The following is a 54,655-nucleotide window of genomic DNA, read 5'->3' as shown; positions in this document are numbered from 1 at the left end:
AATAGAAAATTAAAAAGTAGCACGCCAGCTACTTGACAGAACCGTACGAAAAATGATTGTTTCTTGGGTCCTCTTTCATAAGTAGCGTCGTAATTTTGGTAGTAACCATAGGTAGCATTAGGTTGGTCACGATTAGTATTTTGAGTAAATTCTTGCCACTCATCATGAGGCGTACTTGCCTCATCAGCAGAGATGCCAAACTCTTCTAGTATTTCTTCTGCAATTTCTCGCGGATTGCCTAAGCATTTAGAAATAGCCGCTTCTGATTGACCTTCTGCCAACTGCTTGTCAAATTTTTCGCCGTAAAGTTGTAAGATATAGGCCAGCTGTTGTTTAGGTAGTGCTTTTAAATGAATTTTTAATTCGGTTAAAAAGTGCTCTTTATTCATATCTGCTCCTCGATTCTCAGGTAATAATATCTTAAAAGCGTCTCGCTTCATTTCTTGTTACCTTAAATATATCGCCTAAGTACCGATTAAACAATAGGTTAGACCAAAAATCGGCCTAAAGTATGAGGGCAAGTCGGTACACAGATGGATATGTATACGAGTGTTTTTTGAACAAGTGATTATGTTACAAAAAAGCCCCCACTAGTTGAATGTTACAACCTCTTAACAATCCGATTAGATATACATATATTTATTTTTATTGTCACTCAGAATAGTGTATACTAATACTATGGTTTTAGACTGAAAAATGAACAAAAAAAGGAGGAGATTACAAAGATGAATGAGAAACAGCACCGGAGAAAAACAAACAAACAAACGACCTTAAAATTACTCGCTCCTTTCAAAAAAGGGGTTTCTTTATTTGGAACAACGGCGATGTTAACAGCAGCCGTAATCCCGACTTTTGCCGCAAAAGTTGAAGCAGATGAAATGAATGAATTAGAACCGAAAACACTGGACAGTAACGAGGTGAGTCAAGGGGCAGTCGAACAAACTGAACAAACGACTCAGCAAAGTACGGAGGTCAGTCAATCAGATAGCGCTCTAAGCTCAGAGACAGAACCATCAGAAGTGCCAACACCGACAGTTGACTCAACGGAAGTTTCGGTGCTAACTGAAAGTAGTTCGGAAGAAGTAGCGCCAGAGCCAGCCAGCAATGTGATGTCTGCCTCTATGATGATGAGAAGTGTTACACCGAGTGCGTTTATTGAGCAGGTCGGGGCTCAAGCACAAAGTGTTGCAGCTGCTAATAATTTATACGCCTCTGTCATGATCGCTCAAGCTATTTTAGAAAGTGCTTGGGGAAACAGCGCTCTCTCGGTGTCACCTAATCACAATTTATTTGGGATTAAAGGGTCATACAATGGTCAGTATGTGGAGATGCGAACCCAAGAAGTCTACAATGGCAAATGGGTCACAGTGACGGCCAAGTTCCGTAAATACCCATCCCATACAGAATCATTGCAAGATAATGCTTATGTCCTAAAAAATACATCATTTCAATCAGGGGTCTATTTTTACAGTGGGGCTTGGAAGAGTAACACTAACTCCTATCGAGATGCAACGGCTTGGCTAACAGGACGCTATGCGACAGACCCAGGTTATGCTGGCAAGTTAAATACGATTATTGAAAACAACAATTTAACCCGTTTTGATACGCCAGGAAGTGGCAATGGGAACACTGGCGGCAATACAGGAGAGAATACGGGAAGTGGTAATGGTTCCATTACGACACCAAGCAATGGGACTTATACAATTGCATCTGGTGATACCCTGTCGAGCATTGCTCGAAAACACGGTGTGACCGTGGCTAATCTTAAATCGTGGAATAGTTTAACCAGTGACTTGATCTATGTGGGGCAAAAATTAGTTGTAACGGCTCCTAGTACGGGCAACGGTGGCAGCACAGGTGGGAATACCGGTGGGACAACCACACCGAGTACCGGAACAAGCCACAGTGTGGTGTCTGGTGATACGTTGTCGAGTATTGCCCGCAAATACGGTGTGACCGTGGCTAACTTGAAGTATTGGAATAGTTTAACCAGCGACATGATTTACGTGGGGCAAAAGCTGAATGTCAAAGCTTCAGGTAGCACGAACACAGGCAATAATAACTCTGGCACCACGACGCCAAGTGCAACCTCCTATTCGGTGGTAGCAGGGGACACCCTCTCAAGTATCGCCCGCAAATATGGCGTGACAGTCGCTAACTTAAAATCGTGGAACAGTTTATCAAGTGATACGATTTATGTGGGACAGAAATTAAATGTCAAAGCGACAGGTGGCACGAGTACCGGTAATAATAACTCTGGCACCACGACGCCAAGTGCAACCTCTTATTCAGTCGTTTCCGGTGATACGTTGTCAAGTATTGCCCGCAAATACGGTGTGACAGTAGCTAATCTAAAGTCTTGGAATAGTTTATCTAGTGATATCATTTATGTAGGGCAGAAACTAAGCGTTAAAGGAACGAGTAGTGGGACCACAGGAAATACTGGTAGTACAGCCAGTGGAACATCTCATACCATCGTTTCTGGTGATACGTTGTCAAGTATTGCCCGCAAATATGGCGTGACCGTGGAAAACTTGAAATCATGGAATAATCTATCAAGTAATATTATTTATGTTGGCCAAAAGTTAAGCGTCAAAGGAGCCAGTAGTTCAACTAATTCAGGAACGACCACTACAAACGGAACAACCCATACCATCGCCTCTGGTGATACCTTGTCGAGCATCGCTCGGAAATATGGCGTGACCGTTGCGAATTTGAAATCGTGGAACCAATTATCTGGTGATATTATTTATGTCGGTCAGCGACTAAGTGTTAAAGGCAGTACCGCCAATAGTTCAACTACGACAACCCCAACGGGCAATTCTTACACAGTAGTGTCAGGGGATACCTTATCAAGTGTTGCTCGCAAGTACAATACGACAGTGGCTAACATCAAGTCTTGGAATAAATTATCCAGTGACACGATTTATGTGGGTCAAAAGTTAAGTATTGGTTCAAGTAGTGGCACAACTAGTAACAATACGTCAAGTACTCCGACAAGCACTGCTAGCTATACGGTTGTCTCAGGTGATACCTTAACAGGCATTGCCAGTCGTCATGGAGTCAGTGTAACTAACTTGAAATCGTGGAACAAGCTAACCAGTGACACGATTTATATTGGTCAGAAGTTAGCGGTGAAAGGTGGCAGCACATCGACAGCAACCAGTCAAACGTATAAGATTGTCTCTGGTGATACTTTGTGGTCGATTGCTAACAAGCACAAGGTGAGTGTTAAGCAACTGACAACGTGGAACAATCTTAAAGGGGACGCGATCTACGTTGGCCAAAGCTTGAGAGTGAAGTAAGACGTGAAGAAGAGTAGTTGCCTCTTGCAGAATCTCGGGGAATTTGTTAGTATAAGGTCATTAAGACAGTGATGGGGAGTAGTAAAAAGACGTACAGTTGAGAGAGCACATGGTTGGTGGAAATGTGCCTGGAACTCTTTTGAACTTACCTCAGAGTCGTTTGGTTGATAAGGCTAAACCGGGGCACACCCGTTATCATGTTAGAGGTTTAAACGCTACCGTTTAAACAAAAATAGGTGGTACCACGTTAGTAAACGACGTCCTATAAAAGCAGATTAGTCCGCTTTTATAGGACTTTTTTTGTAGATTTATTGATAATTCACAGAAAAGTCGAGTAAACTTGCTAATCTTTTCATCAGAAAAATGGTAAACTGATGGCAAGTAAGCACCCAACAGCACTGTCTGTTAAAAATGAGCGGAGGAAAGTAAATGTCATATCAACACAAAACAATTGAAAAAAAATGGCAAAAATATTGGGCGAAACACAATACGTTCAATACAACAGAAGAGCCTAACAAGGAAAAATTTTATGCATTGGATATGTTTCCGTATCCATCAGGACAGGGGCTACATGTTGGGCATCCAGAAGGGTATACAGCAACAGATATTCTAGCTCGGATGAAACGCAGTCAAGGCTACAATGTGCTTCATCCAATGGGCTGGGACGCCTTTGGCTTGCCTGCTGAACAATATGCTTTGGACACAGGAAATGATCCCGCGGAATTCACTCAAAAAAATATTGAAGTCTTCCGCCGTCAAATCAACTCTCTTGGTTTTAGTTACGACTGGAACCGTGAAATTAACACAACCGATCCTCAGTACTACAAATGGACGCAATGGATCTTCGTGCAAATGTTTGAAAGAGGACTGGCATACGAAGCAGAAGTACCTGTTAACTGGTGTCCAGCTTTGGGAACGGTCTTGGCTAATGAAGAAGTGATCGACGGCAAGTCTGAGCGTGGTGATCATCCAGTTTACCGTGTGCCGATGAAGCAATGGATGTTGCGAATCACCCAATATGCTGACCGCTTAATTGATGATTTGGAAGAGGTTGAGTGGCCAGATAGTATTAAAGAGATGCAGAAAAATTGGATTGGGCGTTCTGAAGGGGCAAATGTGACCTTTAAAGTAGCTAACTCTGATAAAGATTTCAGCGTCTTTACCACCCGTGCTGACACGCTGTTTGGCGCAACCTATGCGGTTTTGGCGCCAGAGCTGGCTTTGGTTCAAGAGATTACAACGGCTGAGCAAATTGCGGCTGTGACAGCTTATATTGAGGAAGCAGGTAAAAAGTCTGAACTAGCAAGAACTGACTTGGCGAAAGACAAAACAGGCGTGTTTACTGGGGCCTATGCTATTAACCCAGTAAATGGCAAAGAAATCCCGATTTGGATCTCGGATTACGTTTTGGCAACTTACGGTACCGGAGCGATTATGGCGGTTCCAGCTCATGATCCTCGCGACTATGAGTTTGCGCAACAATTTGGTTTGGAAATTGTCCCAGTTGTCGAAGGTGGCGACGTGTCAGTTGAGGCGTATGTGGGAGATGGTCCTCATATCAATTCTGATTTCTTAAATGGTTTGGGTAAAGAAGAAGCGATCGTTAAGATGAACAAATGGCTAGAGGCTGAAGGGGTCGGCAAGACGGAAATTAGCTATCGTTTGCGTGACTGGTTGTTCTCACGTCAGCGTTACTGGGGAGAACCAATTCCGATCATTCATTGGGAAGACGGCACAACGACGGCCGTTCCAGTGGAAGAGCTACCGCTTAAACTGCCGGTAACAACGGATATTCATCCAAGTGGTACGGGTGAATCCCCATTGGCAAACATTGAAGAATGGGTCAATGTGATTCACCCAGAAACAGGCATGAAGGGCCGTCGTGAGACGAATACTATGCCTCAGTGGGCGGGAAGCTCATGGTATTACTTGCGTTTTATTGACCCTCACAACAAAGAAGCTATTGCGAGTCCCGAGAAACTAAAAGAGTGGATGCCAGTTGATATTTACATTGGCGGGGCAGAACATGCTGTCTTGCATTTGCTTTATGCCCGTTTCTGGCATAAATTCTTGTATGATATCGGCATTGTGGAGACGAAAGAACCATTCCAAAAATTGTATAACCAAGGCATGATTCTTGGGAGCAATAATGAAAAGATGTCAAAATCAAAAGGCAATGTGGTAAATCCAGATGATGTCGTTGCCAAATATGGCGCAGACACTTTGCGGATGTATGAAATGTTTATGGGGCCACTTGATGCAGCCATTGCTTGGAATGAAAATGGTCTGGAAGGCAGTCGCAAGTTCTTGGATCGAGTGTGGCGATTGTTGGTGGACGATAACGATAAAATGCGGGATCGGATTACGACCTTTAATGACGGTAAATTGACGAAGGTTTATCACCAAACGGTCAAAAAGGTCACGGAAGACTTCGAGAATCTCCGCTTTAACACGGGAATCTCTCAGTTGATGGTCTTTGTGAATGAAGCCAATAAGCAAGAGGTTTTACCTTATGAATATGTGGAAGGGTTTATTCAATTGTTGGCGCCGATTGCGCCGCACATTAGCGAAGAACTATGGGAAATCACTGGTAATGAAGGCAGCTTGACGTATGCGCCTTGGCCAACTTTTGACGAAGCACATTTGGTTGAAGATGAAATTGAAATTGTCATCCAAGTGAATGGCAAAGTCCGAGCTAAAGCGACGATTCCTCGTGACATGGCGAAGGAAGAATTAGAAATTCTCGCTTTGGACCATGAGCTCATCAAGGAACAAACTGAAGGGAAAACTATCCGTAAGGTTGTAGTTATTCCGAATAAATTGGTAAATATTGTGGCGAATTAAGAGATAAGTGGTTAATAAAAGAAAGAATACTCCGATGTAGACAAAGGGGTATTCTTTCTTTGTGCCATTAAAAAGGGGTTTGTATCAACATTTTTTGACAGCGCTATGCTTTCTTCCTTTTTTCACGTATAATAGAACTATTGGAAAATTGTTTTGCCATAGTTTTTTTGATGGCTTTAGCTTATAATGTAATTATTATAGGTATATTTATTGTAAAACGGTATCGTCTATTCATAAATAAATAATAAAATCACATAATCGCTCTTAACGAAAAGCGATTAATTTGGTAAAATGAGTAATGCGAGTGTGAAAAGGACTATTCTTAATTGAGAGACTAGAATTGTGAGAAAGTTGGACATGATCAATGCAAATTCCAAATGAGAATTTTGAACAAAAAGATATTGAATCAAAGCAAAAAATGGTCCGTGGCTCAATCTGGATGACAGTTGGTAGTGTTGTTTCTAGATTGATGGGCGCTATTTACATCATACCTTGGTATGCCATGATGGGCGAAAATGCCAAAATAGCTAATAACTTATTTACTAAAGGCTACAATATATACGCTTTATTTCTAATGATTGCAACAGCAGGGATTCCAGGGGCAATAGCCAAACAAATCTCACACTATAATTCATTAAATGAGTACGGCTTAAGTAAAAAATTATTCCAAAAATCTATGATGATGATGGCTGGTTTAGGGGTGGCTTTCGCAGGGGTTATGTTTTTTGCGGCGAAACTATTAGCGGCCGGTGACCAAGACTTGATTCCCGTCATGCGGGCTTTAAGTGTGGCCTTGCTAATTTTCCCATGTATGAGTGTAATTCGTGGTTTTTTCCAAGGGTATCACGACATGATGCCTTCAGCAGTGTCCCAAATGGTGGAGCAATTCGCACGGGTGCTTTACATGCTTTTAGCGACCTATATTATTATGCAAGTACGAGATGGTAACTACGTTAAAGCCGTTACCCACTCAACCTTTGCGGCCTTTATCGGCATGTTGGCAGCTTTAGCAGCCCTTTTATGGTTTTACCAACGTTATTCTGGTAAATTGAAAGTTTTAGAGGCTAATAGCAATAATCAGTTAAAAATATCCACGAATGATCTCTTAAAAGACATGATGATTCAAGCATTTCCATTTATCATCATTGGATCAGCTATTACAATCTTTAAGATTTTTGATCAGTATACCTTTGAACGTATTATGTATCAACTAACCAATTATACGGACAGGCAAGTCAAAGAGTTATTTACTATTTTTAGTGCTAATCCAGATAAGTTAACGATGATTACCATTTCAATAGCGACATCGCTATCAGTTACCAGCTTACCTTTAGTGACGGAAGCTTTTACGATTAAAAATCGCAAAGGTGTGGCTAAATTAATTAGCGATAACTTTCAGTTGTTTTTCTTTGTGATGATTCCAGCCACTTGGGGGATGGTTATTTTAGCGGAACCACTTAACACCTTGTTTTATGAACACGATGTGTTAGGTACCTCTGTATTGGTTCAGGCCTGTTATGTGGGGATCATTTTAGGGTATTACATGCTGGTTTCGACGACGCTTCAAGGTCTGTATGAAAATAAAAAGGCCATGATTTATTTGGGGATTGGTTTTCTTGTCAAAGTGGTCTTACAGTATCCATTTATTTGGTTATTTGAAGTCTATGGTCCGTTGTTGTCCACAGGTATTGGGTTTATTGTGGCGTCCTATCTAACAACGCGAGAGATTCGTAAAATCACGAAATTTAATGTCAGTTTAACGGCCAGAAGAACGTTGTTAATTACCTTGTTAAGCCTAGTTATGACCTTAGCAGCCTGGTTAACACGAACGATTCTGTATCTGATGATAAGCCCGACTAGCAAAACGCAATCGTTTATCATTGTGATTCTTGTGGCAGTTGTAGGTGGCGGACTTTACGGTTATATGGCCTTAAAAGTGAAGCTAGCAGATAAATTGTTAGGCGATCGGGTGGCTGGTATCCGCCGTCGCTTGAAGATTAAACCTCTTTAAATAAAATATGTGAAAAGGACATCTTTTTAAGGTGTTCTTTCTTTTGTTGGAAAGGATGACCACAATGAGATTAGATAAATTACTGAGTCACAGCGGTTTTGGCAGCCGAAAAGAGGTCAAGCAACTGCTTAAAAAAAGTCAAGTTACCGTCAATGGTCAGCAAGTAAAAGATGGGAAAATCAATGTGTCAGAAGTCGCTGATCAAATAGCTGTAGGTGATCAATTAGTTAGTTATCAAGCCTATTTTTACTATCTTTTGCACAAGCCAAAAGGAGTTATTTCGGCAACAGAAGATGTCAGCCATCGTACGGTTTTGGATTTGCTTGCAAAAGACGACTACCGAAGAGATTTATTTCCTGTTGGACGTTTGGATAAAGAGACAACAGGGTTATTGCTGATTACAAATGACGGTGATTTCAGTCATAATTTACTTTCACCGAAAAAACACGTCTCAAAGCGCTATGCAGCAACGATTAATGGGGTTGTGACAGCAGAGGATTGCCAACGCTTTGCCGATGGTGTGATGATCTCAGGTAATGAAGCGTGTCAACCAGCCCAACTGGAAATTATTTCGGTTAACTTGGAGAAGCAGACCTCACAGATCAAGGTAACTATCACTGAAGGAAAATACCATCAAGTGAAACGGATGTTTGAAGCAGTGGGCAAGCAAGTCACAGAACTTCACCGAGAAACGATGGGAGCCCTTAGCCTTGATCCTTTATTGACTCCTGGGCAATACCGTGAGTTAACAACAGAAGAGCAGACGTTATTAGGACTGGCAGTGGAAAAGTAGACTGTTTCATAAAGCTTTTTTTGGCTATAAATGATATGATAGAGGAAGTAGTAAAACAGACAGGAGTGGATAAAATGACAATTGATTGGCAAAAAGAAGTAGATGCACGAAAAGATGATTTGTTTAAGGATTTATTTGATTTATTGAGTATCCCGAGTGTCAGAGAAGACGATAAAGCAACAGCTGATGCACCGGTTGGACCTGGCCCCAAAGAGGCCCTTTTGCGTTTTTTAGAAATTGGCGAACGTGATGGGTTCATCACTAAAAATATTGATAACTTGGCAGGCCATTTAGAGTATGGTGCTGGAACTGAAACTATGGGGATTTTTGGTCATGTGGACGTGGTACCTGTGGGAACTGGCTGGGACACGGATCCATTTAAACCAGAAATTCGCGACGGTAAATTATATGCTCGTGGTTCCAGTGACGATAAAGGCCCAAGTGTGGCAGCCTATTACGCTCTGAAAATTATTAAAGAGTTGGAGCTGCCGATTTCAAAACGGGTTCGTTTTATTATCGGAACCGATGAAGAAAGTGGTTGGAGCTGTATGAACCGCTACTTGGAAGTGGAAGAAAAACCTGACTTTGGGTTTGCACCAGATGCCGAGTTCCCGATTATCAATGGCGAAAAAGGCATGGCTAACATCAATGTAAACGTCGGCGGCACCAATGCCGGCGAGTATCGTTTGGTCAGCTTTGAATCAGGTCTTCGTCCTAATATGGTGCCTGAATCAGCAAGTGCTGTTGTGGAAGTAGCTTCAGTCGAAGCAGGGGCGAAAATGGAAGTTAGCTTCCTTGATTTTATTGAAAAGAACCCTGTTTCCGGTACAATTGACGTCAATGGCACCACTGTCACAATTGTGGTGAACGGGAAATCGGCTCATGGTGCCAGTCCAGCAGCCGGCATCAATGGCGGGACCTTTATGGCTGTCTTTTTGGCAGGATTTGACTTTGGCGGCGACGGGCAAACCTTTATTGATGCCGCTGCTAACTACTTACACGAAGAGTCAAATGGGACAGCTTTAGAGATTGCTCACACCGATGAAGTCATGGGTGAATTAACCATGAACCCAGGGATCTTTAAATTCCATGCTGATGCCTCAGAAGGCAATAAAATCACCTTGAACATTCGCTTCCCTAAAGGTGTTACTCATGAAGGGTTAGAAAAGACAATTGGGGAGAAACTTGGAGAAAATGTCAGAATAGACTCTGAATCTCGCGGTCAAGTGCCACACTATGTTCCTGGTGACGATCCATTGGTGAAGACCTTATTAGATGTTTATGAAAAACATACCGGCCTTAAAGGGGCTGAAAAAGTCATTGGTGGTGGAACCTTTGGTCGTTTATTAGAACGTGGTGTTGCTTATGGCGCGATGTTCCCTGATAGTATCGACACGATGCATCAAGCCAATGAATTTATGGCCGTAGATGATATAGTAAAGGCCACTGTCATATATGCTGATGCGATTTACAGCTTGATCAAATAGTTAAAAAAGACCTCAAGGAAAATTGAAAATTCCTTGAGGCCTTTTTTCTTACTCTACAGGAAAGTATAAAACTTTCTCTATATCGTAGTTTGGATCCAGCTTCACGAGGCAACCCTTCGGAAAAAAGACAAAATTATTTTAGTGACAAAGAGCATCACTTAAACATTTTGCTATTTTTCTTTCAGGGCTAAACGCCTCGTTCAGCTTTTCTTATTTAGTTATTTAATTCTGATGCTTTTTGTAAATCTTCCACTTCGACAACTTTATAATCTTTCCGTTCCAGCTGTTCAATAACCGTGTTAAGGGTGGCTTCATCTGTGTCAGCTGGTAAGGTGAAAAGCATGCGGCGAATAAACTCATCTTGGCCGACATCCAATGTGATACAACTGGTGATGGCCGAATGTTTTGAAATGATTTTAGAGATAGCAGCCAAGTCGCCACGACGACCAATAGAAGCGACGGTTATGACGTAACGGCCTTCCTTAACATTCCATGATTGAGCTAAAATATTTAGCAGTTTACTATGGGTTAAAATGCCATAAAAGTAATTGTTTTCATCGAGAACGGCGATATAAGGCAACTCTTTGATTGTAAAGAAAATCTTGAAAAAAGATGAATTTAAGTAGATAAATTTGGTGGCATTTTTTAAGAGATGTGTCACCGGCAATTGCATGTCACCACCGTTAGCTTTATGGCGATAGATGTGCATTTTATAGATATTACCACGGAAAATTTTACCTGATTCATCTAAGATCGGCACACAACGGTAGCCTGACTCTTCCAAGATGTCGAGGGCGTTTTCAAGGGTACAGATTTCATCAACAGTCGTTAAGTCACGTTTGCGGATACAAACTTGTTTGATAAGCATAAAAAGAACCTCCAATTGTGATTGCTTTGTTATTATTATCTTACCATATAAACCGCAAAACCCCTAGGAAAAGCTTGGTTAACCAGCCTATGAAGATCGAGATAGCGATTGACATGTATAGAAAATGGTGTTAATGTAGATTAGTAAAAGAATAGATAGAATGGAGGAAGTGAACAGTGGCAACAAAGAAATCTTCCCTTGCCTGTTCAGTTTGTGGTTCTCGTAACTATTCTAAAGCTGTCAATGAAGGACAGCGCACTGAACGACTTGAAATTAAAAAGTTTTGTAAATATTGTCAGAAACATACATTACACAGAGAAACTAAGTAGGATTTGGAGGTCAGAAGAATGTTTAAGTTTTTAGCAAGTGTCCGAGATGAGATGAAAGTGGTAACTTGGCCAACAGGCAAACAGTTACGTAAAGATGTTTCAACGGTTATTCAAACAACGATTTTATTCGCTATCTTTTTTGCAGTCGTTGACTTAGGAATTAAAGCGATCATTAATCTATTTGTTTAAAAACAAAAACCTCAGACAAAAAATTGTTTGAGGTTTTTTTGTTGGTTTGAAAATTGGAAAATTAGCACTCTGCGTTGGTTCATTAGTTGTGGCGGCTACTTAGCCAGCTTTTTCCTTCAACAATCCGGGCGACGAGCATGGCTGAGACGGTATTACCAGATGAATTAAGTAACGTAGCAGGGATGTCGATAATCGTACTAATAATTAGGATCAAAGGCAGTGCTTCCATCGGAAAACCGAACAAGGTAATAATGACGGTTTCTGCAACCATCCCACCTCCAGGAATTGCCCCCATGACCATGCCGACTAAAAAAGCGCCGAGAATGATTGACACCATGTTTTGAGGAGAACTAAAGTTTTTCTCAAAAAGGCTAAACAGAAAGGCGATTTTTAAAATTCCACCAATAACAGAGCCATCTTTATGAGTGTTTGCCCCTAAAGGGATGACTGTTTCAGCAATATCGGCTGGCACACCCATGGCTTTGGTACTGGTCAAATTAATCGGAATACAAGCAGCTGAGGAACTGGTAGCTATCGCCGTAATAGCCGGTTGTGGTATGTTTCGCCAGAAGTTTTTAAGACCTAGTCTACCACCAGCTGTCAAAGCGTATAAGGACATCACACCAAAAAAGTAAACCACAGTGATCAACAAATAAAGTAGCATGATTCGGGCGTAGCCAGTGATCATTTGAGCACCTAAACTACCAATTGTCGTAGCAAAGAAACAGCCTAACCCGATGGGGGCATAGATCATAATGACCGAAACAACTTTCATCATCACGTCATTTGCTGAGCCTAAAAATTTAGCAAAGGGCTGACCGTTTTCGCCAGCCAGAGAAGTCCCGACTCCGATTAACAAAGAGAACACAATCAGAGCCAACATGTTATTTTTAGAAAGCAACTCTTGAAAATCTGATACAGTGAATGTTTCAACTAGTTTCTGTAAAACAGATCCGGAAGTGGTTTCTCCTTGAGTCGCCGTTGACATTAGCTTTTCGAGGCTGGTGGTATCGATGTTTTTTAGAGGATCCATTACAAGAACACCTAGATAACCGATAATGGCGGAAATAAATCCAGTTCCCAAAAAGACTAAGAATGTTGCCCCGATAATTTTTCCAAGTCGCTTCATTTCGGTCATATTAGCGATAGCTGACGTAATACTGAAAAAAACCAAGGGGATTAAGATCATAAACATCAGATTTAAAAATAAGTCACCTAAAGGTTTAACGACCATCGTTTTTTCTCCAAAAACCAGACCGCTTAAACCACCGAGAATAATACCGGCCAGCAAGAGGATGGTTGTGGCATATTGCTTTAATACTCGTGTCATGTGTGTGCTCCTTTAAAAGATTCGTTTTATGTAAAAAGTCGAGTGTCCCGACTATCTTTTTTCCTTCACTACGGATAATAGCATATTTTTATCACAATAGACTACTATTTTCTAATAAAATCAGTTTCAAATTAAGTAACTAGCCAATTGACGCAATTAGTGCTATAATTGACGGAGAGAAAAACTTCGGACAGTGCTGAAGTTTTTTTATTTTACAAGAAAGTAGGATGCTAGGAATGGAAACATTTGAAAAACAATGGTATGTGTTGCATACGTATTCTGGCTATGAAAACAAAGTAAAAGCAAACATCGAGTCACGTGCGCAAAGCATGGGGATGGAAGATTTTATTTTTCGCGTGGTTGTTCCTGAAGAAGAAGAACGTGAAGTGAAGAATGGCAAAGAGAAAGTAAACATGAAAAAAACTTTCCCTGGATATGTATTGGTGGAAATGGTTATGACAGACGATTCTTGGTATGTCGTGCGTAACACACCAGGTGTAACTGGCTTTGTTGGCTCCCATGGTGCCGGAAGTAAACCAGCGCCGTTGTTAAATGAAGAAATTGAGCATATTTTACGTAAACTTGGCCTAAGCAAGCGTCATAAAGAGCTAGACGTGGAAGTTGGCGAAGTGGTGACAATTATTGAAGGAGCTTTCTCTGGTTTAACAGGTGAAATTTCTGAAATTGATTTAGAACGTCAAAAACTCAAAGTTAACATTGACATGTTTGGCCGTGAAACGTCAACTGAGCTAGATTTTGAGCAAATCGATAAAATATAATACTCTGAAGCTACTCGTCTGACTATTCGGCAGTAGCTTTTTTCTTTCGCCAAAATTCATTTGCTGAAGGCATAAATTAAAAGGTTGTAGAAGGGATATCTGATTAAAGGAGAGCACTTAGAGAAGTGATTGTGTTCTTTAAGGGATATTAAATTAATATTTTGCTAAAAAGCGGTCGTTTAGATTTTAAATGATAGTTAATTGAAGGGGAATTTGCTATGCTTGTATGAGAAGAGTGAAAGGTCGTGAGAAGATGGGATCAACTAAGTGGCTTAAAAGAGCTATTTTGGTTAGTGGCAGTATCTTAGCTCTTAAGAAAGGGCAACAATTCTTGCAAAAACGGGCCTCCTTTAAACAATTAACCATTGGTGAGGAAGTGGCCACCATTCCCACAGTGTTGATTCATGGAACCAACGGCACCCGTCGCTCCTTAGGTGGCATGATTGCCCGTTGGGATAAACAGGGTGTGGCGTACAAAGCCTTGGATGTGGAAATATCGAAGGCCGGCAAGTTGCAATTAAATGGACACTGGCAAAGCTTTCGGACTCATAAGCATCCTTTAGTTCAAGTTATTTTTAAAGAAGGCGATCCGCCTGAGTGGCAGCAAGGGGCTTGGGTAAAAGAGGTTTTGCTCTTGCTTAAGCAACATTTAGGCATTGAGGAAGTCTATTTGATGGGACACTCCATGGGTGGCGTCGCCGGTTTGCGGTATATTGTTGACAATAGCTTTGATCCCAGTTTGCCAAGAGTAAAAAAATTAGCCGTAGTCGGCGCTCCTTTTAATGGGGAAATCGTGGACTCATCTGGGCGCACGGCTTATGATTTAGGTCCCAACGGCCCTGTACATGCCTCTGAGACCTATCGTTATTTTCACACATATCGTAAAAGTATTCCTAAAAGTTTAGCGGTTTTTAATGTCTATGGCGATTTAAAAAATGGGAGCCGCAGTGATGGCTTTGTCAGTGTCGATAGCGCACGAGCCTTGGGGTTTCTTGTTAAGGGGAAGGTGGCAAGTTATCGCGAGCATCTGGTTCTGGGATTGAAGGCCCAACACAGTTTATTGCACGAAAATCAACAAATAGACCGTCTAGTTGCCCACTTTTTGTGGGGCGCTAAGTCGTTAATCTTGTAGTAGTCTAAAAAATAGGAGCGTGTTAGAGATGAAAGTCAAGTCAGTTAAAACCTTGGTGTTATTAGGTCTCGTGTGTGGCGTTGTATTAGTCGCTTGTTCTGTAAAAAAAAACCAGCCAGAAGCCCAAGTAACACCTGAGACAACCGAAGAGTCAATTAAAAAAAGTAATGTCCCGACTCTTTTTTTTCACGGGTATAAAGGCACCTTATTAACCTTCAATGGCATGTTACAGCGTTTGAGTCGGAATGAATATGGGGAGCGTTCGGTAACTTTAACCGTCAGTCCAACAGGTGATATTACAGAAGATGGCAAGTGGACATCTGAAGGCAATCCAATGATTCAAGTGATTTTTGAAGACAATACTAACCAAGAATGGCAACAAGCCGAATGGATTCAGCGTGTTCTTGAGTACTTAAGTGAAACGTATCAAACGAAACAAGTTAATTTATTGGGACACTCCATGGGTGGGGTGAGCATCATGCGTTACCTTGCTAACTTTGGCATCGATGGCTCTGATGTGACCATTCGTAAAGTGGTGACTATCGGTTCGCCCTTTAATGATTTTAATGAGGATGATCGGGAATTGGCGGAGATTGCCAAGACAGGTCCCCAAGTGCCAGCGCCGCGTTTTGTGGAGTACGATGACAATTTCAGTAAATTTCCTCAAGGAGTTCCATATCTGAATATCGCAGGCGATATCGACGGAGACAATGGCAGTGACGGAACGGTACCCGTGGCCAGTGTGGCGGCGCTGAACTATTTATTTGAAAAATATCAATTGCCTTATGAATTTGTGAAGGTTGATGGCAAAACAGCTCAACACAGTGCGTTACACGAGAATCGTAAAGTAGATAAATTAGTGGCGGAGTTTTTGTGGAAAGACTAAAGATGACCGAAACCATTCAGATGCTATCTGAGTGGTTTCGGTCATCTTATTTTAGCTATTGCTGAAACAATTCTTGTGCAATACGGCGCCCAGTTGGCGTGTCTGCTAAACCACCTTCAGCAGTTTCCTTGAAGATGGTAGGCATTTGTCTGCCGACTTTGCCCATGGCAATGACCACTTCATCAGGGGGGATGACGCTGCGAATACCGGCTAAGGCCATATCGGCAGAAATGTAAGCTTGACTGGCCCCTAAAGCATTGCGTTTGACACAAGGGACTTCAACCAAACCAGCAACAGGATCACAAATCAGTCCCATCATATTTTTAAGCGTGATCGCAACAGCTTGAGCAGCTTGGTCGGGAGTGCCGCCAGCAGCTTCTACTAACGCTGCGCTAGCCATGGCACTGGCTGAGCCGATTTCAGCTTGACAACCGCCTTCAGCACCACTGATTGAAGCGTTGTTGGCGATGACTAAGCCAAAAGCGCCTGCTGTGAATAAAAAGTTAGTTTGCTGTTCGTCAGTCAGTTTTAAATCTTCAATGGCAGATCCCAACACCCCGGCAGCAACCCCGGCACTCCCAGCAGTCGGATTTGCACAAATCAAGCCCATTTTAGCATTGACTTCATTCACTGCAATGGCGTTGCGGACGGCGCGTAAAATGGTGTCCCCACTTAAAAATTTGCCAGCCTCAAGATACTCATTCATGCGCTTAGCGTCGCCCCCTGTCAACTTAGTAACAGACGTAACCCCGGCCACACCTTGTGCGATTGATTGCAACATGACCTCTTTATTTTGCCCCATGTGAGCGATGATGTCTTCTCGTGAAGAGCCGAAGGCGGCCATTTCTTCTTGAATCATGGCCTCAGCAACAGATCCCCATTTATTTCCTAATACAACCAGTTCTTCAATTGTCTGAAACATTCTTCTCCCCCTTTTCTCTACTTAAAGAATGATGCGTTATGGACGTGAGTGATCGCCTTTAATTGCTCAAGACTATCACCAACATCCCGTTCATCAACTTCAATAATCATAATCGCTTTATCGCCTTTAGCTTCGCGAGTCACAGTCATTGTGCCAATATTGATCGCTTGTTGTTCAAAGATTTGAGTCACTTTAGCAATCAATCCTGGTAAATCCTGATGGACCACAATAAACGTCGGGATTCCCATGCTTAAATTAATTCGGAAGCCGTTTAACTCAGAAATTTGAATATTACCTCCGCCGATGGAAATACCAGTCACGCTCATTGAACGATCGCCTTTTTTGACTTTCATTGTGACTTGATTCGGATGCTCGGCCTTTTCCTTTTTAGGGACGAAGGCGACTTCCACTCCTGCTTCATGGGCTAGTTTCAACGACTCCGCTAAGCGTTCGTCATTGGGTTCCATACCTAACAGCCCTCCGACTAAAGCGATATCTGTGCCGTGTCCGCGGTAAGTTTTGGCAAACGATTCGTAGAGCAAAATATCCACCTGATCCGGTAGCTCACCAAAAATATTGCGAACGATTTTCCCGATTCGTGCAGCGCCAGCTGTGTGGGAACTGCTAGGTCCGATCATAACAGGTCCGATAATATCAAAGACACTTTTAAATTGTGAAACCATCCTTAACCTCTCCTCTTTGAAAAGACTACATCCTATTTTATCTACGACAATAGTAACACAAATAGGAGGAGAAAAAAATTAGAGAGTTGCTTGAAATTGTGAGAATGTTGCCATCTTAAGTATCCTTCGGTTTGTGAAAGACAGTCACTTATGTCATGTGTTAAAATAAAAAGAACAAATGAGTGAAGAGGAGTTGGAAATGACGCAAACCAAGGAATTATTAATAGCATTGGAAGATGTGTCCAAAAGTTATCAAAAACAGAGCGTTTTAGAACGAGTTGATTTGGCGATCTATCGTGGCGATGCCATCGCCTTGCTTGGACCAAATGGCTGCGGAAAAAGCACCTTGATGAAAATAATCGGCCAACTATTACCAGTAACGTCGGGTAAAGTAAGGTATCAAACGCCTTTGAAGCTTGGCTATGTTGCAGCGGATTTTCCTGATAGTCTAGTGACGCCTGAGACATTGTTCAATCAGCTAATGGCTATCGATCTACTGCCAGATAGTCACGCAAGAATGACTGAATTAGTTGAAAAATTTGGAATTAGCCAAATGTTAAAGACACCAATCAGTTATCTATCCAAGGGTTCTAAGCAAAAGATTAACGTGATCCAAGCCTTGTTGTGTCAACCTGATATTTTGTTACTAGATGAGCCACTATCCGGTCAAGATCTGGCTTCCCAAGCCGACTTTATTGAATTGATGCAGAAGTTAAACCGAGAAGGGACAACCCTTGTTATATGTTGCCATGAGTCGTTTCTAACAGAAGCCCTGGCTAAAGATGTCTATCAGGTTATTGATAAAGGACTCCGTCTGAAAGCACACCAAGCCTTAAAAACAGAGCGAAATATCTATGCCGTTATCCTGACCGATCCTTTGGGTAGGCAAAGGGATTCATTCATTGAGGCTATCCAAGGATTCACACAGATGATTGAAGAGTCGGAAACCGACTGTCAGCTGGTCTGTTCAATACCTCAAAGTCAACAGCTACTTGCCCTTTGTGTGGCTCATCAGATACCTGTCAGGAGGTTGACTCATGAATTTATCTAGCGCGATGTTTCGTTATTATCGAACTATTTATCGGCAATCAAATAAGTGGCTAATGCCATTGATTGGATGGATGATCTTTCTTTATCTAAACTATTTAGTGATGCCCCAGGAGTTTACTTCAACGATGCTTAATTCAGCCACCTTTATGTTTTTGTTAACAGCCTGGGCCAGCCAAACCTTTTTGGCCAGCTTAACGCCTGTTATGGAACAAATCATCGTCACAAGGTTACCTAAAAAAGAGAATTATTGGATGCAAACGCTTGTGTTTGTCACGTACCTTGGTTCACTTCTTTCGCTAGTATCGGTGGCGTTGCCGATCATCATCAACCTAGTGAAAAATCAAGGACTATTTAAAAGAGGGATTTCATTGGAAGAGATTATGTGTGCACTAGTCATTCATTTCGTGTTTAGTTTAATTGGTGGCCTAGTGGCGATGATTATTCAACCTCGTTACGTGTTTCAAGATCCTAAGTTGAGCAATGTGTGTTTGCTTATTGTCGGGCTGATCAGCGTCGTCGGTAATACCATGGCAGAGAAACTCCCAGGTTTTCACTTGGTCCTGTGGTTGTTTCCGCCGCTATCAAAACTGACTGCTTACTTTTTAGAGAATCCTGCCTTTAGCTTCAGTCTTGTCTGGGGGCAGTTAAGTGTTTGTCTGATATATGCAAGTGTTTTAGTGATCGTCTATCGACTTCTGAGAAGTAGATTTTTATATGATTAAATTGGCAATACAGTAAAAAGCTCTTGATAAAAGATAGGTAATCAAGTATAATGATTTAGTGCGTGAAAAAGCGCATTTCTTTTGCATGCAAAAGAAACGTGGGAGGAGAAATCTTAATCTCCATATAACCACATCACCGGACTCAAGGAGGTATGTCTCGTGGCAAAAAAAGTAGAGAAATTAGTTAAGTTGCAAATTCCAGCAGGGAAAGCAACTCCAGCACCGCCAGTAGGACCTGCATTAGGTCAAGCGGGTATTAACATCATGGGATTCACAAAAGAATTCAATGCGCGTACAGCTGATCAAGCTGGATTAATTATTCCAGTTGTCATCTCAGTATACGAAGACCGCTCATTTACTTTCGTAACAAAAACACCACCAGCAGCAGTTCTTTTAAAGAAAGCCGCTAACGTGGAAAAAGGTTCTGGCGAACCTAACAAGAAAAAAGTTGCAACTGTTACTAGCGAGCAAGTGAAAGAAATCGCTACTCTTAAATTAGAGGACCTAAACGCAGCTGATGTTGAAGCAGCAATGCGCATGGTTGAAGGTACTGCACGAAGCATGGGGATTACAGTCGAGTAGATCACTAGCCTGATCGCTTCACAAAAGCTGTAACCACCGGAAGTAGCTTCTCAGTCGGTTCGTATTGAAAGATATGAATTCCGTGGGAGGTTCTACCGTTATAACCACATTCAAGGAGGAAACAAAATGGCTAAAAAGAGCAAAAAATTGCAAGATGCACTAAAAAAAGTTGACACAACTAAAACATACTCATTAGCTGAAGCAGTAGCTTTAGCAAAAGATACTAATATTGCGAAGTTTGACGCAACTGTTGAAGTTGCTTACCGTTTAAACGTTGACCCTAAAAAAGCGGATCAACAAATTCGTGGCGCAGTCGTACTGCCAAACGGAACAGGTAAAACACAATCAGTTTTAGTTTTTGCTAAAGGCGAAAAAGCTAAAGAAGCAGAAGCTGCTGGTGCTGACTACGTTGGCGATGCTGACATGGTTAACAAAATTCAACAAGGCTGGTTCGACTTTGACGTTGTTGTTGCAACGCCAGACATGATGGCTGAAGTTGGTAAATTAGGACGTGTTTTAGGACCTAAAGGCCTAATGCCAAACCCTAAAACAGGAACTGTTACAATGGATGTTACTAAAGCGATTGAAGAAGTTAAAGCTGGTAAAGTGACTTACCGCGTTGACAAAGCTGGAAATATCCACGTACCAATCGGTAAAGTATCATTTGAAGATGACAAATTAATTGAAAACTTCAAAACGATCCATGACGTAATGTTAAAAGCGAAGCCTGCTGCAACTAAAGGAACTTACATGAAGAACTTAGTTGTAACAACAACCTTTGGCCCTGGTGTTAAAGTTGACGTCGCTTCAATCTAAAAGAACTAGAACTAGCGTAAAAAGCTAGACAAAGTTAAAAAATTCTTGACCTGAGTAATTGGCTATGGTACAGTTACTTAGGTTAAGATTTATATGATGTACCGAAGACAGTAGGTGGCGCAAGCCTTAATCTCCTACCGAGGACAATGTTGAGAGTATCAATAGTCCCTCTATGTCAACGGTGGCATGGGGTTTTTTGTTTTGAAACAGACTTTCAAAGAAATAACCCATCCATCTAAAATTACAGGAGGTGAAATTTTAAATGAGCGAAGTAGCAATCACTAAAAAAGCCCAACAAGTTGAAGAAGTAACAGTTAAATTTTCAGAAGCAGCATCCGTTGTCGTTGTCGACTACCGTGGATTAACTGTTGAAGAGGTAACTGAATTACGTAAACAACTACGTGAGGCTAATGTTGAAATGAAAGTTATCAAAAACTCAATCCTATCGCGTGCAGCCGTTAAAGCTGGATTAGAAGGTATGGAAGATGTTTTTGTTGGCCCAACCGCTATTGCATTTAGTAATGACGACGTTATCGCACCCGCTAAAATCATGAACGAATTTGCTGAGAAAATCGAAGCATTGGAAATCAAAGGTGGCGTAATCGAAGGTAAAGTCTCTTCAGTTGAAGAAATCGTATCTTTGGCAAAACTTCCAAACCGCGAAGGTATGCTATCAATGTTACTATCTGTTTTACAAGCTCCTGTCCGCAACGTGGCTTACGCTATCAATGCAGTGGCAGAGTCAAAAGAAGAAGTGGCTTAATTGCAGCTTAATCTTAGTACCAAAAAACTAAACTAATAATATAAACCAAAACGGAGGAATTTCAAAATGTCATTAAACATTGAACAAATCATTGCTGATTTAAAAGAATCAAGCATTTTAGAATTAAACGACTTAGTTAAAGCGATCGAAGAAGAATTTGGCGTATCTGCTGCTGCTCCTGTAGCTGCTGCTGGTGCTGCTGGTGGCGCTGCTGCTGAAGAACAAACTGAATTTACTGTAGAATTAACTTCTGCTGGCGATTCTAAAGTTAAAGTTATCAAAGCAGTTCGTGAAGCAACTGGTCTTGGCTTGAAAGAAGCTAAAGCTGTTGTAGATGGCGCTCCATCTGCAGTTAAAGAAGGCATCTCTAAAGAAGAAGCAGAAGCTCTTAAAGCTACTTTAGAAGAAGTAGGCGCTGGCGTTACAGTTAAATAATCTTATTTAAGTAAGATTCCAACACCGAGAATTTATTCTCGGTGTTTTTTTGTAGTACACATATGATCTGATTGGCCAATGAATGATTAACCTCAAAATCAATTCAGAACAAACTTGTTAAAAATTGTGTCGAAAGCCACGGATAAAAAGTATCGAATGTTATTGAAGTACGGCCCTGTTTTCCCTGATAAAACATCGGCAAAAATACTAACAGAATTTTTTAGGAAGAACGAAATACGGTGATAGGAATATTTGTTTCAATAGTAGGGGAATCGCTTATATGAGAAGTAGCTTAGTTTGACCTGTAAATGTATCTTAATGAGGCTGCCACTTTTCAGTCCGATATATGCTAAAGCAAAGAAGAAATGGCTATCAACATTGATGTTGGTTTAAGTGCTACTAATAGGGGCAATTGTCAGCAATACGGCAAATAAAAACCCTGAGGAGGATCTATCAAAGCAGATGATTCTCAGGGTTTAATATGTGTTAAGTTTCTATTTAGTTATTTTTTATAAACACTTTTCAATGTGACAGGAGCTGCGAAAGTGTGGTATTCCAACCCTTCCAATGCTGGATTCTGTAACACAGATTGTTTATTTTGACTAATCGCAATTGTTCCAGCCGTATTTTGGATAATTTCTTTTTCCGCATCCATCAAAGCTTGCCATCTTTCGCCAGGTTTATTGGCCAAGCTCGTGGCGGCCTTATCCAGTAAATCATCGTAAGTAGGATTACTGTAATGCATTTTGTTTTCTGAATGGAAGGTATTCAGAGTTGAAATAGGGTCTTGATAGTCAGGTGTCCAGTAGATCAGGAACATTTCATAATCGCTTTCGCGTCCTAAGTTTAGGGCTGTTTCTGTGGGCATTGAGCGAACGTCGATCGTCAGGCCTTCAAACAATTGTTCCAAACCGCCTTGGATACTTTCAGCAATTTTTTTGTAGTTTCCATCGTCGTTTACCAACAAATCCACGGTTACCTTTTGGCCTAGCTCGGCTTGAGCCTTTTTCCAATAGCTTAGGGCTTCTGCCTCATCGAAGTTCATCAGGTCGCCAGCTTCTTCACGGAAATCTTTTCCTGTTTCTGGATTAGCCAAAAAGCCATTTGGAATCAAGCCATAGGTAGGTTCAGAGCCATCAGCCACGATATTGTTAATAATTGTTTCTTTGTCGATACCGTAGGCAATCGCTTTGCGAAGGTTTTCGTTTGCTAAAGGCGTTTTTTTGCCATTTCGTTCTTGATTTAAGCGTAAGTAATTAATAGTTGCCGTCGGATTGGATTGGAAATCAGGGTTATCTTTATTTTCAGAAGCTAAAACACCTGTTAAAACTGCCACATCCAACTCGCCTGATTCATACAAATTCAGTGCTGTCGAACTTTCTTTGACGACTTCGTAATGAATGGTGTCAGACTTGACATTATCTTTATCCCAATAGTCTTCATTTTTTTCTAGATCCCAATTTAAATCACTTTGTTTCCAATTTTTTACAACAAATGGTCCATTGTAAATCGTGTTGTCCGTATCAGTTCCATAGGCTTTCCCTTTTTCCTCCACATACGTTTGATTTTGAGGGAAGAAGGTCGGAAAGGCCATTAATGAAGTGAAGTAAGGCCGTGCCTCTTTTAATTTGATTTCCAACGTGTAATCGTCCAGTGCTTTAACGCCTAGCTCATCAACTGGCTTATCTCCCGCCGCAATCTCAACACCGTTTAAAATAGTATCTTGAATTAAAAAACTGTAGACTAAGGCGTTGTCTGGATCAATCATTTTTTTCCAGGCATAGACAAAATCATCTGCGGTGACACTGTCACCGTTGGTCCACTTGCCGTTTTCTCGTAATTTGATGGTATATGTCTTACCATCTTCAGAAATGTCTGGCAATTCTTTTGCCGCGGCTGGAATAATAGCGTCATCTTTGTCTAAACCGTAAAGACCTTCGAATGCGGCCGTTTGGACAATCGCATCTGGAAAATCCAACATAACCGAAGTATCCAAGGTGGTTAATTCAGTCGCAGACATAAGATTAAGTTCTTTTGTTTCTTTAGTGGTATCATTTTTGGATGTATCGGCTCCCTTGGAACCACAAGCACCTAGTAGCGTGGCGCCAACTATCATCAGTAAACTAGCTTTCAATAATTTTTTCATCGTTCTCTCCTTATCGATTAATCTCGCTCCACAAGCATCCAGACAACCACTGCCTCGTCTTGACCATCGTTGTAATTAATATGTTTTTCATTGGCAACAATCAGTTGGGCATCCCCAGGTGTTCCTAATAAATCAGTGCCATCTTCTAAAATTGTATGAGCCCGTCCTGAAACAACGTAAGAATACTCATCTTGTTCGTGACAAGCGTACCCTTCACTTGGACTACGTTCTCCTGGTTGCAATTTAATGACCCCCATTTGTACGCGTTTATTTTCTTGATTGTCAGGTGTAAAAAAATAAGTCATGGCCTGATCAAGTGTCGGTTTTATTTCCATTCTAATCTCCTTCTTGCAACGTTATTTGAGTTATCTATAAGTTTCAGAAACATACTAGTCAGTTCCCCAGCTTAACAACTATTTTTGTGACTTGAATTTTATCATATATCGGGGAATAAGTACAGTTCATTTTTAGAATTTTCTGACTATTGTGAACAACACTTTTGATTTTTTATCGTGAATTGCTACTAAGATTTTCTGATTAATGATACAATTATAGGTAAGAATTGTGTGATGTGTGTTGTGTGAAGAAACAAGCGATCGTTTGGAAACTAGCAGGACTGAGAACCTTACGACGTAATTATGAAGAATGGGGTATAGAAATGAACTATAACTATCCAGATGACAGCTTAATGCTGCACACAGATTTGTATCAAATCAATATGATGAAAACTTATTGGGAGCTTGAGCGGGCAAACCGCCATGCAGTCTTTGAATGCTATTTTAGATCCATGCCATTTAAAAATGGCTATGCGGTGTTTGCAGGCCTTGAGCGCTTAATTGATTATTTTGAAAACTTGCGCTTTACTGCATCAGATTTAGCTTATTTAAAAGAGGTTGAAGAATACCCAGAAGACTTTATCGCTTATTTGGCAGACTTCAAATTTGAGTGTACGGTTCGTTCCGCTGTTGAAGGCGAATTGGTTTATAACAATGAGCCGATTGTGCAAATCGAAGGTCCCTTGGCTCAGTGTCAGTTGGTAGAGACGGCGTTGTTGAATATCATCAATTATCAAACCTTGATCGCCACCAAAGCAGCCAGAATAAAATCGGTTGTAGGAGATGAGTTATTGATGGAGTTTGGTTCCCGTCGCGCTCAGGAAATGGATGCCGCTATTTGGGGAACGCGAGCTGCTTATATCGGTGGGTGTGATTCCACTAGTAACGTCCGAGCTGGCAAAATTTTTGGGATTCCTACAAGTGGGACTCACGCTCATTCCCTAGTTCAATCGTATATTGACGATTACAAAGCGTTTAAAGCCTATGCAGAAACTCATCGTGACTGCGTGTTCTTGGTGGATACCTATGACACCTTAAAGTCTGGTGTGCCTAATGCCATTAAAGTTGCCAATGAGATGGGCGATAAAATTAACTTTATGGGTGTTCGCATCGATAGTGGTGACATGGCCTATATCTCAAAAAAAGTCCGTAAGCAATTGGACGAAGCTGGTTATCCAGAGGCAAAAATTTACGCGTCCAATGATCTGGACGAGGCGACGATTCTTAATTTGAAAATGCAACATGCCAAAATTGACGTTTGGGGTGTGGGAACCAAACTGATCACGGCTTTTGATCAACCCGCTTTAGGAGCTGTTTATAAATTAGTGTCCATCGAAGACGATAGTGGCCAGATGGTGGATACGATCAAGCTCTCAAACAATGCTGAAAAAGTGTCCACACCAGGTAAAAAACAAGTGTGGCGGATTACGCAAAAAGAGACTCAGAAATCAGAAGGGGATTATATTGCGCTATGGGATGAAAACCCTAATGATTTAGAAGAACTCTTTATGTTCCATCCCGTTCACACTTACATCAATAAGACGGTGGTTAACTTTGAAGCTCGACCAATTCTGCAAGATATATACCATGACGGGCAGTTAATTTATACCTTGCCAGCATTGGAAGAGATCAAAAAAGTAGCCAATCAAAACCACGATAATTTGTGGGAAGAGTATAAACGGGATTTAAACCCTCAATTGTATCCTGTGGATTTGTCACAGGCCGCTTACGACAATAAAATGAAGATCATTGATCAGGTTCGCAAGAAAGTAAAAGAACTTTAATAAAACGAGACACGGAAGGATTGGCTGAGATGTCATTACAAGCAGAGATTATTAGTGAGCTAAAGGTGCTACCGGAAATTGATCCTCAAACAGAGATTCGTAAAAGTGTTGAATTTTTAAAAGATTATATGTTAAAGCACCCGTTTTTAAAAACCTTGGTATTGGGAATTAGTGGTGGCCAGGACTCCACATTAGCAGGTCGCCTTGGGCAAATTGCCATGAGTGAATTGCGAGCAGAAACTGGCAATCAAGCTTATCAATTTATAGGCATACGTCTACCTTATGGCAATCAGTCGGATGAAGAAGATGCCAAACGGGCATTAGCGTTTATCCAAGCAGATGTTGAATTGCGAGTGAATATAAAAGGGGCTGTTGACGCTACCGTTGAGTCCTTACTGGAAGTCGGCACGACGATTACCGATTTTAATAAAGGAAATATCAAAGCTCGTCAACGAATGATTGTCCAGTATGCTGTTGCAGGTGACCGCCAAGGCGCCGTTCTAGGGACAGATCATGCTGCAGAAAGTGTCACAGGCTTTTTCACTAAATTTGGCGATGGCGGTGCCGATATTTTACCACTATGGCGTTTGAATAAACGACAAGGGCGAGCCCTGTTAAAAGCCCTTGGAGCTGATCCAGCTCTGTATTTAAAAACACCAACGGCCGATTTAGAAGATGATAAGCCGATGTTGGCAGATGAAGTGGCTCTCGGAGTGACCTATGACGACATCGATGATTACCTAGAAGGACAAACCGTTAGCCCTGAAGCGGCAGCAACCATTGAAAGTTGGTGGCTAAAGACGGCTCATAAACGTCATTTACCTATCACTGTCTACGATGAATTTTGGCGGTAGAGCATAACTTATAGAAGAGCTGATAGAGTGCTAGAGCTATCAGCTCTTCTCGACCTAATAGGGGAAATTTTACACAGGAAGTTAGAGGAAGAAACACGTGAAAGAAAAAATTAAAAAGCAGTGGCCGAAAATCAAAATTGGGTTACAAGGCTTGATGACCCTTTTAATGGTCTTCGTGAGTAATTATTATTTACAACTAACTCAAAACAATATGAGTTGGGACTTGGCAACAAAGTTTGCCTTCAGTTGGCACACAGAAAAATTTTTGTTAGGTTGTTTGGTATTGGCGATCTTTTTGCTGTTTCTGATGTCAGTGATTGGTTCCTGGTCTGTTGGGCTACTCTTTTTTACTGTTGTGATTGGTGTTCTAGGATTTGCCAATTACCAAAAAATGTTTTATCGGGTGGAGCCGATCTATCCCGATGATTTGAAAATGATCACGGAATTATCCTTGATGAAAGAAATGGTTGGTACCTGGCCATTTATCATCTGCCTCTTGGTTATTGGGATTGCCCTGGGCTTTTTATGTTACGCCTTTTACCGCAGTTTGTTTTTATCTCGTCAACAACAGCTAGTTCGGGTTAGTTTGCTCCTGATTAGCTCGTTAGGTTTGTTTTATGTGGGGCAGTTTAATCAACCCTCTAATCTACTGCGCAAGGCGTACAATAAGACCGCTTTGTGGATTCCTTACAGCCAGAAAATGAACTACTACAATACCGGTTTTATGGGCGGTTTCTTGTATAATTTACATGTGGAACCGATGGCAAAGCCAGCTGATTATTCGGCAGAAAAAATCAAAGAGGTGGTTGCCAAGTATCAAGCAGAGACCATTGCCAAGGAGACAGAGCAGCCTAACATTGTTTATATCATGTCTGAAAGTTTTTCGGACCCCTTGCGTTTAAAAGGTCTGGCAAGTGACGATGATCCGTTGAAAGCCTATCATGAGATTGCCAGTCAGACATATAGTGGGCAAATGCTCTCTCAGAATTATGGTGGCGGGACAGCCAATATTGAGTTTGAAGCCTTAACCGGTTTTTCGATGGAATTGTTTAATAGTCAGCTGACGACGCCTTATACCATGTTGGTACCGAATTTAGCTGAGCTGCCTTCCATCGTATCCTTAACGAAGGAGCGGGGATATCAGACAACGGCGATTCATCCATATAATACATCCATGTATAAGCGAAAAGATGTATACAACGTCTTAGGATTTGATCAATTTTTAGATGAGTCTACCATGACTCACCAAGAAAAATTGGAAAACAATCCTTATATTTCTGATCAAGCCGCTTTTAATGAAGTTTTGGATTTATTAGAGACAGATAGTCCGCAGTTTGTTCACTTGGTAACCATGCAGACCCACATGCCCTATAAAGATAAGTATGAGGCTTCAGGGCGTCAAATTAGTGGCGTAGATAACCCACAAACGATGGATAATTACTTGACCGATGTGCAATACACCAGCCAAGCTCTAGCAAGCTTTTTAGACGAGCTGAAAAGCTTGCCACAGCGCACCTTAGTAGTTTTTTGGGGAGATCATTTGCCAAGTATTTATTCGGATAGTTTTCAAGCAGCCAATACGGATGTAGACCTCCATTTAACCGAGTTTTTATTCTGGGACAGTCAAGGGAAACTCAAAGAAACGACCAACCTTGCTAACATTAGCCCTATTTATTTTAGTCCTAAGCTCTTTGAATTAAGCGGTCTTTCAGGAACGGGCTTTTATCGCTTATTATCGGAGTTAGAGGCTGTTTTACCAGCCTTTGAGAAAAATTTTTATTACACTAATCAGTGGGGAACGACCATGGTATTAAGTGATGACGATCAACAACTGTATCATGACTATCAATTAATTCAATACGACATTGTTGCTGGTAAACAATACAGCATTAAAGAAGACTTTTTTAAGGAGTAACCTATGGGACATCAAAAGAAAGACAATCAACTGTATTACAATCCTGTACGTCGGGCAATTCTTAATTATCAGATGATTGAACCAGGAGATCGGGTGGCGGTTGGGTTAAGCGGTGGGAAAGACAGCACAACGTTATTCTACTTATTGGATCGAATGGCAAAGGAACAACGCTTAGGTTTTTCCTTTGAGTTAGTTCCGATTACTTTGGACATGGACATGGGAATGGATATTAGCCCTTTAAAGACCTTCATTGAGAATTTGGGATATGAACTTAAGGTAGTTCCAACGAATATTGCCACCGTGGTCTTTGATATTCGTCAAGAAAAATCCCCTTGTTCGTTGTGTGCCAAGCTACGGCGCGGGATTTTGAATCAATCAGCTAAAGACTTAGGCTGTCAGAAAGTCGCTTTAGGCCACCATGCAGATGACGCTATTGAAACCTATCTGATGAATTTTTTACTTCATGGTAAATTAGCCAGCTTTGAACCAGTGACTTACTTGAGCAAGGTGGACATTACCTTGATTCGCCCTCTCCTTTATTTGGAAGAAACCACCATTAAGAAATTTGTGGCTCGCGAAGACTTACCCGTCATTTTTAATCCCTGTCCGGTTGATAAAAAAACCAAGCGGGAAGAGATGAAAAAGCTGGTGACGCAGCTATCTGAAACCTACCCAATGATTCGGCAACGATTCATTCAAGGGATGGAGCAAGGGACAGCAGAAAATTTTTGGTAGAGAAGGGTCTAATAACCTGAAAAAGTTAGTGATGATAAGGGTTTCAATTGCTGATTTAAGGTAGAATTTATTGCAACCTGTCAAAAATCGTGTATAATTATAAATGAAATTGCTCATAAGGGAGTAACTGGCGGCATCAGCCGTGACAACATCACCAGCACTGAAGGGAAATCCTTTCTGGTGTTGTCTTAATTAGTGAGACTTATGTATGCTCTTATTTGCGCATACACAAGTCTCTTTTTGTATTCTGTGTACGCAAGTAAAAAAATTAGGAGGATGGAAATGTCGGAAGAGAAAAAGCAACAACTGAAAGAAGCATTTTATACTCAAACTGAAACAGAAGTACTTGAGAAAATGCAGACATCAAAAGACGGGTTATCCAATCAGGAAGCCCAAAAACGATTAGAGGAATATGGAGCTAATCAATTAGATGAAGGGAAAAAGAAAACCCTGTTATCTAAATTCATCGATCAGTTTAAAGACTTTATGATCATGATTTTATTAGCAGCTGCCTTGATTTCATTCTTTACAGGCGATCGCGTCGAAGCTATTATGATTATTGTTGTGGTTCTTATTATGGCGATCTTTGGGGTGGTCCAAGAAGCGAAAGCCGAACAGGCCATCGATGCGCTGAAAAGTATGGCAACGCCAAACGCTAATGCCATGCGTGATGGCAATGTTAAAACCGTTAAAAGTACTGAATTAGTGCCAGGAGACATCATCATGTTAGAAGCAGGCGACGTGATTCCAGCGGATCTGCGTTTGATTGAAGCGAACTCCATGAAGATTGAAGAAGCGGCTTTAACGGGTGAATCGGTGCCGGTGGAGAAAGATATTGCCGTTATTAGCGATGCGGAAACAGGAATCGGCGATCGTTTGAACATGGCGTACATGAACAGTAACGTGACCTATGGCCGCGGAGTTGGTGTGGTTGTGGGAACAGGGATGAATACCGAAGTTGGTAAGATTGCCCATATGTTATCGCAAGCAGATGAAACCAACACACCATTAAAAGAGAACTTAAATTCTTTAGGTAAAACACTGACAATCGCAATCTTAGGAATCTGTGTGATCATGTTTGGTGTTGGGATGCTAAAAGGCAATACGACTTGGATTGACATGTTGTTAACCTCTGTTTCACTTGCTGTCGCAGCAATTCCAGAAGGTTTGCCGGCAATTGTGACCATCGTCTTGGCGATTGGCACGCAGAAAATGGCCAAACGAAATGCCTTGGTCCGTAAGTTGCCAGCTGTTGAAACGTTAGGTAGCACGGATATTATCTGTTCTGATAAAACTGGCACTTTGACAGTTAATAAAATGACAGTTGAAGCAGTTTTCACCAATAACGAATTACATTCTGCAACGGACGAGCTTGCAGCTGATAACATGACCTTAAAAGTTATGAACTACTGTAACGATACTAAATTTTCGAAAGAAGGCACGTTAATCGGTGATCCGACGGAGACTGCCTTAGTCCAATTTGGTTTAAACAAAGCTTACGATGTTCGTGAGAAGTTAGTCGCTGAACCGCGTGTTGGCGAAGCGCCATTTGATTCAGATCGTAAATTAATGTCCACCATTCATGAGCTGGCTGACGGTCGTTTCTTGGTAGCCACTAAAGGTGCGCCAGATGAATTATTAAAACGTTGTGTCTCTTATGACGTTAACGGTGAATTAAAACCAATGGATGATGCTGAACGTCAGCTAATCCTAGAAAATAATACTGGTTTGGCTAAACAAGCGCTCCGCGTCTTAGCTATGGCTTACAAAATTGTTGACACAAAACCAACAAGTGTAGAATCTGCTGATTTAGAAAAAGACCTGGTTTTCTCTGGTTTAGTGGGAATGATTGATCCAGAGCGTCAAGAAGCAGCAGAAGCTGTCCGTGTTGCCAAAGAAGCGGGAATTCGTCCTGTGATGATTACTGGTGATCACCGTGACACTGCTGAAGCAATTGCGATTCGCTTGGGAATTTTAGGGAAAGATCAACACGAAGCGGTCATTACCGGTGCTGAACTAAATGACATGTCTGAAGAAGAATTCGCCAAAAAAGTAGTGAATTACTCTGTTTACGCCCGCGTTTCTCCTGAACATAAGGTGAGAATCGTGAAGGCTTGGCAAACAGCAGGTAAAGTTGTTGCCATGACCGGTGACGGTGTTAATGATGCCCCAGCTCTTAAAACAGCTGATATTGGGATTGGTATGGGAATTACCGGAACAGAAGTATCAAAAGGTGCCAGTGACATGGTCCTTGCAGATGATAACTTTGCGACGATTATCGTAGCTGTTGAAGAGGGACGTAAAGTTTTCTCTAATATCCAAAAAACCATTCAATACTTGTTGGCTGCTAACTTAGGTGAAGTACTGACCTTATTTATCGCCACATTAATTGGGTGGGATACGTTACTTCCGGTTCACTTATTGTGGATCAACGTCGTGACAGATACCTTCCCAGCGATTGCACTTGGTCTTGAACCAGCGGAACGTGATGTGATGAGTCACAAACCTCGTGGCCGTAACTCCAACTTCTTCTCTGGCGGTGTTATGAGCAGTGTGATTTATCAAGGGATTCTGGAAGCTGCCATTACCTTAGGCGTGTACTGGGCAGCCATTCAATGGCCAGCACACCTGGCTTTAACAGCTGCTCAAAAAGCAACTGCTATTGCCGATGGTATTTCCATCTCTGATGCTATTTATGACATGCAACATGCTGATGCCTTGACGATGGCTTTTGCAACATTAGGCTTGATTCAACTATTCCATGCCTTCAATGTTAAGTCCATTCATCAATCCATCTTCAAAGTGGGCGCTTTTAGAAACAAAGTCTTTAACTATGCGGTCTTGTTATCCTTTGTGTTATTGGCGAGTACGATTGTGATTCCAGGCTTTAACGATTTGTTTAGCGTGGCTCACTTAGATGCTTATCAATGGGCAATTGTCTTTGGTTCATCAATCGCGATTATCCCAATTGTGGAAATTGTGAAGTTCTTCCAAAGAAAAACACTAGACATCTAAATGCTGATAGATCCTCTGACCATGGTCAGGGGATTTTGTGTCTAATGAACACTTTATTAATGAAAGCTTTTCTTCTTTGATTAAACAGTGTAAAATAGAAACAGATGACGAAAGAAAGAGGAGAACGAAGTGAAAATAAATTTAGGCTTTTATATTCAAAAAATAAACGATATTGTCAAGGAAACGGAAGCCATTGGCGAAACCATGAACCCGTATTTTGAAGAGATTAGAACGGCGATTGATAATGAGACAGTGGGTCAATTGTCAGCCGATAAATTGACAGAGATACACGATAATTTTGCTAAAGGAACCACTAGCTATCAAGGACTATTAGATACAATTAAAGGATTGAAAGCACCAGCAAAAGTGATCGGCATTCATAAAAAGCTGGAAAAATCATACACAGATTATGTTGCTGGCTGTCAGGCAATGGTCGAGTCCATTAACCCATCAGAAGTGACAGTGGATGCCGCTGCCTTTGATAAGGCCGAGAAAAAGCAAGATGAGACCACAGATACGATCGCATTTTGTATTCAACGAATGACAAGTTTGTTAATGAAATAAGAAAAGACTGTTTCATGATTAGTTGCCTAATTGTGAAACAGTCTCTTTTTATACAAATAGCTAGAAGAAGTCCCGATCTTGTCACTTGTAACGATGGCAATCATCGGACACTATCCTACCTAAAAAGAGCAATGTTATAATTAAATAAGAAGATATCAATCAAGCCGAACTTAGGGGACATCTATGAAGTATCGGTGTATGTAATAAAATAGGAGTGGATGAGATGAATGAAATCACGCTACGGCCATTTAAGGATGAAGACATGCCAATGTTGGCTATTTGGTTAGAAAAACAGCATATTCGAAAATGGTATCAGAATCCGGAAGATTGGTTATTGGAAGTGACTGAACGAAATAATACGTATGCTTGGCTTCATCATTTTATTGTCATGAATGAAGCGATTGCGATAGGTTTTTGTCAATATTATGATTGTTATGATGCAAGAGAACTTGAAACTTGGTACACGGTGCATGAGCCTGGTGAGACATTTAGCATTGATTATTTGATCGGCAATGAATGGGATATAGGAAAAGGATATGGGAAAGAAATTGTCCGCCTTTTAACAGAACGAATAGCCAATCAAGAAAAAGGTCAGAGAATTGTTGTGCAGCCAGAAAAAGAAAATACGGCTTCCAATAAGGTGTTGGAATGGAACAACTATGTTTATGATGATGAGAAAAAGTACTACGTTATCCAATTATAGTCGTGATTAATTAAGAAAGGTGGTAAAGATGGGACTTAAAAAATGGCTAAAAGGATTTAAAAAAAACGACTCAGATTGGTTGGTTGAGTCATTTAAAGAAGAACAGGTAAAGACAACAAGTGTTCCAGAAACATTTCATTTAAAAGAGTTTTCGCCATTTGGTTATAAGACAACTTGGTTTGCCCTGTATACCAATGATATTGAAGGCGTTGCGGCAACGCTTAAAGCTGCCGATTTGAGCACAATAGCGATGGTAAAGAATGATTGGTTGTTGCTTCAAACGAATTCAGAAAATATGGTTGACTATAACCATATAGTTCCCATTAAATAATCATCCTTTACCGTTAAACTTTCAGCCAGAAAAAAAGCAGAAAGTACCACTCTTGGCGGATGATTATGCGGATTATCCAATGGAACTATCTGTTTGATTACTTAACATGATGTATACAGCTAAAAAAGTTATCGAAGAATTCGGAAATGTCCCGTGATTTTTTAGTGGAAATAGAAAAACAAGGGTTAATGGATCAACCATTAAAGGAATTGTTGGAGGAATTAAGCCGACGGTACCAAACTGCCTACTACTTTTCAAGTAATCGGATTAGCGATTGTTATGGTTGGGTGAAAGCCCGTAATGGAAAAGTTATCCGCTGTTTTGAATTCATCGGCGATTATGGTGTTGTGTTAAATCAAGGTGAATTAAGCGATGAAGAACGGGGACTAGCTATTGATTTTGAGCGTCTTAACCAGCAAATAGCTGAGGAAGTCGATGATTACACCATGCCGACAGAAGAAGATGTCATTGAAATTGCAAGTGTCTGGTCTATAAATCCACTGGATAATTGAGAAGGAGGAAGTTGAAGTCCAAGCTAGGACAAATGCCCCAGCTTGGAAGGATATCGTGTAGTTGACGTAGAGGGGGCACTTAGGATTATGGGCAACAATTTGGTGTTGATTGGGTGAGCAACTTAATAGCTCCAGTAATTATCACTAAAGAAGCTTAGCTGCTATGGGCGTGACAAACGTCATTTTGACTATTTTTTAAGGAATCATTATTTAAACTGGACTTTTAAGATAAACCATAGTAAAATGAACATATAACCAACAACAACCTTTTTATTTTTCATTTTACTCCTCCAGAGTAAAATAACTCCTTTTTTCCGCCTATCAAGTAGATGGGCGGTTTTTTTGAGTTAACATGGAGAAGAACTACCTCTTGAGAGGGGAAAAGAGAAGAACCTTAAGCTGCATTTTTTGTCTATCTAACAGATAGGCTTTTTTACTCTATAGAGGAAAGTATAAAACTTTCTCTATATCGTAGTTTGGATCCAGCTTCACGAGGCAACCACTACGCTTTGAAGGACGAAGTAAGACAAAATTATTTTAGTGACAAAGGCTTTTCTGCTCTATAAAAAATACGAACGGAAATTGGTTCCTGCAACAACCAAAAGAAATAATTGATTATTAACCCTTTCTCCTCACGATCATTTTCCACAGAAAATGGTGGTGGGGAGAATTTTTTTGAATCAGTATCGGAACAGCTCTTGTTTAGAACAGGCTAGCTTCTATGACAAAATTAAGGTACACTATAACGAGAAGTTTTGAGACAGGAGTTAAATCATGCGTCTTGATAAATTATTAGAAGCAGCGAAAGTCGGATCTCGCAAAGAGGTTAAACGTCTTCTTGTCAGTCGTCACGTCAAAGTTGATGGGGGAGTCGTGCAAAGTGGGGCGTATAATGTGGACCCTGTTTTACAGCGTGTCACACTAAAAGAACAGGTTGTCCAAGGTCCGGCCCATGTCTATTATATGTTAAATAAGCCCCAAGGAGCGGTCAGTGCCGTACGTGATAAGCAACATCAGACCGTGGTGGATTTGATAGCCGCTTCGGATCGACGGCCAGGTTTGTTTCCAGTTGGACGTTTGGATCGTGATACCGAAGGATTATTGTTGCTGACAGATAATGGTAAACTGGCTCATCAATTGTTGGTTCCGTTAAAAGGAGTTGTCAAACAGTATGAAGCAGTAGTCAATGAGCGAGTAACCACGTCAGATATCAAGGCCTTTCAGGCTGGGATTACCTTTCATGGCGGTGTGACTTGCCAACCAGCAGATTTACAGATAGTAACAGCGACGGAAAGTGAAAGTCGAGTGCTAGTGAGTATTACGGAAGGGAAATTTCATCAAGTTAAAAAAATGTTTCTGTCTGTGGGGAAAAAAGTCATTTATTTAAAACGAGTGACCATGGGAAGTTTGTGTTTGGACGAGGGGCTAAAACCAGGCGACTATCGGCCTCTAACCTCAGAAGAGTTGCGGTTGTTACAAAGGTATTTTAATGAAAGGAGTGCGTCAGATGATTGAAGGGATTAGCCATATGACATTTATTGTGGCGGATCTAGACAAGGCCAGTTTGTTTTTTGAAGAAATTTTTAATGCTAAGCAGGTGTATGATAGTGGAAATCAGACTTATTCCCTATCCAAGGAACGTTTCTTTTTGATCGGCGATCTTTGGATTGCTATTATGGAGGGAGAATCCTTAACAGAAACGACTTACAATCACATTGCTTTTAAAATACCAAAGGAGACATTACCTCTCTATTTAGAGAAAATTAACAGCTTGGGATTAACGATCAAAGAGCAACGGAGCCGCGTCAAAGAAGAAGGAGAGTCCCTTTATTTTTATGATTTTGATCACCATCTCTTTGAGCTCCATACAGGGACTTTGGCAGAACGCTTAACGCGTTACGAACGAGATCAAAATAATTGATTATTTAGTAAGAAAAGATTGAATCCTAATCGAATATAGATTAGTATAGGTAGAGGAAATCATATGACGAAAGAGGTAATAAGCAAAATGGAAATCGTGCGTAAGCCAATAGTGATTGGCGTAACTGGTGGGTCTGGGAGCGGCAAAACAAGTGTTAGTAAAGCCATTTTAAACGAGTTTAAAGACCACTCAATTTTATTATTTGAGCAAGACTCTTACTACAAAAATCAAGATGAGTTAAGTTTTGAAGAACGCTTAAACACAAATTACGATCATCCATTTGCTTTTGATACAGATTTATTAATTCAACAACTAACCGACCTTATTAACTTTAAAGCGATAGATAAACCCGTTTACGATTACGAGGCTCACACTCGAAGTCAACAGGTCGTTCATCAGGAACCTAAAGAAGTGATCATAATCGAAGGGATTCTTATTTTAGAAGACGAACGTTTGCGGGACTTAATGGATATTAAGCTTTACGTGGATACAGAAGATGACATTCGCATTATTCGCCGTATTAAACGAGACATGGAAGAACGAGGACGGACACTTGATTCAGTTATTGAACAGTATCTGACAGTTGTTAAGCCGATGTTCCATCAATTTATTGAGCCAACTAAAAAGTATGCCGACATCATTATTCCAGAAGGTGGCGAAAACCAAGTAGCGATCGATTTGATGACCACTAAAATTGCCAGTATCTTGGATTTGCATTGATAGTGTTGGGGTTTAAGTGGTTTGAAAATGAGTGGAAAACGAGCTTGCCCCACTTTTGCCCCATTATCCTAAATTTTTAAGCATTTTGTCGAAGTTTGCTATAGATTCTTGTTTTTTATCACCTGTAATATGGGCGTAGATATCTAAAGTTGTTTTTATTGATGCATGACCAAGAAGTGCCTGGATATGCTTCACATTAGTGTCAGCTTGAATAAGTAGTGCAGTATATGTGTGTCTTAGTCCATGAGGGGTGATTCTGGTGATTTCACCGTCAAGTCTGGACATAATGACGTCTAACTTTGTTCGGATATCTCTTGGCGTAAATGGAGAGCCATTCTTTTTGGGAAAGATGTAGCATTGCTCTTCAAATTGAGCTGAAAACTTTAGTTTGTATTCTTTTCTTAAACGCAACCATTTTTCTAATTGCTTATAGGCTATTTCTGGTAAAGGGATTGTTCTATAAGCGTTTTTTGTTTTTGGTGGATAGACTGTATAAGTATCGTTAGTCTGGCTGGTAGCCTTTGATGCAAGAGTTTTTGAGATGTTTATTTCTTTTGTGATTGGGTAATAATCAGATAGTTGCAGTGCGCAAGCTTCACCGACTCTTAAACCACCGTAAAGCATTAAGTAATAAATAGCGAGTTCTCTTTCTTTTTCAAGTTTAACATGGATAAAGTCCAGTTTTCTTTTTTTGTTAATATCCTCAATACAGTAGTTCTTAAAGATAGTTATCTCTTGCGTTTCTAAAAAGAGAATTTGCTCGTCTTCATTGTCGTAATGAGGGATTTTAATATCAGCAATAGGATTAAATTTGAAGTAAGAGTCTCTAACTGCGTGTTTTGCCATCATTTGTGCCACTTGATTAATGGAAATTAACGTATTATAGGCATAATTTTTTGATAATTCGTTTATCGCTTTTTGATAAAAGTTGTGATTCAATTTTTTCAGCTTAGTTTCACCAAATTTCGCTTTTAAGATATTGGTGTTATTCTCTCTATTTCGCCAAGAGGTCTCCTTAACAGTTGGTTTATATGATTCGAACCATACATCTAAATAATTACTAATAGTAATATTTTCATTCCTCTCAATAAAGCCATCCTTCAAATCAATAGTAACCTGAGAAGCCTCATATCGAGCCAATTCTTTGGTTTTAAAACCTCCTTTACTTTTCTCTTTTGTTTTACCTGTCATCTGATCGACGTATCTGATACGATACTCCCAGTTTTTTCCTCGTTTACGAAAAGTCGCCATATTTTTTTCATCCTTTCAATAATAGAATAAAGTGTAATAAAGGTTACAGGATATCTTCACTGAAATTTGTAATTTATAGACACCTAGTTCAAGTTATCATACAACATGGATCTTTGTGATGGCAAGCACTTGTATTACTTAATGAAATACATTTATCATCTTTTGAGCACCGCTTAATTTGTTAAGTAAATCATTCCATATTGCGTTAGAGTAATTAGCTTTGTTAGCTTGTTCTAAAGTGCTGACACGAATGTATGGCCCCGCGTTCAATTCTATTTGTACCTCATTCTATATAAGAGTCATTAGATCTTTTGACGTCTATTTATTTGATTGGTAAGAGGGGCAAGCGACTTATCAAAAGTAAGCTAGAAGATTGAACTCTTCAAGTATTTTTTTAGTCTTTGGAATTTCTTTGTTTGGTTGCGCATTGATAAAGTTGAAAAAAGATAATTCTTCAATACTTGGTTTAACAATTGATTTAATATCTTTTATTAGTATAATTCGTATGGCATCTGTTATTAGAAAACTATTCTTAGTTGTCATATGAAGAGAGTTGCCATAGATGCAATCATCATTTGAGAGATCGCTAGCGACTTTTGAAACTATAAAAATTTTACCTGAATTTGAGGTTATTTTTTCCATATTTTTCCACTCCTACCAAATCATTTTTAAAAAATCACTTTCTCCTAATAATTGGATATCTTGTCCCGATGCTAACAGTTTTTCAGCTTTGAGTATCTTTGAAGATTTTAAACTATCCCCAACTACTCTGATGTCTTGTTCCCCCATAACTAAAAAGTTAACTTTTTTAGTAACTCCGATTTCAGGTATTCCACCTACTTCGGCCAACATTAAAGCAGCCTCGTTTCTGGAGAAACTTTCTAATTTTCCAGTGAAACAAACATGCTTATTATAAAAAAAATGCGACTCATCAATATCATTTTTACTAACTGATTCAATTATTTCCTTGAAAACTAGAGATTTGTTGCCAGTCTTTTTAATTTTTCTAATTCGAAACCCCGAGCCTTTTGAACCGGAAATTTCCCCCATTTTAGTATAGTTAACATGGTTAAGCAAATCAGCTACATTATCGAAAGAATTGTTTTGACATAAGTATAATATAAGAGCAGCACATGCTTTAGCGTCCTCCAGGGCATTATGATGTTCAAAATCAAAATTTATTAAATTAGCTAAATCAACGAGTTTGTAACTTAATAAATTTAAATATTTTCTTGATAAATAATAACTATCAAAATAATTAGCTTCAAAATCGAAAATATTATATCTGTCATTGGAATCTCGAATAACTCCCATATCAAAAGGAGCGTAATGAGCAACCAATGGAAGGTTTTCCAAAAAAGCTTCAATCTCTTTAATTACTAAATCATAGGGTGGCGAGGTAGTGACCATATCTTCAGTGATACCATGTATGTGTGAATTAAAAGAATCGAAGTCATCTTCTGGATTGATTAGGGAGTAGAAAGTATCAACTACTTCCCCGTTAATTACTTTCACCATGCCAACAGAACAGGCTGAAGCTCTGAACGCGTTGGCAGTTTCAAAATCAATTGCAACAAAATTAATACTCATTTTAATACCTCCTAGAAATTGAATAGTTTTGTTCAGCTTATGCTAAAGTGAATGTCCAATTCAGTATTCTGCATGAAACTTCCCATCATCCGCTCAGATGAAAAGGTGAGTTTCTATTTGTAGCATTAAGTTGTCTTTATCTATTTTTAGTATTATCAATCACTAATTTCAAGTAATCTGGCATTAGCTTACATCTTGGTTGTTGTTTGGATGTTTCTTTGAAAATTTCTTTTGTAGTGCCTTTAAATTGTCTATTGCAAGTTCTTTTCCATCGTCATCAAGCGAGTTAAACAGAGAAGTATAGGTTGATATTTCCTCATTCTCTATTATATCTTCATTTGATTTAAGAAAATCGGTATACTGTTGCTTCGTGTACGCTATGACTTGTTTTTTTCGATTTTTTGGTAGTTGCTCATACATGTGCGAAAAAGATAGTTTCTTTTCCATTGGAACGTCTAATCCCATGAGCCATGCTTCATCAACATTCAATACTTTCGCCAATATATAAATTTTATCCTGCTTAGCTTCGTATTTTCCTGATAACCATTGACTGATTGAAGATTTCCCAATACCTGTCTTATATGAAAGGTCGATCGCTTTAATATTTCTTATATCCATAGCTTTTTTTAAACGAGATGCAAAATTTTCTATGTGACATCACCTCCGAAATCATATTAAGTATATAGCTAAGTTCAGTTAAAATCAATTATTTTTGAAAAAAAGTTTAGAAAACTGAATTATACTGTTGACAAGGAAAAACTTTGGGGGTATACTAGCCGTAAGTTCAGATAACTAAACTGGGAAGAGGTGGTAATGATGGAAGAAATTGTATACTTTGATTACTCTGAATTGAGGGGAAGGTTTAGAAGCAGAGGTTTTACCCAAGAAGAATTAGCTAAATCATTAAAAATGTCAAAAACTTCTTTAAGTAATAAATTAAATAATAAGGCAAGATTTGATTCGATTGAAATATTGGCTTTATCTAGTATTTTGGGAATATGTGATGATGATATATCATTATATTTTTTTAAAGTTTCAGTTCAGAAAACTGAACTTAAGGAGTTAGTATAACGTATGAATGTGAAGAAAGCTCTAATTTAATTGAAAATGGGGAAAAGAATTTGAAAGGAGGTGAAAGAGATGGGGAAAGAAGAGCCAAATCATCGTTTAGAAACGCTTAAAGGTAAATTTGAGAACGTAGTGAATGATTACGATCATCCAGGAATGAAAATTTTAGCATTATCACAAGTATTGGTGTTTGAGATGGATAGATTGAAAATGACCGAAGAACAAAGAAGTGGGGTTTCTCAAATTCTTCAGTCGTTGTACACAAAGTGATTTTTATAACTGCAAGCTGTTTGGATCAGGTTCGTTTTCGCTTATTGCTTTAAGCAATTCATTTTGATGACGTTGTGCAATTTTACAGGCGTTAATATAAGTGGTCAGAGCGAGTTAAAGGGCTTCATCTGAGCCGTTATGTGGTTCCAAGGTTTTGACACATAATTCAGCAAATAGCTCTTTATTTATTGAAGGTAACAATGTATTCACCTCCTTATCAGTATTTCAACAGACCACTTGCTGATGAATCAAGTATATCAAAAATATTGTAGGTTTAATATAGCGCTATCATTATCTCGAAATATAAGAGAGGAGCTAAAAGAGATGGGAGAATCATTTAATCCAGTTGAATATGCGAAACAGTGTATTAAAGAAAAGGTAGATGCAAGTTTCCCATCTGAGCTAGTCAAAGCGACTATTCCTATGGAGGGACTAATTGAAATTACAGGTGTTAGTCGCTCTACTTTAGAAACGAAGTATGTTAGTCAACCAGAATTTTATAAGCTTCAAGTCAATGAGGGGAAAAAAAGGTTATGGCTTTATCCAGAAATTAGAGATGCATGGAGAGAAATAAAAATTAATGAGAAAAATGATGAAGTAACTATTTAACTTTGTACACAATCGAGCCTTTATTTGAAAGGAAGTGAAAGAGATGAAAGATATTAACGAAATACAAAAAAAGACTCGCGACATCATCTTTGGGCAATTGGAGTTGCTTAAAGAAAAAGCACAAGAAACACCAGATAATTATGAAATTATTCACATTTCAGAACAAATGGAAAAATTAGCAAGCATCATATTGTCAAAAAATTTTAACTAAGAAGGAGTAACGACATGAATGATAGGAAAAAAGTAAGTGTGGTTTCTCGAATAGTAGGAATGTTGATCAAATATGGAATGAGTGCATTAGAAGTTCAAGAAATATTAAAGTCAGCAGAAACAACCTATCTAGAGAGAAGCTGGTATACCTCTGGCAAGCCAGAAGCGACGGATAAGATATCAGCTGGAACAATATGCGCTGGTACTATTTCAGTTGAGGAAATAAATGAAACCAAAGAAATTCGAAAGTTTTATCATTCTTCAGACTCTGAGTTTATTACAGTAGTTGCTGGAACAGACACGTGTACAATTGTAAGCCAATCTGACAATGGGGTTGAAATAAAGCAACTAAGAATGCTTGATGAAGAACTACCTCGATATCAGGATGGGTTGAAGTATTAATGTATGGAATGTAAGAAAGGAGCGAAAGAGATTGTCAGTTAACACTAGAAAAGTGGTTTATGTAGCGATGCACATGTTGATGTTTTCGTTCTGTTTTGTGCTAGGCATTTTTGTTAGTTTAGCTAAGGTCTATCATTATTTTGATGGCCCTCAGAGATGGATGCCAATACTCGTCATATGTATCATTGCGGCTTGTCTCTTAACATTGTTTATGGCTATAGCTGAAATCGATAAACAAGACAAATTTGCAATGAAGAGATGGCGATATATCAGAAGGTTAGAAAAAGAGTTAGAGCAGAATGAAAATGAATATCCTCAAAATATCGACTAATCGATTTGATGACATGGTAGACACTTATATTACGCGTAATTTTATTGAAGATGGTATTAAACATTTTACAATTTACCATGTGGAAACTGTGGATAACAACATATTAACTGGCGAACGGCTCCAATCTAAGACGGTCATGCATGAGCAGAATGTTAAAGTAAACGCCTTGCTTTTGGCAGGAGCTGAAAGGAAAGGTTACCGTTCATCAACACCAGAGGATATTTATACGTTTAATATGTGCAAAGGAATTGTAGATGATGCGGGATTAAAAATGTATGGAGAGGGGCGTTTTCGTGACATACCAAGAAATAAAAGATAATTGCTGGTATCTATTAGATGGCAGTTATTATTTTGTCAAAAAAGTGATTCCGGAAGGGATTATGCTCTCATCAAGTGAGGATTCGGAGCATACGTGGTTAAGAACCGGAAAAAGTTCAATCTATTTTGAAAGAAATGCAAAAGAAGTGAATGTAAGCGAGGCAAAGTCAGAGAAGTTGATCATCAGCTAGTAAGAGGTGATTGAACATGTTTAATGAAACGACTCAAGAACAAGTGGCAGCGTCCATTGAATTATTGGAAGAGCGAGGCTATCAAATTACCAGTCAAAATGATTATGAAGAACGAGGCTATCACATCGAAACACATTGCATTGCAAATGGGAAGAATGAATGCTTTAAACCGAAAGATGGGAGCCTTTATAAGTTTTTATGTAAAAACGGACATTTTTGTTGGGACCCAGTAGTGAGGCTCCCTTATAGGAAACCTAAAAAAGATTACGTATCAGAAGGATACAAAATATTAAATGAGCACGCAAAAAAATAGTCGTTGAGTTTTACTAGAACTCGACGACATATCTCGAAAAAATATCGATTCAACTAAATCAATTATATCATTTTTCGAGAAAATATACAATTTGAATCGTTGATTTTAAAGGCTTTATCAATAGCCTTTAACGGTCTTGTATAGGGTATTAACGTTATGAGCAAAGAAATGATATAGGAGATTGAATATGTTTATACGGGAGAAGAGAATCAATTGTGGGAAGAGTTATGTAGAGGTGGATATCTTTCCTAGGTCGATTGATCAAGAGAAATACGCTAAGGAGGGGGTAAGGAAAAAAGGAGCTCCTTCTAGTGATACTCAAGTGAATTTAAACGATCGAAATAGTAAGAGGAAATTTCACCAAACTGTTATGGCGAATTTTGATGAGACGTCGTTAGTATTAGGACTAGATTACAATAATGAATTTAGACCAAAAACGGTAGAGGATGCTCAGACAGAGATAAGGAATTACTTAGACAGAGCAAAGCGCAAGATCAAAAAGTTAGGTCTTCCAGAATTGAAATGGATGGTTGTGACAGAACACTCAGATGGCAAAAAGAAAATTAATATCCATCATCATCTAATTATCTCAGGTGACCTTGGAAGAGAGGCATTGGAGGGACTGTGGGTCAAGGGGCGTGGAAAGAACCAGAAACCTATAGGGCGATGTAATGCCAGACGTCTTCAATTTGATGGTAACGGTGTAGAAGGGCTAACTCAATACATGTTGAAAAAGCCAGAGGGGAAGAAGCGATGGTCAAGCAGTCGAAACTTAGAAAAGCCAAAGCCACCAAAACTAAACGATAAAAAATATACAAGGCGTCAATTAGAAAAATATGCCTTAAGCAATGATTGTGGAGAAGAGATGTTCAAGAAAAAGTACCCAAATCATTTAATAAGTGAGATAAAGTTTTACGAAAACGAGATGACGGGCTATTACTTCTATCTAAAAATGTGGAAAAAGCCAAAAGATGGCGTAGTTCCATACCATATGACTAAAACAAGTATCGTAGAGATGACCAAAAAGCAATGGATAGAGGAGCAACGGAATAACGCTCACTATTTTTTATGTAAAGGAGGAGAGATATTGGCTAGTGGTTCCATTGAGGAGATAGCTATTCAGAGAGGCGTAAAAAAATCCACAGTAGCTCATTATGGAATGCCTTCTTATAGAAGAAAAATGAAGGGTGACGGATTGGTGTTAATTAAGCAACAAGAATAGCAATGAAAGATGAGGGATAAAAATGGCTACTCGTTATAATCATAGTTTTAGAAGTAGAGTGAATAATGCAAGAGGACACTCGTTTGAAGAGATGATACTGCAGGGATGCGAGTATTATCGTCGAAAGGGATTAGCTGAGATCAGCAAAACACCGGAGCCATTCAGAGTGATTCAAAAATTGGGAGATGGTGAGTTCAAGGTAAGGTCTGCCGGAAAAGCCCAACCAGATTTTCAAGGGACACTACTTGGAGGTCAAGCGATAGTATTTGAGGCAAAATACTCACTATCTAAAGAAAGAAGAATTAATAAGAGCGTGTTATCAGCAGCGCAGGAATCTTATTTAAGATCGCACTATGAAAAAGGAGCTTTGACAGGCGTTTGTGTAGGAGTCCATAATACCTATGCTTTTATTCAGTGGAACATTTGGGAAGAGATGAAGTCTCGTTATGGGAGAAAGTATATGACTGAGAAAGATTTGGGCCCTTTTAAAGTACTTACCCCTGGAATGATAAGATTTCTAGATTATGAGAATGGAGATGGTGAAAATGGTTAGTGAAAAATCAGTTAATGTATTAGACAAATTAAGGTGTAAAAGACCAAGAGATGAAGATAAGAGGTTTAAGCATGAGTATATTGGTTTAGTGGAAAAAAAGTATGAAAAGTCAGCTTTAGTGATTATTGCTATTAATCATCCAGATGATGACAAGGAAGTGTTGATAGCAGACGGAAGAACAATTGTACCGTATTCAGATATGACAAGAATTAATGAAACTGTCCTGTTCTTTAATCGGGATTACTTTTTAGAAACAGCTGATAAACGAGAATTGGAGATGTTTAAGAAGCATGTGAATGTGATGGAAGGCATGGCCGTTGTCTTTTCAGATGGAAATGAAGAGGGAAGTATTGAGAATTATCGTTTTGCAGGAGTTGATTGTCAGATGATTTCAATTAAAAGGGAGTGGTGCACTTTAGAAAAAGAAACAGGGCAATTAATCTAATTATTATCAACAAGAAAATTGAATATCACTTAAGTATTAATGATCTACTATCAAAACTTTAAGGAGTTGGGAAAAATGATTATTGAATATGATAAGTACAGTCAGCATTTGAAGAGAAATGAGTCAGCAAAAGGAACCGCAAGGGGTTATATGACAAATTTAAGGCAATTAGAAAACTTTGCAATTTCAAATGGTTACCAGGAACTCAGTTTTGATCTAATGGTCGATTACAAGCGATACATGATGGAAGAGATGAGATATCTGGATAGTACTACTAATCAAAAAATAACTGTTTTTAGTACCTACTTCAATTTTATTGAAACGATAGATATGAACTTTAAAGCTAGTGATTACAAAATAAAGAAGATTAAGCGTCAGAACAAACGTTCAAGAGAATTCTTGGTGCCAGATGAATATGAGGCCTTAGTCATGGTTTGTCCTCATCCAGAGACAAGAATGCTAATGAAATTCACCGCTTTCACTGGTCTTCGGATATCAGAAGCTACCAATCTCACGCTTGCCGAGATTGAACCAGAAGAAATTGAAATAACCAACAAGGGAAAAACGAGGATAATTGGGGCGCCGGATTGGTTAAAAGATGAGCTGAGAGAGTTTTTCAAGGGTAGAGATGCTGATAAGCCGATGTTTAGCTTTTCTCAAACTACATATAGGAATCGTATGAAGCAGGCGGCACGAATATGTGGAGTTAAGGAAAAGAAGGTTTATCCTCACGCCTTTAGGCATTATTTTGCTAAAGAATTCTTAAGAACTACCCAAGACCAGAGAGCGCTTAGTATGTTGAAGGACATATTAGGACATAGTGATTTAAAAACCACGATGGGATATCTCCAATACAACCCATCTGAAATTGTGAATGTGATGAAAACCAGGGGGACCAGAGATGAAGAGATGGATAAGAGAAGTGTGGCAATTTCTTAAATGGGCCTTTGAGTGGAAATGAATAAGTGTAATAGTATCATAGAGAGGTGAGAAGATTGGAAGCTAATAAACTAATTCAAATAATGCGAAAATATAACGATTGTCCTGCATGTGGAAATAATAGGGTTGGCAATGGCGAAGGAAGTTTAATCGTTGAAGATGATGTTTTTAAAAGAACTTGTAAGTGTGGTTGGAGCATCATTGTGGATGAAAGAACGTGCAAAGATTGTGGGTACCGCATGGCAGATTGTATTAAGTTATGGTCAGAACAGAGGTGTTGTTGTCCTGACTGTACATGTAGAAATCATTAAGTGATTAATCGATTTAGTAATACCAACCAAAATTAGGAGGGGTTAATTTTGAAAACCGATATTGAAATGAAAACACCGCAGAAAGTAGAAATAATTGAAGTAATCCATACAGAGTCAACACGTGGAAAAGGAACAAATGAAAACCCAGTACGGATTGTTCACCAGTACTGGAATAAAAATGGCAAGTTATTAGCTGAAAATGATGACTACTAACTTTTTCTATCTTCTTGTTTAGTTTTGTTGATGTCGATTATTGAAGTTAACATTAATTCAGACTCGTGACGTTGTATATACCATTGATTCATTAAATACTCTATCAGGTTTATTAGTTGCTGAGCCTCATCAGGTTCAATATCGACAATTAGGTTTATATCTTTTTCCATATGTGCGCCAATATTACCGATTTGTCGAACACTATCGAGAACTTCCTTTACCTGTGGTGTTACCTTGTCTTTAATGGCATCAATTTCTTCAAATAAATTATTTTTACCAGAGATTTCCCAATAATCTCTTATCATTCCTTGGAGGCATCTTCTAGATAGAGTTGCAGAAGCTTTGGGACTGAGACGAACAATTTTACATGCCTCTTCATAGTCCTGTCTGATTGATTTAGGGATATATTCCGGGAAAGATTGTGCGAGACTATCTGGATTGACATTAATTTTAGTTCCAACTACCTGTTTTCCGCTACCTTCAAGCTTTATGGTTGATTCTTCGCAATTAGGGCAACAAAAAAACTCTATGATGCACTCGTCATGATATGTGTAGGTATCCCTGTAAGGATTGATATTTTTTTCTTTGAATATACCTGATGCGACAGTAACTTTTTTATAGGTATCACCGATTAATGGAAAATAAGAATTGCAAAATGGACATAGAAACCTTTTAGACATAAAAAAACCTCCTTTTCTTACTATCATACCAAATGAATGTAAGTGGTACTAGTTAAAAGGAGAAGTAATTTACGGGAAAGTGATTATTAGGTTTAAGAATAAGAAGGAGGCATAGCATGATAAGGCAAGAAGATTTAGACATGATTAAAAGCCAGTGGTTTAAAGACCATATAGCAACGATGGTGGATTGTGGCGACGTGCAAGTTTTGACTTGGAGCAAGCCAGGAACGTTAAGTTACTATGTCCGTTACGTCTTTGATTACAACAAAGTGTACATTACTGGTGATATTGGTGATTTTATCTTTAAAGTTTATGACAAAGCGGATTTGCTTTTCATGAGTGATCTAGACGTTGGATATTTTAGCGACAAACTAACTGCCAGAGAAGGCGGTAAATATAGTTTTGACGAGGCTCAAGCAAAAGAAGAACTTTTATCTTGGTATAAAGAAAGTGAGCTAAAAGGAGTAATTAAGCGTGAGATTTTCAAAGAATTAAAAGCTGTTATTGAAGAATCTGGCGGAATTGAAGCTTATCACCATTACTTAGCTATGTGGATTGAAAACACTGAATATAGTGAGTTTGTCGATTATGAAACATTTAGTGATTATGGTGAAGTTTACCCGATAAGAGTCTTGGGCGTTTTAACCGGATTAAAGATGGCTTATAAACAGCTTGCTAATAGCTATTGTTTTAACAACCTAAGGAGGTAAATACATGAATGATTCAATTTATCGTAGTGAGAAAATAGTGAAAATTCGTATTTTAAAAGATGTGTTTTGGGAAGATTGGGGAACTTTGAGAAAAGTATTTAAAAAAGGCCATATTTGCAAAGCAAGGGAAACTTTTCTTGATGGTGAATCGATTGGCGTGTCAGCTGAAAGTCAATTTTACGAGGGTGTATCTGATGGTCTTTCTGATGATGAGTATGAAATCATTGAAGAGGTGGCGGAATGAACGAAGTGTCAGTCAAAACATTTTTTCAAATAAGCGGTAAGGAATTAGAAGCAATGATCCAAGAACATTTAAACCGCGGTTTCTATATCCAAGACAGCAGCATAAGCATGTATCAAATGAAATTAGAAGGTGTTTATATCTTTGTCAAAGCGATTGAAGAAAAGCCTTGTAGCATTGGTATAGATTTTGGTGAGGAACTGAGAAAAGGCAATCTTGGTATTTCTTAAAAGATTAGAAAGGTGGACTCGATGATTGAAATTAAACTAAATGAAGACGAAGCTAGTTATTTGAAGTCATTATTACAAAATGAGACTTTAAAAGCACAGACGGCTATTAGAAAAAGACCTGAATTATCTTCTTTTCTTGGACCAAGCAATAAAATGAATGGTTCTATTAGTAGAAAGATAACTCAAGCCATAAGTAGAAAAAAGGTGTGATTTCCAGAAAGATTAAGAAGGAGGTCTTTTGATGAAAGATATTCGATATAAAAATCAGAGAATTGTTCATGATTTAAAAATTGATCCTCGATATTTTAGAGATTTGGAGCTTGGTAGCAAGACGTTTGAAGTTAGAAAAGACGATAGACCTTTCCGAATCAATGATATGTTGCTTTTACAGAGCTTTGATGTAAAGAATCAGGAATATACAGGGTCAACAGTCTTCGCAAGTGTAGTGGGTATATTTGGACGTGCAGATCATGAGAAAGATTATGTTAAAGAAGGCTACGTAATTTTATCAATTGAGATAATCAAGACTAGGTATGTAATGGATTAGACGTTTCTAATACCTAGAAGATTAAGAAGGTGAGGTGAAAAGTTGATTAAGATGCTTGAGTTATTTGGAGGGGTAGGAGCACCTAGAAAAGCTTTGATTAATCTTGGAGTTGAACACAAAAGTATTGATTACGTTGAATTTAACGAAAAAGCAGTACGCAGTTACAATGCTATGTTTGATAATCGTTACGCACCGCAAGATGTGAGGGGCTATGATTTAAAACCTGATATCTTGGTTCATGGATCACCTTGTCAAGATTATTCAATTGGAGGGAAGCAGTACGGCGGAAATGTTGAAGATGGTACACGGAGTAGCCTAATGTTTGAAACCATTCAAATAATAAAAAATTTAGGTGTGTGGCAACCTCAAGTTGTAATCTGGGAAAATGTTCCAAACGTATTGAGCAAGCGGCATATATCAGCGTTCAATCGTTATATAAGTGATTTAAAGGACCTAGGTTATACAACTAGCTACGAGATATTGAACGCTTTAGACTTTGGTATACCTCAAAATAGGCGTAGATTATTTGCCGTCAGTTGCTTAGATGGTTCGGTATTTGATTTTTCGAAACTAGAAACGACTGAGCCGCTCCATTTATCTAACTACTTAGAAAGCTCATTCGATGATAAGTATGTATTAACGCAGCCAAGCATGATAGCTAAGTTACCAGGTAGTAAAAAGCATCCAACTTTTAACGGGATGTTGGAAGAAATCACAACACATGCTTTAACAATAACTACAAAACAGTTAAGGTGTCCAAACTCAGGAGTCATAAAAGTGTCAGATGATACTTATCGAATCTTGACAGAACGCGAGTGTTGGCGATTGATGGGGTTTGCTGATGATGATTTTGATTTGGCACTGAAAGAGCACCCAGGAATTAAAGGAAAGTTGAACGGCACTTTATATCATCAAGCTGGTAATTCGATAGTTGTACAGGTATTAGAATCATTGTTCAAGCTATTGTTTAGCGGCAATTATGATAGTGGCGTTATGCAAGAAAGTTTGTTCTAAGTTATTAATCTTTACGATAATGAAAAGGAGTGAAATGCAATGGTTAATAATAAAAATGCTAAAGTACTAGCACAATTAATGAGTGATAATCCTGAATTAAAAGTAGTCGCAAAAGTTGATGAAGAGATTGTTGCAGACGATGGCCATTCTTGGTGGCTAGGTGCGGTGGGTAATGCTGAAATAACAAGTATGTATATTGATGATGAGTGAGTTTGGTTTGAGGATGAGAAAGATGATTTAGTAGAACGAGCATTTGAAGAAATATATGACAGTGTAGAAAAGGAATTAGGTAAAGCTAACATTAATGATCAAATAGTATCTAAAATGGCAGATAAAACGGTATCGGAGCTTAACTGGGAAAAAGTTATAGCTGTGTCTGTCACTGTGCACGTTGATTAATCTCTCGGGTAATAAGAAGAGCCCTTGCAAACAGTGGTCAGCAAGGGCAGGGTTTGTGAGCCACAATGGACAGTAGTGGCTTACACCTAAAATTATAATACGTTTTCATGAAAAATCAAATAAAAAGCACAGGAGAGCTAAACATGAATGAATTGATCAAAGGAATAAAAGAATTAAATAAAGCTATCAGATACAAGCTTTCGAAGAAGTATTGCCCTAATCAGGCGCCAATGAGTCCAAGTGTAGTAGAAATATTAGAAAAACAAGTTGTTTTAAACGATAGCTTAATAAAACAGCTTGCTAATGTCGAGTATAATCGCAAGGTTATTAAAGTACCACAGTTTGTTGCAGAATATTTAAAAAAAGGGAATGAAGACGAGCAAATTGCAGCCTTAATCTACCAAAAGTTTTTAGGCGTAATGAATACAATGGAAAATGGCGATCTTAAAGAATGGCTACGAGGGCAGTCATTCGAAACCTTGTTAGCATTAAAAATAGGCTACGAAGTCGAAGAAGAGCCAAAGTATTACATTAAGGTTGGTGACAAGCTTTACTTTAAGAATTGGGGAGAGGATGGAACTTGTCCGGTATTTGAAATTGATGATGTTCCAGGGGGAGTTACTGGAATTACGGCAGTTGACTTGCAAGAAGCTGAAATGACTGCAGGTATCATAGGTGGAACAGTCGAGGAGGTAGGTCAATCATGGATAAAAATGTAAGATATCAAATTGCACCCAACAAGAAAAGAATCATGATTTTGGCATGGGTGCCGGCTGGTCATGACCATGACGAAGGTTGGTATGAAATTGGGCATGTCAAACTAAGTAGTTCCAAAAACAGCTTAATGGATGATTGGAACTTAGAAGAAATAAGAGCGAACTTGCTATTGTAGCATGGAATAAGAAGGAGGATAAACGGACTAATGGGGAATGAATTGGAACCGGTAGATTTAAAGAACTTAGAGACAGCACAGTGTAGTGGCTCTATTATTATCGTAAGTGAGGGGAAAGCTTACATAAAGAAATTACCCCAATTTGGAATAGTTGAAATCCAAACCCGTGACGGTAAAGTAGTTAAGGGTGAGGATCATACGGGTTGGAAATTAAAATAAAAGTATCTTACTAGGAAGAACCAGAGGATGCGAACTATTAGCTTAAAGCAGCTAATAGTTTGTGTCTTCTTTTTTTATTTCAAGGAGGAAAGACACGTGCAGAGTAGTCAAACTATTATCAAGGAATATCGAAATGACTTGCGATTGGCAAGGAACTTGAAGCGTAATACAACCAATCTTTCAGATGTCTCAAAAATTAATAGCATAATCTCCAGCACCGAGTACTCCTTGTTTTGGCTTGAGACAGGTAAAGAGAAGCGAGCGGGAGAAAGAAGAGAGACAAGAGATTCGTACGACCAACGGACAACACTACGAGAACGGATTGAAGATGTGGAAAAGAATCATCGAATACTTTCCAGTCATGGTGTATCGGGGCCAGTCAAACTATTTATTGATGAAGTGATGTCTCAATTATCAGATCGTCAACGGGAATGTTATGAGTCGGTCTATCTTAAAGGGAATACCTTTGATCAGACTGCTAAGTACTTACAAATTAGCAAAGGAACAGTGTCTACTTATATTGAGAGAGCAGATAAAAAGATACAACAATACCTAAAAAAACGAGGGGTGTCTGACAAGCGCCACCTATATAGTGAAGGGGTCATTAACCATGAATGATAAGCAAAAGAGAAAGTTATTAAAAAAGCATATAGATAATAATCCAACGGAAGTAATTAATGAGTATCGTGATGTACTCACAGCTTCGGGTGATGTTATCAACATGCAGTCGGAGTGTATTAAGAAAGGCATCGCAATGCGTATCTTTAATCAGGAAGTAATTGAGTTGTTAGTCAAGATAAACAAAACGGGCAACCTTACACCAACTATAGATGCTATGACCCAGTTGGCATGTGAGTTCGATACCCTAGCGATGGAGTATGGGCCTTATACTAAGCAAGCTTACATCCAAGCAGTAGTGACTCACAGCTCGCTAGGTGGTGGTAATAATGGTTAAGCAACCAATGAAGCCTTGTGCTTTCCCACTGTGTGGCAAGCTAACTAACAAGTTATACTGTGATGTTCATGAGAACCATCGACCAGAAAAGAAAGCAAGTTTGTACGGATGGAAGTGGCGGAAGCGGAGAGAAGCATTTCTTATTCGTCATCCATTGTGCGAGTGTAAAGACTGTCAGCGAACAGGTGAGAAGCTTATTGCAACAGTGGTGGACCACAAAACGCCGCACAAAGGCAATATGGAACTTTTTTGGGACGAATCAAACTGGCAAGCGATGACAGCAGAGCATCACAATAAGAAGACGGCTAAAGAGGATATGGGGAACTGGGGGATTTAGATAATTAAATAACACCCTCCCTATGGCAGAATGTTTACTATTTGTAAGCAACAAAGAACGCACCCTCAACTTCATACAAAATTCCTTTTATTCAAACTTTTTTAAAATCTGATGAATGGCGTTGTATCGGCATTGTCGGAAATGCTTATAGACAAGGGTACTCAATAGTTTTTGAGTATCTTTTTGTGTTAGATAAAAATAATCAAATAGTATAACAAACAATTGGAAAAGGTTGTGAAAGATTATGGCTGGAAGACCAAGAAAACCGATTGAGATTTTAGAATTTGAAGGGAAAACACACCTGACAAAAGAAGAAATTGAAGAGCGTAAAAAAACAAAAATTGTGGCACCAGCTGATAAAGTCGAGCCACCAAAATACTTGCCAAAAAAACTGAAAGATAAGTTTAGCGAAATTGCAAACGAACTTTTGGAAATTGGTATCATGACCAACCTTGATAATGAAGCACTGGCTAGATACTTAGTGTCAGAAGAAAACTATCAGAAAGTCAGTAAAACACTGTTAAAACCCAAGGCCATTGATAATCTCGATCAGTTTGATAAGCTTTCTAAAATTCAAGAGAGGTTATTCAAACAGACGAGAGCAGCGGCAACCGATTTAGGGTTATCTATCAGCAGCCGCGGGAAGTTGGTTTTACCGAAACCGAAAGAAAAACCAAAAGAAAAGACGGCCGAAGAAGCTTTGTTTGGTGCAACAATTGGAAAGAGGGCGTAAG

The 54,655-nt window shown here is 39.3% G+C and carries 68 protein-coding genes, 2 pseudogenes and 2 other annotated features (1 of these 72 only partly in view); of the genes and pseudogenes, 58 read left to right on the top strand and 12 right to left on the bottom strand.

What is annotated here, in order from left to right:
* On the bottom strand, window positions 1–389 hold the 5' portion of the coding sequence (locus tag I6N95_RS05390; protein ID WP_209525376.1) for a DUF1700 domain-containing protein. It extends 268 nt beyond the left edge of the window; 389 of the gene's 657 nt are visible here — the first part of the coding sequence; its start codon is at window positions 387–389; its stop codon lies beyond the left edge, outside the window.
* Window positions 390–725: 336 nt separating this feature from the next.
* On the opposite strand from I6N95_RS05390, the pseudogene I6N95_RS05385 reads away from it, so the two are divergent.
* The 5 genes and pseudogenes from I6N95_RS05385 to pepV form a co-directional block, all read left to right on the top strand.
* Window positions 726–2,777: pseudogene (locus tag I6N95_RS05385) on the top strand (LysM peptidoglycan-binding domain-containing protein); the annotation flags it as partial.
* Window positions 2,778–3,364: 587 nt separating this feature from the next.
* Window positions 3,365–3,573: a binding site (T-box leader), on the top strand.
* A 161-nt stretch (window positions 3,574–3,734) separates the two neighbouring features.
* Window positions 3,735–6,149, top strand: coding sequence for a leucine--tRNA ligase (gene leuS, locus I6N95_RS05380; RefSeq protein ID WP_209525373.1), 2,415 nt, complete (start codon window positions 3,735–3,737; stop codon window positions 6,147–6,149).
* 364 nt (window positions 6,150–6,513) lie between these two features.
* Entirely contained in the window at window positions 6,514–8,160 is a 1,647-nt protein-coding gene (locus tag I6N95_RS05375; RefSeq protein WP_209525372.1) for a putative polysaccharide biosynthesis protein, read from the top strand.
* A gap of 64 nt (window positions 8,161–8,224) precedes the next feature.
* Complete coding sequence (locus I6N95_RS05370) at window positions 8,225–8,953, top strand: pseudouridine synthase (RefSeq protein WP_209525371.1); 729 nt, start codon at window positions 8,225–8,227, stop codon at window positions 8,951–8,953.
* A gap of 74 nt (window positions 8,954–9,027) precedes the next feature.
* Complete coding sequence (pepV, locus tag I6N95_RS05365; RefSeq protein WP_209525370.1) at window positions 9,028–10,440, top strand: dipeptidase PepV; 1,413 nt, start codon at window positions 9,028–9,030, stop codon at window positions 10,438–10,440.
* A gap of 214 nt (window positions 10,441–10,654) precedes the next feature.
* Here pepV and cbpA read toward each other — a convergent pair whose 3' ends face one another.
* A complete protein-coding gene (cbpA, locus tag I6N95_RS05360; protein ID WP_209525369.1) occupies window positions 10,655–11,308 on the bottom strand; it encodes a cyclic di-AMP binding protein CbpA in 654 nt (217 codons plus the stop codon).
* Between the two features lie 176 nt (window positions 11,309–11,484).
* On the opposite strand from cbpA, the gene rpmG reads away from it, so the two are divergent.
* Together rpmG and secE are read left to right on the top strand one after the other, a co-directional pair.
* Complete coding sequence (gene rpmG / locus I6N95_RS05355; protein WP_209525368.1) at window positions 11,485–11,637, top strand: 50S ribosomal protein L33; 153 nt, start codon at window positions 11,485–11,487, stop codon at window positions 11,635–11,637.
* Between the two features lie 18 nt (window positions 11,638–11,655).
* Entirely contained in the window at window positions 11,656–11,826 is a 171-nt protein-coding gene (secE, locus tag I6N95_RS05350; protein ID WP_209525367.1) for a preprotein translocase subunit SecE, read from the top strand.
* A gap of 82 nt (window positions 11,827–11,908) precedes the next feature.
* On the opposite strand, the gene I6N95_RS05345 is transcribed toward secE, so the two are convergent.
* A complete protein-coding gene (locus I6N95_RS05345; RefSeq protein WP_209525366.1) occupies window positions 11,909–13,156 on the bottom strand; it encodes a dicarboxylate/amino acid:cation symporter in 1,248 nt (415 codons plus the stop codon).
* Between the two features lie 236 nt (window positions 13,157–13,392).
* Here I6N95_RS05345 and nusG point away from each other — a divergent pair, with 236 nt between their 5' ends.
* From nusG to I6N95_RS05330, 3 genes are all read left to right on the top strand, one after another.
* Complete coding sequence (gene nusG / locus I6N95_RS05340; protein WP_209525365.1) at window positions 13,393–13,935, top strand: transcription termination/antitermination protein NusG; 543 nt, start codon at window positions 13,393–13,395, stop codon at window positions 13,933–13,935.
* Window positions 13,936–14,161: 226 nt separating this feature from the next.
* Window positions 14,162–15,067: an alpha/beta fold hydrolase gene (locus I6N95_RS05335; RefSeq protein WP_209525364.1), complete on the top strand. Its 906-nt coding sequence runs from the start codon at window positions 14,162–14,164 to the stop codon at window positions 15,065–15,067.
* A gap of 28 nt (window positions 15,068–15,095) precedes the next feature.
* Window positions 15,096–15,953, top strand: coding sequence for an alpha/beta fold hydrolase (locus I6N95_RS05330; protein ID WP_209525363.1), 858 nt, complete (start codon window positions 15,096–15,098; stop codon window positions 15,951–15,953).
* 55 nt (window positions 15,954–16,008) lie between these two features.
* Here I6N95_RS05330 and sdaAA read toward each other — a convergent pair whose 3' ends face one another.
* Both sdaAA and sdaAB read right to left on the bottom strand, forming a co-directional pair.
* Window positions 16,009–16,875, bottom strand: coding sequence for an L-serine ammonia-lyase, iron-sulfur-dependent, subunit alpha (sdaAA, locus tag I6N95_RS05325; RefSeq protein WP_209525362.1), 867 nt, complete (start codon window positions 16,873–16,875; stop codon window positions 16,009–16,011).
* Between the two features lie 17 nt (window positions 16,876–16,892).
* Window positions 16,893–17,558 (bottom strand): L-serine ammonia-lyase, iron-sulfur-dependent subunit beta, encoded by a 666-nt coding sequence (sdaAB, locus tag I6N95_RS05320; RefSeq protein ID WP_209525361.1) that lies wholly within the window; start codon window positions 17,556–17,558, stop codon window positions 16,893–16,895.
* 199 nt (window positions 17,559–17,757) lie between these two features.
* Here sdaAB and I6N95_RS05315 point away from each other — a divergent pair, with 199 nt between their 5' ends.
* The 6 genes from I6N95_RS05315 to rplL all read left to right on the top strand — a co-directional run bounded on the left by I6N95_RS05315 (window position 17,758) and on the right by rplL (window position 21,926).
* Window positions 17,758–18,609, top strand: a complete 852-nt coding sequence (locus tag I6N95_RS05315) for an ATP-binding cassette domain-containing protein (protein ID WP_209525360.1) — start codon at window positions 17,758–17,760, stop codon at window positions 18,607–18,609.
* Window positions 18,596–19,330, top strand: a complete 735-nt coding sequence (locus I6N95_RS05310) for a hypothetical protein (protein WP_209525359.1) — start codon at window positions 18,596–18,598, stop codon at window positions 19,328–19,330. Before I6N95_RS05315 ends, I6N95_RS05310 begins: the two co-directional genes overlap by 14 nt.
* 159 nt (window positions 19,331–19,489) lie before the next feature.
* Window positions 19,490–19,912, top strand: coding sequence for a 50S ribosomal protein L11 (rplK, locus tag I6N95_RS05305; RefSeq protein ID WP_209525358.1), 423 nt, complete (start codon window positions 19,490–19,492; stop codon window positions 19,910–19,912).
* A gap of 126 nt (window positions 19,913–20,038) precedes the next feature.
* Window positions 20,039–20,728 (top strand): 50S ribosomal protein L1, encoded by a 690-nt coding sequence (rplA, locus tag I6N95_RS05300; protein ID WP_209525357.1) that lies wholly within the window; start codon window positions 20,039–20,041, stop codon window positions 20,726–20,728.
* 83 nt (window positions 20,729–20,811) lie between these two features.
* Window positions 20,812–20,936: a sequence feature (ribosomal protein L10 leader region), on the top strand.
* A 54-nt stretch (window positions 20,937–20,990) separates the two neighbouring features.
* Window positions 20,991–21,491: a 50S ribosomal protein L10 gene (gene rplJ / locus I6N95_RS05295; RefSeq protein ID WP_209525356.1), complete on the top strand. Its 501-nt coding sequence runs from the start codon at window positions 20,991–20,993 to the stop codon at window positions 21,489–21,491.
* A 66-nt stretch (window positions 21,492–21,557) separates the two neighbouring features.
* Window positions 21,558–21,926, top strand: coding sequence for a 50S ribosomal protein L7/L12 (gene rplL / locus I6N95_RS05290; protein ID WP_209525355.1), 369 nt, complete (start codon window positions 21,558–21,560; stop codon window positions 21,924–21,926).
* A 502-nt stretch (window positions 21,927–22,428) separates the two neighbouring features.
* On the opposite strand, the gene I6N95_RS05285 is transcribed toward rplL, so the two are convergent.
* On the bottom strand, window positions 22,429–24,072 hold the full coding sequence (locus I6N95_RS05285; protein WP_209525354.1) for a peptide ABC transporter substrate-binding protein: 1,644 nt from the start codon (window positions 24,070–24,072) through the stop codon (window positions 22,429–22,431).
* Window positions 24,073–24,089: 17 nt separating this feature from the next.
* Window positions 24,090–24,407, bottom strand: a complete 318-nt coding sequence (locus tag I6N95_RS05280; protein ID WP_209525352.1) for a cupin domain-containing protein — start codon at window positions 24,405–24,407, stop codon at window positions 24,090–24,092.
* A 323-nt stretch (window positions 24,408–24,730) separates the two neighbouring features.
* Between I6N95_RS05280 and I6N95_RS05275 the strand changes: the two genes are divergently transcribed.
* From I6N95_RS05275 to udk, 12 genes are all read left to right on the top strand, one after another.
* The gene (locus I6N95_RS05275) at window positions 24,731–26,191 is read left to right on the top strand and encodes a nicotinate phosphoribosyltransferase (protein WP_209525433.1); all 1,461 of its coding nucleotides are present in this window, start codon (window positions 24,731–24,733) and stop codon (window positions 26,189–26,191) included.
* Between the two features lie 29 nt (window positions 26,192–26,220).
* Window positions 26,221–27,045, top strand: coding sequence for an NAD(+) synthase (nadE, locus tag I6N95_RS05270; protein WP_209525350.1), 825 nt, complete (start codon window positions 26,221–26,223; stop codon window positions 27,043–27,045).
* Window positions 27,046–27,142: 97 nt separating this feature from the next.
* Window positions 27,143–28,960, top strand: a complete 1,818-nt coding sequence (locus tag I6N95_RS05265; protein WP_209525346.1) for an LTA synthase family protein — start codon at window positions 27,143–27,145, stop codon at window positions 28,958–28,960.
* A gap of 3 nt (window positions 28,961–28,963) precedes the next feature.
* Window positions 28,964–29,695: a tRNA 2-thiocytidine biosynthesis TtcA family protein gene (locus I6N95_RS05260; RefSeq protein WP_209525344.1), complete on the top strand. Its 732-nt coding sequence runs from the start codon at window positions 28,964–28,966 to the stop codon at window positions 29,693–29,695.
* 282 nt (window positions 29,696–29,977) lie between these two features.
* On the top strand, window positions 29,978–32,710 hold the full coding sequence (locus I6N95_RS05255) for a cation-translocating P-type ATPase (RefSeq protein ID WP_209525342.1): 2,733 nt from the start codon (window positions 29,978–29,980) through the stop codon (window positions 32,708–32,710).
* Window positions 32,711–32,839: 129 nt separating this feature from the next.
* On the top strand, window positions 32,840–33,274 hold the full coding sequence (locus I6N95_RS05250; RefSeq protein ID WP_209525340.1) for a hypothetical protein: 435 nt from the start codon (window positions 32,840–32,842) through the stop codon (window positions 33,272–33,274).
* Window positions 33,275–33,497: 223 nt separating this feature from the next.
* Entirely contained in the window at window positions 33,498–33,977 is a 480-nt protein-coding gene (locus tag I6N95_RS05245; protein ID WP_209525338.1) for a GNAT family N-acetyltransferase, read from the top strand.
* Between the two features lie 28 nt (window positions 33,978–34,005).
* Window positions 34,006–34,308, top strand: a complete 303-nt coding sequence (locus I6N95_RS05240) for a hypothetical protein (RefSeq protein WP_209525336.1) — start codon at window positions 34,006–34,008, stop codon at window positions 34,306–34,308.
* Between the two features lie 146 nt (window positions 34,309–34,454).
* A complete protein-coding gene (locus tag I6N95_RS05235; RefSeq protein WP_209525334.1) occupies window positions 34,455–34,820 on the top strand; it encodes a hypothetical protein in 366 nt (121 codons plus the stop codon).
* 774 nt (window positions 34,821–35,594) lie between these two features.
* A complete protein-coding gene (locus I6N95_RS05230) occupies window positions 35,595–36,335 on the top strand; it encodes a 16S rRNA pseudouridine(516) synthase (protein ID WP_209525332.1) in 741 nt (246 codons plus the stop codon).
* Entirely contained in the window at window positions 36,328–36,741 is a 414-nt protein-coding gene (gene fosX / locus I6N95_RS05225) for a FosX/FosE/FosI family fosfomycin resistance hydrolase (RefSeq protein ID WP_209525330.1), read from the top strand. The genes I6N95_RS05230 and fosX overlap by 8 nt, the downstream gene beginning before the upstream one ends.
* 63 nt (window positions 36,742–36,804) lie before the next feature.
* Entirely contained in the window at window positions 36,805–37,461 is a 657-nt protein-coding gene (gene udk, locus I6N95_RS05220) for a uridine kinase (RefSeq protein WP_488225870.1), read from the top strand.
* 63 nt (window positions 37,462–37,524) lie between these two features.
* On the opposite strand, the gene I6N95_RS05215 is transcribed toward udk, so the two are convergent.
* The 4 genes from I6N95_RS05215 to I6N95_RS05200 form a co-directional block, all read right to left on the bottom strand.
* The gene (locus I6N95_RS05215; protein ID WP_209525328.1) at window positions 37,525–38,712 is read right to left on the bottom strand and encodes a site-specific integrase; all 1,188 of its coding nucleotides are present in this window, start codon (window positions 38,710–38,712) and stop codon (window positions 37,525–37,527) included.
* A gap of 354 nt (window positions 38,713–39,066) precedes the next feature.
* Window positions 39,067–39,354 carry a hypothetical protein gene (locus I6N95_RS05210; protein WP_209525326.1) on the bottom strand — a complete coding sequence of 96 codons (288 nt, stop codon included), beginning with the start codon at window positions 39,352–39,354 and terminating at the stop codon, window positions 39,067–39,069.
* A 12-nt stretch (window positions 39,355–39,366) separates the two neighbouring features.
* Window positions 39,367–40,302, bottom strand: a complete 936-nt coding sequence (locus I6N95_RS05205) for an exonuclease domain-containing protein (protein ID WP_209525323.1) — start codon at window positions 40,300–40,302, stop codon at window positions 39,367–39,369.
* 183 nt (window positions 40,303–40,485) lie between these two features.
* A complete protein-coding gene (locus I6N95_RS05200) occupies window positions 40,486–40,953 on the bottom strand; it encodes a helix-turn-helix domain-containing protein (protein ID WP_347340531.1) in 468 nt (155 codons plus the stop codon).
* Between the two features lie 165 nt (window positions 40,954–41,118).
* Between I6N95_RS05200 and I6N95_RS05195 the strand changes: the two genes are divergently transcribed.
* From I6N95_RS05195 to I6N95_RS05125, 16 genes and pseudogenes are all read left to right on the top strand, one after another.
* Window positions 41,119–41,373, top strand: a complete 255-nt coding sequence (locus I6N95_RS05195) for a DUF739 family protein (RefSeq protein ID WP_209525319.1) — start codon at window positions 41,119–41,121, stop codon at window positions 41,371–41,373.
* A 69-nt stretch (window positions 41,374–41,442) separates the two neighbouring features.
* Window positions 41,443–41,640 (top strand): hypothetical protein, encoded by a 198-nt coding sequence (locus I6N95_RS05190; protein ID WP_209525317.1) that lies wholly within the window; start codon window positions 41,443–41,445, stop codon window positions 41,638–41,640.
* 324 nt (window positions 41,641–41,964) lie between these two features.
* Entirely contained in the window at window positions 41,965–42,249 is a 285-nt protein-coding gene (locus tag I6N95_RS05185; RefSeq protein WP_209525315.1) for a hypothetical protein, read from the top strand.
* A 43-nt stretch (window positions 42,250–42,292) separates the two neighbouring features.
* Window positions 42,293–42,460 carry a hypothetical protein gene (locus I6N95_RS05180; protein ID WP_209525313.1) on the top strand — a complete coding sequence of 56 codons (168 nt, stop codon included), beginning with the start codon at window positions 42,293–42,295 and terminating at the stop codon, window positions 42,458–42,460.
* Window positions 42,461–42,474: 14 nt separating this feature from the next.
* On the top strand, window positions 42,475–42,861 hold the full coding sequence (locus I6N95_RS05175; RefSeq protein ID WP_209525311.1) for a hypothetical protein: 387 nt from the start codon (window positions 42,475–42,477) through the stop codon (window positions 42,859–42,861).
* Window positions 42,862–42,892: 31 nt separating this feature from the next.
* Complete coding sequence (locus tag I6N95_RS05170; RefSeq protein WP_209525309.1) at window positions 42,893–43,192, top strand: hypothetical protein; 300 nt, start codon at window positions 42,893–42,895, stop codon at window positions 43,190–43,192.
* Window positions 43,161–43,511: a hypothetical protein gene (locus I6N95_RS05165; RefSeq protein WP_209525307.1), complete on the top strand. Its 351-nt coding sequence runs from the start codon at window positions 43,161–43,163 to the stop codon at window positions 43,509–43,511. Before I6N95_RS05170 ends, I6N95_RS05165 begins: the two co-directional genes overlap by 32 nt.
* Entirely contained in the window at window positions 43,486–43,701 is a 216-nt protein-coding gene (locus I6N95_RS05160; RefSeq protein ID WP_209525305.1) for a hypothetical protein, read from the top strand. Before I6N95_RS05165 ends, I6N95_RS05160 begins: the two co-directional genes overlap by 26 nt.
* Window positions 43,702–43,717: 16 nt before the next feature.
* Window positions 43,718–44,014, top strand: a complete 297-nt coding sequence (locus tag I6N95_RS05155) for a hypothetical protein (protein ID WP_209525303.1) — start codon at window positions 43,718–43,720, stop codon at window positions 44,012–44,014.
* Window positions 44,015–44,201: 187 nt separating this feature from the next.
* The gene (locus I6N95_RS05150; protein ID WP_209525301.1) at window positions 44,202–45,236 is read left to right on the top strand and encodes a hypothetical protein; all 1,035 of its coding nucleotides are present in this window, start codon (window positions 44,202–44,204) and stop codon (window positions 45,234–45,236) included.
* Window positions 45,237–45,258: 22 nt separating this feature from the next.
* Window positions 45,259–45,789 carry a Holliday junction resolvase RecU gene (locus tag I6N95_RS05145; RefSeq protein WP_209525299.1) on the top strand — a complete coding sequence of 177 codons (531 nt, stop codon included), beginning with the start codon at window positions 45,259–45,261 and terminating at the stop codon, window positions 45,787–45,789.
* A complete protein-coding gene (locus I6N95_RS05140) occupies window positions 45,782–46,234 on the top strand; it encodes a hypothetical protein (protein WP_209525297.1) in 453 nt (150 codons plus the stop codon). Before I6N95_RS05145 ends, I6N95_RS05140 begins: the two co-directional genes overlap by 8 nt.
* 75 nt (window positions 46,235–46,309) lie before the next feature.
* Window positions 46,310–47,173 (top strand): tyrosine-type recombinase/integrase, encoded by an 864-nt coding sequence (locus tag I6N95_RS05135; protein ID WP_209525295.1) that lies wholly within the window; start codon window positions 46,310–46,312, stop codon window positions 47,171–47,173.
* A gap of 83 nt (window positions 47,174–47,256) precedes the next feature.
* Window positions 47,257–47,313, top strand: a pseudogene (locus I6N95_RS27810) (DUF3797 domain-containing protein); the annotation flags it as partial.
* A 13-nt stretch (window positions 47,314–47,326) separates the two neighbouring features.
* Window positions 47,327–47,488: a hypothetical protein gene (locus tag I6N95_RS05130; RefSeq protein ID WP_245249270.1), complete on the top strand. Its 162-nt coding sequence runs from the start codon at window positions 47,327–47,329 to the stop codon at window positions 47,486–47,488.
* A 44-nt stretch (window positions 47,489–47,532) separates the two neighbouring features.
* Entirely contained in the window at window positions 47,533–47,697 is a 165-nt protein-coding gene (locus I6N95_RS05125; protein ID WP_209525293.1) for a hypothetical protein, read from the top strand.
* On the opposite strand, the gene I6N95_RS05120 is transcribed toward I6N95_RS05125, so the two are convergent.
* Window positions 47,694–48,377 (bottom strand): DUF4145 domain-containing protein, encoded by a 684-nt coding sequence (locus I6N95_RS05120; protein ID WP_209525291.1) that lies wholly within the window; start codon window positions 48,375–48,377, stop codon window positions 47,694–47,696. The genes I6N95_RS05125 and I6N95_RS05120 overlap by 4 nt on opposite strands.
* 116 nt (window positions 48,378–48,493) lie before the next feature.
* Between I6N95_RS05120 and I6N95_RS05115 the strand changes: the two genes are divergently transcribed.
* The 14 genes from I6N95_RS05115 (at window position 48,494) to I6N95_RS05050 (ending at window position 54,654) form a co-directional block, all read left to right on the top strand.
* Window positions 48,494–49,087 (top strand): hypothetical protein, encoded by a 594-nt coding sequence (locus tag I6N95_RS05115; RefSeq protein WP_209525289.1) that lies wholly within the window; start codon window positions 48,494–48,496, stop codon window positions 49,085–49,087.
* A gap of 4 nt (window positions 49,088–49,091) precedes the next feature.
* Window positions 49,092–49,331: a hypothetical protein gene (locus tag I6N95_RS05110; RefSeq protein ID WP_209525287.1), complete on the top strand. Its 240-nt coding sequence runs from the start codon at window positions 49,092–49,094 to the stop codon at window positions 49,329–49,331.
* On the top strand, window positions 49,328–49,558 hold the full coding sequence (locus tag I6N95_RS05105) for a hypothetical protein (RefSeq protein WP_209525285.1): 231 nt from the start codon (window positions 49,328–49,330) through the stop codon (window positions 49,556–49,558). The genes I6N95_RS05110 and I6N95_RS05105 overlap by 4 nt, the downstream gene beginning before the upstream one ends.
* A 21-nt stretch (window positions 49,559–49,579) precedes the next feature.
* Complete coding sequence (locus I6N95_RS05100) at window positions 49,580–49,768, top strand: hypothetical protein (RefSeq protein ID WP_209525283.1); 189 nt, start codon at window positions 49,580–49,582, stop codon at window positions 49,766–49,768.
* Between the two features lie 31 nt (window positions 49,769–49,799).
* Window positions 49,800–50,105, top strand: a complete 306-nt coding sequence (locus tag I6N95_RS05095; RefSeq protein ID WP_209525281.1) for a DUF3850 domain-containing protein — start codon at window positions 49,800–49,802, stop codon at window positions 50,103–50,105.
* A 51-nt stretch (window positions 50,106–50,156) separates the two neighbouring features.
* Entirely contained in the window at window positions 50,157–51,119 is a 963-nt protein-coding gene (locus I6N95_RS05090; RefSeq protein ID WP_209525430.1) for a DNA cytosine methyltransferase, read from the top strand.
* A gap of 39 nt (window positions 51,120–51,158) precedes the next feature.
* Complete coding sequence (locus I6N95_RS05085; RefSeq protein ID WP_209525279.1) at window positions 51,159–51,329, top strand: hypothetical protein; 171 nt, start codon at window positions 51,159–51,161, stop codon at window positions 51,327–51,329.
* A gap of 332 nt (window positions 51,330–51,661) precedes the next feature.
* The gene (locus I6N95_RS05080) at window positions 51,662–52,237 is read left to right on the top strand and encodes a DUF1642 domain-containing protein (protein WP_209525277.1); all 576 of its coding nucleotides are present in this window, start codon (window positions 51,662–51,664) and stop codon (window positions 52,235–52,237) included.
* Entirely contained in the window at window positions 52,222–52,410 is a 189-nt protein-coding gene (locus tag I6N95_RS05075) for a hypothetical protein (protein ID WP_209525275.1), read from the top strand. The genes I6N95_RS05080 and I6N95_RS05075 overlap by 16 nt, the downstream gene beginning before the upstream one ends.
* 30 nt (window positions 52,411–52,440) lie before the next feature.
* Complete coding sequence (locus I6N95_RS05070; RefSeq protein WP_209525273.1) at window positions 52,441–52,629, top strand: XtrA/YqaO family protein; 189 nt, start codon at window positions 52,441–52,443, stop codon at window positions 52,627–52,629.
* A gap of 96 nt (window positions 52,630–52,725) precedes the next feature.
* Window positions 52,726–53,247, top strand: coding sequence for a sigma factor-like helix-turn-helix DNA-binding protein (locus tag I6N95_RS27645; protein ID WP_209525271.1), 522 nt, complete (start codon window positions 52,726–52,728; stop codon window positions 53,245–53,247).
* Window positions 53,240–53,584, top strand: a complete 345-nt coding sequence (locus I6N95_RS05060; RefSeq protein ID WP_209525270.1) for a hypothetical protein — start codon at window positions 53,240–53,242, stop codon at window positions 53,582–53,584. The genes I6N95_RS27645 and I6N95_RS05060 overlap by 8 nt, the downstream gene beginning before the upstream one ends.
* A complete protein-coding gene (locus I6N95_RS05055) occupies window positions 53,577–53,921 on the top strand; it encodes an HNH endonuclease signature motif containing protein (RefSeq protein WP_209525269.1) in 345 nt (114 codons plus the stop codon). Before I6N95_RS05060 ends, I6N95_RS05055 begins: the two co-directional genes overlap by 8 nt.
* 244 nt (window positions 53,922–54,165) lie before the next feature.
* Window positions 54,166–54,654: a phage terminase small subunit P27 family gene (locus I6N95_RS05050; protein ID WP_209525268.1), complete on the top strand. Its 489-nt coding sequence runs from the start codon at window positions 54,166–54,168 to the stop codon at window positions 54,652–54,654.
* Window position 54,655: the final 1 nt, after the last annotated feature.

Source organism: Vagococcus allomyrinae (genome assembly GCF_017829975.1).
GTDB lineage: Bacteria > Bacillota > Bacilli > Lactobacillales > Vagococcaceae > Vagococcus_D > Vagococcus_D allomyrinae.
This window is presented reverse-complemented; position numbering and strand designations above follow the sequence as displayed.

What these genes read in the sequence shown, in the direction of transcription:
- leuS (WP_209525373.1), top strand. Translation starts at nt 3,735, where the DNA reads ATGTCATATCAACACAAAACAATTGAAAAAAAATGGCAAAAATATTGG.
- I6N95_RS05375 (WP_209525372.1), top strand. Translation starts at nt 6,514, where the DNA reads ATGCAAATTCCAAATGAGAATTTTGAACAAAAAGATATTGAATCAAAG.
- I6N95_RS05370 (WP_209525371.1), top strand. Translation starts at nt 8,225, where the DNA reads ATGAGATTAGATAAATTACTGAGTCACAGCGGTTTTGGCAGCCGAAAA.
- pepV (WP_209525370.1), top strand. Translation starts at nt 9,028, where the DNA reads ATGACAATTGATTGGCAAAAAGAAGTAGATGCACGAAAAGATGATTTG.
- cbpA (WP_209525369.1), bottom strand. Translation starts at nt 11,308, where the DNA reads ATGCTTATCAAACAAGTTTGTATCCGCAAACGTGACTTAACGACTGTT.
- secE (WP_209525367.1), top strand. Translation starts at nt 11,656, where the DNA reads ATGTTTAAGTTTTTAGCAAGTGTCCGAGATGAGATGAAAGTGGTAACT.
- I6N95_RS05345 (WP_209525366.1), bottom strand. Translation starts at nt 13,156, where the DNA reads ATGACACGAGTATTAAAGCAATATGCCACAACCATCCTCTTGCTGGCC.
- nusG (WP_209525365.1), top strand. Translation starts at nt 13,393, where the DNA reads ATGGAAACATTTGAAAAACAATGGTATGTGTTGCATACGTATTCTGGC.
- I6N95_RS05335 (WP_209525364.1), top strand. Translation starts at nt 14,162, where the DNA reads ATGAGAAGAGTGAAAGGTCGTGAGAAGATGGGATCAACTAAGTGGCTT.
- I6N95_RS05330 (WP_209525363.1), top strand. Translation starts at nt 15,096, where the DNA reads ATGAAAGTCAAGTCAGTTAAAACCTTGGTGTTATTAGGTCTCGTGTGT.
- sdaAA (WP_209525362.1), bottom strand. Translation starts at nt 16,875, where the DNA reads ATGTTTCAGACAATTGAAGAACTGGTTGTATTAGGAAATAAATGGGGA.
- sdaAB (WP_209525361.1), bottom strand. Translation starts at nt 17,558, where the DNA reads ATGGTTTCACAATTTAAAAGTGTCTTTGATATTATCGGACCTGTTATG.
- I6N95_RS05315 (WP_209525360.1), top strand. Translation starts at nt 17,758, where the DNA reads ATGACGCAAACCAAGGAATTATTAATAGCATTGGAAGATGTGTCCAAA.
- I6N95_RS05310 (WP_209525359.1), top strand. Translation starts at nt 18,596, where the DNA reads ATGAATTTATCTAGCGCGATGTTTCGTTATTATCGAACTATTTATCGG.
- rplA (WP_209525357.1), top strand. Translation starts at nt 20,039, where the DNA reads ATGGCTAAAAAGAGCAAAAAATTGCAAGATGCACTAAAAAAAGTTGAC.
- rplJ (WP_209525356.1), top strand. Translation starts at nt 20,991, where the DNA reads ATGAGCGAAGTAGCAATCACTAAAAAAGCCCAACAAGTTGAAGAAGTA.
- rplL (WP_209525355.1), top strand. Translation starts at nt 21,558, where the DNA reads ATGTCATTAAACATTGAACAAATCATTGCTGATTTAAAAGAATCAAGC.
- I6N95_RS05285 (WP_209525354.1), bottom strand. Translation starts at nt 24,072, where the DNA reads ATGAAAAAATTATTGAAAGCTAGTTTACTGATGATAGTTGGCGCCACG.
- I6N95_RS05280 (WP_209525352.1), bottom strand. Translation starts at nt 24,407, where the DNA reads ATGGAAATAAAACCGACACTTGATCAGGCCATGACTTATTTTTTTACA.
- I6N95_RS05275 (WP_209525433.1), top strand. Translation starts at nt 24,731, where the DNA reads ATGAACTATAACTATCCAGATGACAGCTTAATGCTGCACACAGATTTG.
- nadE (WP_209525350.1), top strand. Translation starts at nt 26,221, where the DNA reads ATGTCATTACAAGCAGAGATTATTAGTGAGCTAAAGGTGCTACCGGAA.
- I6N95_RS05260 (WP_209525344.1), top strand. Translation starts at nt 28,964, where the DNA reads ATGGGACATCAAAAGAAAGACAATCAACTGTATTACAATCCTGTACGT.
- I6N95_RS05255 (WP_209525342.1), top strand. Translation starts at nt 29,978, where the DNA reads ATGTCGGAAGAGAAAAAGCAACAACTGAAAGAAGCATTTTATACTCAA.
- I6N95_RS05245 (WP_209525338.1), top strand. Translation starts at nt 33,498, where the DNA reads ATGAATGAAATCACGCTACGGCCATTTAAGGATGAAGACATGCCAATG.
- I6N95_RS05240 (WP_209525336.1), top strand. Translation starts at nt 34,006, where the DNA reads ATGGGACTTAAAAAATGGCTAAAAGGATTTAAAAAAAACGACTCAGAT.
- I6N95_RS05235 (WP_209525334.1), top strand. Translation starts at nt 34,455, where the DNA reads ATGTCCCGTGATTTTTTAGTGGAAATAGAAAAACAAGGGTTAATGGAT.
- I6N95_RS05230 (WP_209525332.1), top strand. Translation starts at nt 35,595, where the DNA reads ATGCGTCTTGATAAATTATTAGAAGCAGCGAAAGTCGGATCTCGCAAA.
- fosX (WP_209525330.1), top strand. Translation starts at nt 36,328, where the DNA reads ATGATTGAAGGGATTAGCCATATGACATTTATTGTGGCGGATCTAGAC.
- udk (WP_488225870.1), top strand. Translation starts at nt 36,805, where the DNA reads ATGACGAAAGAGGTAATAAGCAAAATGGAAATCGTGCGTAAGCCAATA.
- I6N95_RS05215 (WP_209525328.1), bottom strand. Translation starts at nt 38,712, where the DNA reads ATGGCGACTTTTCGTAAACGAGGAAAAAACTGGGAGTATCGTATCAGA.
- I6N95_RS05210 (WP_209525326.1), bottom strand. Translation starts at nt 39,354, where the DNA reads ATGGAAAAAATAACCTCAAATTCAGGTAAAATTTTTATAGTTTCAAAA.
- I6N95_RS05205 (WP_209525323.1), bottom strand. Translation starts at nt 40,302, where the DNA reads ATGAGTATTAATTTTGTTGCAATTGATTTTGAAACTGCCAACGCGTTC.
- I6N95_RS05195 (WP_209525319.1), top strand. Translation starts at nt 41,119, where the DNA reads ATGGAAGAAATTGTATACTTTGATTACTCTGAATTGAGGGGAAGGTTT.
- I6N95_RS05190 (WP_209525317.1), top strand. Translation starts at nt 41,443, where the DNA reads ATGGGGAAAGAAGAGCCAAATCATCGTTTAGAAACGCTTAAAGGTAAA.
- I6N95_RS05185 (WP_209525315.1), top strand. Translation starts at nt 41,965, where the DNA reads ATGGGAGAATCATTTAATCCAGTTGAATATGCGAAACAGTGTATTAAA.
- I6N95_RS05180 (WP_209525313.1), top strand. Translation starts at nt 42,293, where the DNA reads ATGAAAGATATTAACGAAATACAAAAAAAGACTCGCGACATCATCTTT.
- I6N95_RS05175 (WP_209525311.1), top strand. Translation starts at nt 42,475, where the DNA reads ATGAATGATAGGAAAAAAGTAAGTGTGGTTTCTCGAATAGTAGGAATG.
- I6N95_RS05165 (WP_209525307.1), top strand. Translation starts at nt 43,161, where the DNA reads ATGAAAATGAATATCCTCAAAATATCGACTAATCGATTTGATGACATG.
- I6N95_RS05155 (WP_209525303.1), top strand. Translation starts at nt 43,718, where the DNA reads ATGTTTAATGAAACGACTCAAGAACAAGTGGCAGCGTCCATTGAATTA.
- I6N95_RS05150 (WP_209525301.1), top strand. Translation starts at nt 44,202, where the DNA reads ATGTTTATACGGGAGAAGAGAATCAATTGTGGGAAGAGTTATGTAGAG.
- I6N95_RS05145 (WP_209525299.1), top strand. Translation starts at nt 45,259, where the DNA reads ATGGCTACTCGTTATAATCATAGTTTTAGAAGTAGAGTGAATAATGCA.
- I6N95_RS05140 (WP_209525297.1), top strand. Translation starts at nt 45,782, where the DNA reads ATGGTTAGTGAAAAATCAGTTAATGTATTAGACAAATTAAGGTGTAAA.
- I6N95_RS05135 (WP_209525295.1), top strand. Translation starts at nt 46,310, where the DNA reads ATGATTATTGAATATGATAAGTACAGTCAGCATTTGAAGAGAAATGAG.
- I6N95_RS05120 (WP_209525291.1), bottom strand. Translation starts at nt 48,377, where the DNA reads ATGTCTAAAAGGTTTCTATGTCCATTTTGCAATTCTTATTTTCCATTA.
- I6N95_RS05115 (WP_209525289.1), top strand. Translation starts at nt 48,494, where the DNA reads ATGATAAGGCAAGAAGATTTAGACATGATTAAAAGCCAGTGGTTTAAA.
- I6N95_RS05110 (WP_209525287.1), top strand. Translation starts at nt 49,092, where the DNA reads ATGAATGATTCAATTTATCGTAGTGAGAAAATAGTGAAAATTCGTATT.
- I6N95_RS05105 (WP_209525285.1), top strand. Translation starts at nt 49,328, where the DNA reads ATGAACGAAGTGTCAGTCAAAACATTTTTTCAAATAAGCGGTAAGGAA.
- I6N95_RS05100 (WP_209525283.1), top strand. Translation starts at nt 49,580, where the DNA reads ATGATTGAAATTAAACTAAATGAAGACGAAGCTAGTTATTTGAAGTCA.
- I6N95_RS05095 (WP_209525281.1), top strand. Translation starts at nt 49,800, where the DNA reads ATGAAAGATATTCGATATAAAAATCAGAGAATTGTTCATGATTTAAAA.
- I6N95_RS05090 (WP_209525430.1), top strand. Translation starts at nt 50,157, where the DNA reads ATGCTTGAGTTATTTGGAGGGGTAGGAGCACCTAGAAAAGCTTTGATT.
- I6N95_RS05085 (WP_209525279.1), top strand. Translation starts at nt 51,159, where the DNA reads ATGGTTAATAATAAAAATGCTAAAGTACTAGCACAATTAATGAGTGAT.
- I6N95_RS05080 (WP_209525277.1), top strand. Translation starts at nt 51,662, where the DNA reads ATGAATGAATTGATCAAAGGAATAAAAGAATTAAATAAAGCTATCAGA.
- I6N95_RS05075 (WP_209525275.1), top strand. Translation starts at nt 52,222, where the DNA reads ATGGATAAAAATGTAAGATATCAAATTGCACCCAACAAGAAAAGAATC.
- I6N95_RS05070 (WP_209525273.1), top strand. Translation starts at nt 52,441, where the DNA reads ATGGGGAATGAATTGGAACCGGTAGATTTAAAGAACTTAGAGACAGCA.
- I6N95_RS05060 (WP_209525270.1), top strand. Translation starts at nt 53,240, where the DNA reads ATGAATGATAAGCAAAAGAGAAAGTTATTAAAAAAGCATATAGATAAT.
- I6N95_RS05055 (WP_209525269.1), top strand. Translation starts at nt 53,577, where the DNA reads ATGGTTAAGCAACCAATGAAGCCTTGTGCTTTCCCACTGTGTGGCAAG.
- I6N95_RS05050 (WP_209525268.1), top strand. Translation starts at nt 54,166, where the DNA reads ATGGCTGGAAGACCAAGAAAACCGATTGAGATTTTAGAATTTGAAGGG.